Source organism: Phenylobacterium sp. GW821-FHT12F10, from assembly GCF_058806695.1.
In genome coordinates this window covers 381,736-434,615 of sequence record NZ_JBXAPY010000003.1, presented here as the reverse complement: position 1 = coordinate 434,615, position 52,880 = coordinate 381,736, and the positions used below count along the sequence as shown (strand labels likewise).

The 52,880-nt window shown below is 70.2% G+C and carries 58 protein-coding genes and 1 other RNA gene (2 of these 59 only partly in view); 28 read left to right on the top strand and 31 right to left on the bottom strand.

The window, feature by feature from the left end:
* On the top strand, positions 1 to 213 hold the 3' end of the coding sequence (locus AC1RN5_RS18230) for a DUF6265 family protein (RefSeq protein ID WP_493042631.1). It extends 213 nt beyond the left edge of the window; 213 of the gene's 426 nt are visible here — the last part of the coding sequence; its start codon lies beyond the left edge, outside the window; the stop codon is at positions 211 to 213.
* A gap of 167 nt (positions 214 to 380) precedes the next feature.
* Here the strand turns inward: AC1RN5_RS18230 and AC1RN5_RS18225 are convergent, their stop codons facing one another.
* Entirely contained in the window at positions 381 to 2,102 is a 1,722-nt protein-coding gene (locus AC1RN5_RS18225) for an alkyl sulfatase dimerization domain-containing protein (protein WP_493042629.1), read from the bottom strand.
* Between the two features lie 143 nt (positions 2,103 to 2,245).
* Between AC1RN5_RS18225 and AC1RN5_RS18220 the strand changes: the two genes are divergently transcribed.
* A complete protein-coding gene (locus tag AC1RN5_RS18220; RefSeq protein WP_493042627.1) occupies positions 2,246 to 3,103 on the top strand; it encodes an SDR family NAD(P)-dependent oxidoreductase in 858 nt (285 codons plus the stop codon).
* Between the two features lie 167 nt (positions 3,104 to 3,270).
* Here the strand turns inward: AC1RN5_RS18220 and AC1RN5_RS18215 are convergent, their stop codons facing one another.
* Genes AC1RN5_RS18215 through AC1RN5_RS18205 form a run of 3 tightly spaced genes read right to left on the bottom strand, consistent with a single transcriptional unit; the run spans position 3,271 to position 5,368 of the window.
* Complete coding sequence (locus tag AC1RN5_RS18215) at positions 3,271 to 3,861, bottom strand: GNAT family N-acetyltransferase (protein ID WP_493042626.1); 591 nt, start codon at positions 3,859 to 3,861, stop codon at positions 3,271 to 3,273.
* On the bottom strand, positions 3,858 to 4,613 hold the full coding sequence (locus AC1RN5_RS18210) for a TSUP family transporter (RefSeq protein ID WP_493042624.1): 756 nt from the start codon (positions 4,611 to 4,613) through the stop codon (positions 3,858 to 3,860). The genes AC1RN5_RS18215 and AC1RN5_RS18210 overlap by 4 nt, the downstream gene beginning before the upstream one ends.
* A complete protein-coding gene (locus tag AC1RN5_RS18205; protein WP_493042622.1) occupies positions 4,610 to 5,368 on the bottom strand; it encodes a TSUP family transporter in 759 nt (252 codons plus the stop codon). Before AC1RN5_RS18205 ends, AC1RN5_RS18210 begins: the two co-directional genes overlap by 4 nt.
* Positions 5,369 to 5,802: 434 nt before the next feature.
* Here AC1RN5_RS18205 and AC1RN5_RS18200 point away from each other — a divergent pair, with 434 nt between their 5' ends.
* Positions 5,803 to 6,630, top strand: coding sequence for an alpha/beta fold hydrolase (locus AC1RN5_RS18200; protein WP_493042620.1), 828 nt, complete (start codon positions 5,803 to 5,805; stop codon positions 6,628 to 6,630).
* Positions 6,631 to 6,669: 39 nt separating this feature from the next.
* Here AC1RN5_RS18200 and AC1RN5_RS18195 read toward each other — a convergent pair whose 3' ends face one another.
* The 3 genes from AC1RN5_RS18195 to AC1RN5_RS18185 all read right to left on the bottom strand — a co-directional run bounded on the left by AC1RN5_RS18195 (position 6,670) and on the right by AC1RN5_RS18185 (position 9,048).
* A complete protein-coding gene (locus AC1RN5_RS18195; protein ID WP_493042618.1) occupies positions 6,670 to 7,989 on the bottom strand; it encodes an acyl-CoA dehydrogenase family protein in 1,320 nt (439 codons plus the stop codon).
* Positions 7,990 to 8,161: 172 nt separating this feature from the next.
* Positions 8,162 to 8,536: a VOC family protein gene (locus AC1RN5_RS18190; RefSeq protein WP_493042616.1), complete on the bottom strand. Its 375-nt coding sequence runs from the start codon at positions 8,534 to 8,536 to the stop codon at positions 8,162 to 8,164.
* An 86-nt stretch (positions 8,537 to 8,622) separates the two neighbouring features.
* The gene (locus AC1RN5_RS18185; protein ID WP_493042614.1) at positions 8,623 to 9,048 is read right to left on the bottom strand and encodes a hypothetical protein; all 426 of its coding nucleotides are present in this window, start codon (positions 9,046 to 9,048) and stop codon (positions 8,623 to 8,625) included.
* Between the two features lie 235 nt (positions 9,049 to 9,283).
* Between AC1RN5_RS18185 and groES the strand changes: the two genes are divergently transcribed.
* Both groES and groL read left to right on the top strand, forming a co-directional pair.
* Positions 9,284 to 9,571: a co-chaperone GroES gene (groES, locus tag AC1RN5_RS18180; protein ID WP_421934063.1), complete on the top strand. Its 288-nt coding sequence runs from the start codon at positions 9,284 to 9,286 to the stop codon at positions 9,569 to 9,571.
* Between the two features lie 53 nt (positions 9,572 to 9,624).
* A complete protein-coding gene (gene groL / locus AC1RN5_RS18175; protein ID WP_493042613.1) occupies positions 9,625 to 11,271 on the top strand; it encodes a chaperonin GroEL in 1,647 nt (548 codons plus the stop codon).
* 66 nt (positions 11,272 to 11,337) lie between these two features.
* Here the strand turns inward: groL and AC1RN5_RS18170 are convergent, their stop codons facing one another.
* The gene (locus AC1RN5_RS18170) at positions 11,338 to 11,556 is read right to left on the bottom strand and encodes a hypothetical protein (RefSeq protein WP_493042611.1); all 219 of its coding nucleotides are present in this window, start codon (positions 11,554 to 11,556) and stop codon (positions 11,338 to 11,340) included.
* A 3-nt stretch (positions 11,557 to 11,559) separates the two neighbouring features.
* Positions 11,560 to 11,913, bottom strand: a complete 354-nt coding sequence (locus AC1RN5_RS18165; RefSeq protein ID WP_493042609.1) for a phage holin family protein — start codon at positions 11,911 to 11,913, stop codon at positions 11,560 to 11,562.
* A 155-nt stretch (positions 11,914 to 12,068) separates the two neighbouring features.
* On the opposite strand from AC1RN5_RS18165, the gene AC1RN5_RS18160 reads away from it, so the two are divergent.
* On the top strand, positions 12,069 to 12,698 hold the full coding sequence (locus AC1RN5_RS18160) for an EF-hand domain-containing protein (protein WP_493042608.1): 630 nt from the start codon (positions 12,069 to 12,071) through the stop codon (positions 12,696 to 12,698).
* A gap of 91 nt (positions 12,699 to 12,789) precedes the next feature.
* Positions 12,790 to 14,520, top strand: coding sequence for an ATP-binding protein (locus AC1RN5_RS18155; protein WP_493042606.1), 1,731 nt, complete (start codon positions 12,790 to 12,792; stop codon positions 14,518 to 14,520).
* Between the two features lie 3 nt (positions 14,521 to 14,523).
* Here the strand turns inward: AC1RN5_RS18155 and AC1RN5_RS18150 are convergent, their stop codons facing one another.
* The 6 genes from AC1RN5_RS18150 to AC1RN5_RS18125 form a co-directional block, all read right to left on the bottom strand.
* Positions 14,524 to 15,363: a TIGR00282 family metallophosphoesterase gene (locus AC1RN5_RS18150; RefSeq protein WP_493042604.1), complete on the bottom strand. Its 840-nt coding sequence runs from the start codon at positions 15,361 to 15,363 to the stop codon at positions 14,524 to 14,526.
* A gap of 9 nt (positions 15,364 to 15,372) precedes the next feature.
* Positions 15,373 to 15,948, bottom strand: coding sequence for a 5-formyltetrahydrofolate cyclo-ligase (locus AC1RN5_RS18145; protein WP_493042601.1), 576 nt, complete (start codon positions 15,946 to 15,948; stop codon positions 15,373 to 15,375).
* Positions 15,949 to 15,973: 25 nt separating this feature from the next.
* Positions 15,974 to 16,136, bottom strand: a non-coding RNA gene (gene ssrS / locus AC1RN5_RS18140) — 6S RNA.
* Positions 16,137 to 16,185: 49 nt separating this feature from the next.
* Positions 16,186 to 17,787: a TadE/TadG family type IV pilus assembly protein gene (locus AC1RN5_RS18135; RefSeq protein ID WP_493042599.1), complete on the bottom strand. Its 1,602-nt coding sequence runs from the start codon at positions 17,785 to 17,787 to the stop codon at positions 16,186 to 16,188.
* Between the two features lie 129 nt (positions 17,788 to 17,916).
* Complete coding sequence (locus AC1RN5_RS18130; protein WP_493042597.1) at positions 17,917 to 19,716, bottom strand: M2 family metallopeptidase; 1,800 nt, start codon at positions 19,714 to 19,716, stop codon at positions 17,917 to 17,919.
* Positions 19,717 to 19,920: 204 nt separating this feature from the next.
* The gene (locus tag AC1RN5_RS18125) at positions 19,921 to 20,094 is read right to left on the bottom strand and encodes a hypothetical protein (protein ID WP_493042596.1); all 174 of its coding nucleotides are present in this window, start codon (positions 20,092 to 20,094) and stop codon (positions 19,921 to 19,923) included.
* A gap of 338 nt (positions 20,095 to 20,432) precedes the next feature.
* Between AC1RN5_RS18125 and AC1RN5_RS18120 the strand changes: the two genes are divergently transcribed.
* A complete protein-coding gene (locus tag AC1RN5_RS18120; RefSeq protein ID WP_493043010.1) occupies positions 20,433 to 25,508 on the top strand; it encodes an alpha-2-macroglobulin family protein in 5,076 nt (1,691 codons plus the stop codon).
* 166 nt (positions 25,509 to 25,674) lie between these two features.
* Positions 25,675 to 27,708: a penicillin-binding protein 1C gene (gene pbpC, locus AC1RN5_RS18115; protein ID WP_493042594.1), complete on the top strand. Its 2,034-nt coding sequence runs from the start codon at positions 25,675 to 25,677 to the stop codon at positions 27,706 to 27,708.
* A 46-nt stretch (positions 27,709 to 27,754) separates the two neighbouring features.
* Here pbpC and maiA read toward each other — a convergent pair whose 3' ends face one another.
* The 3 genes from maiA to AC1RN5_RS18100 form a co-directional block, all read right to left on the bottom strand.
* Complete coding sequence (maiA, locus tag AC1RN5_RS18110; RefSeq protein WP_493042592.1) at positions 27,755 to 28,402, bottom strand: maleylacetoacetate isomerase; 648 nt, start codon at positions 28,400 to 28,402, stop codon at positions 27,755 to 27,757.
* Position 28,403: 1 nt separating this feature from the next.
* Positions 28,404 to 29,084 carry a fumarylacetoacetate hydrolase family protein gene (locus tag AC1RN5_RS18105; protein ID WP_493042590.1) on the bottom strand — a complete coding sequence of 227 codons (681 nt, stop codon included), beginning with the start codon at positions 29,082 to 29,084 and terminating at the stop codon, positions 28,404 to 28,406.
* 80 nt (positions 29,085 to 29,164) lie between these two features.
* Positions 29,165 to 29,758 carry a DUF4142 domain-containing protein gene (locus tag AC1RN5_RS18100; RefSeq protein WP_493042588.1) on the bottom strand — a complete coding sequence of 198 codons (594 nt, stop codon included), beginning with the start codon at positions 29,756 to 29,758 and terminating at the stop codon, positions 29,165 to 29,167.
* A gap of 103 nt (positions 29,759 to 29,861) precedes the next feature.
* Here AC1RN5_RS18100 and AC1RN5_RS18095 point away from each other — a divergent pair, with 103 nt between their 5' ends.
* On the top strand, positions 29,862 to 31,070 hold the full coding sequence (locus AC1RN5_RS18095) for a CaiB/BaiF CoA transferase family protein (RefSeq protein ID WP_493042587.1): 1,209 nt from the start codon (positions 29,862 to 29,864) through the stop codon (positions 31,068 to 31,070).
* Between the two features lie 24 nt (positions 31,071 to 31,094).
* Positions 31,095 to 31,568 (top strand): cupin domain-containing protein, encoded by a 474-nt coding sequence (locus AC1RN5_RS18090; RefSeq protein WP_493042585.1) that lies wholly within the window; start codon positions 31,095 to 31,097, stop codon positions 31,566 to 31,568.
* Here AC1RN5_RS18090 and AC1RN5_RS18085 read toward each other — a convergent pair.
* Positions 31,565 to 32,122 carry a TetR/AcrR family transcriptional regulator gene (locus AC1RN5_RS18085; RefSeq protein WP_493042583.1) on the bottom strand — a complete coding sequence of 186 codons (558 nt, stop codon included), beginning with the start codon at positions 32,120 to 32,122 and terminating at the stop codon, positions 31,565 to 31,567. The two genes, AC1RN5_RS18090 and AC1RN5_RS18085, sit on opposite strands and share 4 nt — an antisense overlap.
* An 85-nt stretch (positions 32,123 to 32,207) precedes the next feature.
* On the opposite strand from AC1RN5_RS18085, the gene AC1RN5_RS18080 reads away from it, so the two are divergent.
* Together AC1RN5_RS18080 and AC1RN5_RS18075 are read left to right on the top strand one after the other, a co-directional pair.
* Positions 32,208 to 32,639: a PaaI family thioesterase gene (locus tag AC1RN5_RS18080; RefSeq protein WP_493042581.1), complete on the top strand. Its 432-nt coding sequence runs from the start codon at positions 32,208 to 32,210 to the stop codon at positions 32,637 to 32,639.
* A gap of 48 nt (positions 32,640 to 32,687) precedes the next feature.
* Complete coding sequence (locus tag AC1RN5_RS18075; RefSeq protein ID WP_493042580.1) at positions 32,688 to 33,494, top strand: alpha/beta fold hydrolase; 807 nt, start codon at positions 32,688 to 32,690, stop codon at positions 33,492 to 33,494.
* Here the strand turns inward: AC1RN5_RS18075 and AC1RN5_RS18070 are convergent.
* Positions 33,491 to 34,903 (bottom strand): HWE histidine kinase domain-containing protein, encoded by a 1,413-nt coding sequence (locus AC1RN5_RS18070; RefSeq protein ID WP_493042579.1) that lies wholly within the window; start codon positions 34,901 to 34,903, stop codon positions 33,491 to 33,493. The two genes, AC1RN5_RS18075 and AC1RN5_RS18070, sit on opposite strands and share 4 nt — an antisense overlap.
* 194 nt (positions 34,904 to 35,097) lie before the next feature.
* On the opposite strand from AC1RN5_RS18070, the gene AC1RN5_RS18065 reads away from it, so the two are divergent.
* The 4 genes from AC1RN5_RS18065 (at position 35,098) to AC1RN5_RS18050 (ending at position 36,776) form a co-directional block, all read left to right on the top strand.
* Positions 35,098 to 35,421: a glycine zipper domain-containing protein gene (locus AC1RN5_RS18065; RefSeq protein WP_421934041.1), complete on the top strand. Its 324-nt coding sequence runs from the start codon at positions 35,098 to 35,100 to the stop codon at positions 35,419 to 35,421.
* Positions 35,418 to 35,825 carry a hypothetical protein gene (locus AC1RN5_RS18060; RefSeq protein ID WP_493042577.1) on the top strand — a complete coding sequence of 136 codons (408 nt, stop codon included), beginning with the start codon at positions 35,418 to 35,420 and terminating at the stop codon, positions 35,823 to 35,825. The genes AC1RN5_RS18065 and AC1RN5_RS18060 overlap by 4 nt, the downstream gene beginning before the upstream one ends.
* A 74-nt stretch (positions 35,826 to 35,899) precedes the next feature.
* Positions 35,900 to 36,577, top strand: a complete 678-nt coding sequence (locus tag AC1RN5_RS18055) for a superoxide dismutase (protein ID WP_493042575.1) — start codon at positions 35,900 to 35,902, stop codon at positions 36,575 to 36,577.
* 28 nt (positions 36,578 to 36,605) lie between these two features.
* Positions 36,606 to 36,776 carry a DUF1328 domain-containing protein gene (locus AC1RN5_RS18050; RefSeq protein WP_215338125.1) on the top strand — a complete coding sequence of 57 codons (171 nt, stop codon included), beginning with the start codon at positions 36,606 to 36,608 and terminating at the stop codon, positions 36,774 to 36,776.
* Between the two features lie 120 nt (positions 36,777 to 36,896).
* On the opposite strand, the gene AC1RN5_RS18045 is transcribed toward AC1RN5_RS18050, so the two are convergent.
* From AC1RN5_RS18045 to AC1RN5_RS18035, 3 genes are read right to left on the bottom strand one after another with little or no spacing between them, the layout of a single operon-like run.
* Positions 36,897 to 37,673, bottom strand: a complete 777-nt coding sequence (locus tag AC1RN5_RS18045) for a metallophosphoesterase family protein (RefSeq protein ID WP_493042572.1) — start codon at positions 37,671 to 37,673, stop codon at positions 36,897 to 36,899.
* Positions 37,673 to 38,593: a diacylglycerol/lipid kinase family protein gene (locus tag AC1RN5_RS18040; RefSeq protein ID WP_493042570.1), complete on the bottom strand. Its 921-nt coding sequence runs from the start codon at positions 38,591 to 38,593 to the stop codon at positions 37,673 to 37,675. Before AC1RN5_RS18040 ends, AC1RN5_RS18045 begins: the two co-directional genes overlap by 1 nt.
* 7 nt (positions 38,594 to 38,600) lie before the next feature.
* Complete coding sequence (locus AC1RN5_RS18035) at positions 38,601 to 38,957, bottom strand: hypothetical protein (RefSeq protein WP_421934036.1); 357 nt, start codon at positions 38,955 to 38,957, stop codon at positions 38,601 to 38,603.
* A 168-nt stretch (positions 38,958 to 39,125) separates the two neighbouring features.
* On the opposite strand from AC1RN5_RS18035, the gene AC1RN5_RS18030 reads away from it, so the two are divergent.
* On the top strand, positions 39,126 to 39,584 hold the full coding sequence (locus AC1RN5_RS18030) for an OmpA family protein (RefSeq protein ID WP_493042567.1): 459 nt from the start codon (positions 39,126 to 39,128) through the stop codon (positions 39,582 to 39,584).
* 223 nt (positions 39,585 to 39,807) lie between these two features.
* On the opposite strand, the gene AC1RN5_RS18025 is transcribed toward AC1RN5_RS18030, so the two are convergent.
* A complete protein-coding gene (locus tag AC1RN5_RS18025; protein WP_493042566.1) occupies positions 39,808 to 40,170 on the bottom strand; it encodes a PRC-barrel domain-containing protein in 363 nt (120 codons plus the stop codon).
* A gap of 113 nt (positions 40,171 to 40,283) precedes the next feature.
* Between AC1RN5_RS18025 and AC1RN5_RS18020 the strand changes: the two genes are divergently transcribed.
* Both AC1RN5_RS18020 and AC1RN5_RS18015 read left to right on the top strand, forming a co-directional pair.
* Entirely contained in the window at positions 40,284 to 40,490 is a 207-nt protein-coding gene (locus tag AC1RN5_RS18020) for a hypothetical protein (protein ID WP_493042564.1), read from the top strand.
* A 15-nt stretch (positions 40,491 to 40,505) separates the two neighbouring features.
* Entirely contained in the window at positions 40,506 to 40,772 is a 267-nt protein-coding gene (locus AC1RN5_RS18015; protein ID WP_493042562.1) for a hypothetical protein, read from the top strand.
* Positions 40,773 to 40,853: 81 nt separating this feature from the next.
* Here AC1RN5_RS18015 and AC1RN5_RS18010 read toward each other — a convergent pair whose 3' ends face one another.
* Together AC1RN5_RS18010 and phyR are read right to left on the bottom strand one after the other, a co-directional pair.
* Entirely contained in the window at positions 40,854 to 41,027 is a 174-nt protein-coding gene (locus AC1RN5_RS18010) for a DUF1328 domain-containing protein (protein ID WP_304701840.1), read from the bottom strand.
* Positions 41,028 to 41,129: 102 nt separating this feature from the next.
* Positions 41,130 to 41,918 (bottom strand): anti-anti sigma factor/receiver protein PhyR, encoded by a 789-nt coding sequence (phyR, locus tag AC1RN5_RS18005; protein ID WP_421934031.1) that lies wholly within the window; start codon positions 41,916 to 41,918, stop codon positions 41,130 to 41,132.
* 330 nt (positions 41,919 to 42,248) lie between these two features.
* On the opposite strand from phyR, the gene nepR reads away from it, so the two are divergent.
* Genes nepR through AC1RN5_RS17985 form a run of 4 tightly spaced genes read left to right on the top strand, consistent with a single transcriptional unit; the run spans position 42,249 to position 44,967 of the window.
* The gene (gene nepR / locus AC1RN5_RS18000) at positions 42,249 to 42,437 is read left to right on the top strand and encodes an anti-sigma T factor NepR (RefSeq protein ID WP_421934030.1); all 189 of its coding nucleotides are present in this window, start codon (positions 42,249 to 42,251) and stop codon (positions 42,435 to 42,437) included.
* A complete protein-coding gene (locus AC1RN5_RS17995; RefSeq protein WP_421934029.1) occupies positions 42,437 to 43,042 on the top strand; it encodes a sigma-70 family RNA polymerase sigma factor in 606 nt (201 codons plus the stop codon). The genes nepR and AC1RN5_RS17995 overlap by 1 nt, the downstream gene beginning before the upstream one ends.
* Before the next feature lie 14 nt (positions 43,043 to 43,056).
* Positions 43,057 to 44,781, top strand: coding sequence for a sensor histidine kinase PhyK (phyK, locus tag AC1RN5_RS17990; protein WP_493042557.1), 1,725 nt, complete (start codon positions 43,057 to 43,059; stop codon positions 44,779 to 44,781).
* 48 nt (positions 44,782 to 44,829) lie between these two features.
* Positions 44,830 to 44,967 carry an entericidin A/B family lipoprotein gene (locus AC1RN5_RS17985; RefSeq protein WP_493042556.1) on the top strand — a complete coding sequence of 46 codons (138 nt, stop codon included), beginning with the start codon at positions 44,830 to 44,832 and terminating at the stop codon, positions 44,965 to 44,967.
* A gap of 65 nt (positions 44,968 to 45,032) precedes the next feature.
* Here the strand turns inward: AC1RN5_RS17985 and AC1RN5_RS17980 are convergent, their stop codons facing one another.
* The 4 genes from AC1RN5_RS17980 to chpT form a co-directional block, all read right to left on the bottom strand.
* Positions 45,033 to 45,653, bottom strand: coding sequence for a hypothetical protein (locus AC1RN5_RS17980; protein ID WP_493042554.1), 621 nt, complete (start codon positions 45,651 to 45,653; stop codon positions 45,033 to 45,035).
* A gap of 53 nt (positions 45,654 to 45,706) precedes the next feature.
* A complete protein-coding gene (locus AC1RN5_RS17975; protein ID WP_421934026.1) occupies positions 45,707 to 46,534 on the bottom strand; it encodes a CheR family methyltransferase in 828 nt (275 codons plus the stop codon).
* Positions 46,531 to 46,896: a response regulator gene (locus tag AC1RN5_RS17970; protein ID WP_493042551.1), complete on the bottom strand. Its 366-nt coding sequence runs from the start codon at positions 46,894 to 46,896 to the stop codon at positions 46,531 to 46,533. The genes AC1RN5_RS17975 and AC1RN5_RS17970 overlap by 4 nt, the downstream gene beginning before the upstream one ends.
* A 105-nt stretch (positions 46,897 to 47,001) precedes the next feature.
* Positions 47,002 to 47,691, bottom strand: coding sequence for a histidine phosphotransferase ChpT (chpT, locus tag AC1RN5_RS17965; RefSeq protein WP_493042549.1), 690 nt, complete (start codon positions 47,689 to 47,691; stop codon positions 47,002 to 47,004).
* A 66-nt stretch (positions 47,692 to 47,757) separates the two neighbouring features.
* Between chpT and AC1RN5_RS17960 the strand changes: the two genes are divergently transcribed.
* Positions 47,758 to 47,967, top strand: coding sequence for a DUF3553 domain-containing protein (locus AC1RN5_RS17960; RefSeq protein ID WP_493042548.1), 210 nt, complete (start codon positions 47,758 to 47,760; stop codon positions 47,965 to 47,967).
* Complete coding sequence (gene cysQ / locus AC1RN5_RS17955; RefSeq protein ID WP_493042546.1) at positions 47,964 to 48,734, top strand: 3'(2'),5'-bisphosphate nucleotidase CysQ; 771 nt, start codon at positions 47,964 to 47,966, stop codon at positions 48,732 to 48,734. The genes AC1RN5_RS17960 and cysQ overlap by 4 nt, the downstream gene beginning before the upstream one ends.
* A gap of 16 nt (positions 48,735 to 48,750) precedes the next feature.
* Here the strand turns inward: cysQ and AC1RN5_RS17950 are convergent, their stop codons facing one another.
* Positions 48,751 to 48,951: a hypothetical protein gene (locus AC1RN5_RS17950; protein WP_493042544.1), complete on the bottom strand. Its 201-nt coding sequence runs from the start codon at positions 48,949 to 48,951 to the stop codon at positions 48,751 to 48,753.
* Between the two features lie 213 nt (positions 48,952 to 49,164).
* On the opposite strand from AC1RN5_RS17950, the gene AC1RN5_RS17945 reads away from it, so the two are divergent.
* Together AC1RN5_RS17945 and AC1RN5_RS17940 are read left to right on the top strand one after the other, a co-directional pair.
* Positions 49,165 to 50,331: a PepSY-associated TM helix domain-containing protein gene (locus AC1RN5_RS17945; protein ID WP_493042542.1), complete on the top strand. Its 1,167-nt coding sequence runs from the start codon at positions 49,165 to 49,167 to the stop codon at positions 50,329 to 50,331.
* A 109-nt stretch (positions 50,332 to 50,440) separates the two neighbouring features.
* Positions 50,441 to 52,880: the 5' portion of a TonB-dependent receptor gene (locus AC1RN5_RS17940; protein ID WP_493042540.1), read on the top strand. The gene runs 20 nt beyond the window's last position; 2,440 of the gene's 2,460 nt are visible here — the first part of the coding sequence; the start codon lies at positions 50,441 to 50,443; its stop codon lies beyond the right edge, outside the window.

The following is a 52,880-nucleotide window of genomic DNA, read 5'->3' as shown; positions in this document are numbered from 1 at the left end:
CTGACCTTCACCGCCTATGTGGACGGCCAGCTCCCGACCCCCTTCGTGGCCGTGCCCAGCGATCCCGGCAGCGCGGTGTTCGAGAACAAGGGCCACGATTTCCCGCAGCGGGTCATGTACCGCCGCTGCGGCGAGAAGCTGTGCGCGGGGATCGAGGGGACCGTCGGCGGCCAGATGCGCCGCGAGCACTGGACGTATGAGCGGGTGCGCTGAAGCAAGATCCTCCCCCAGCGCGCAGCGCGATGTGGGGGAGGTGGCGCGGACCGCAGGTCCGGGTCGGAGGGGGATCGCCGTAGGCGACCCCGAGCTCAGCAAACGAGAGTCAAAGTCCCCCTCAGGCGCTTCGCGCCAGCTCCCCCAGGAGGGGAGCATCTTCGTTATCACCCCCGGAACAGGTCCAGGAAGGCCGCGAGGTCGGCGGGGCTTCCCTTCTCCAGCTTGAGTTTGCCGGAGGTGAGCGCAGCCTGCATCGCCGCCGGCGAGGCCATGGCGGCGACGAGATCGGCCTTCGAGCCCGAGAGCGCCACGGCCGCGTCCGGGGCGACGCCCGGGGCGGTCTCGGCGACGCCGGTGCGGACCCGGATGGTCCAGTCGCCGTCGGGGCCGAGCTTCAGGGCCAGGCTTGCGTGACTCTGGGCGGCCTTCTCGGCGTTCAGGCGCACCGGGAAGGTGGCGACGATGGCGCTGGCGGGCAGGCCCTGGGCCTGGGCGCCGCCCTGGCGGGCGCCGATGATGGTCTTCCAGTTCGGGGCCTTGCCCGACAGTTCGGCGGCCTGTTCGAGATAGTAGTTGCGGCCGTTGGGGGAGACGCTGTCGAAGCCGAGCTGGCGCAACGACTTGGCCTCCAGGGCGTCGGCCTGGGCTTTCAGTGACGGATCGGCGCGGCCGACATAGGCGGCCAGCTCCGCCGACCACTTCCACCGGCCCGCCGCATAGGCCGCCTCGGCCTTGGCCAGGGCGGCGGCGGGGCCGCCGGCCAGGTCGGTGATCTCCTGGGCGCGGAGGTCCGGGGCGTCCCTGGAGAGCTCGGCGGCGTCGCCGCTGAACCAGCCCATATAGCCAGCGAAGATCGAGCGCACCGACCACTCCACCGTGCCGTAGTGCTCGAACAGGAAGGGGTTGGCGGCCAGGCGGGCCGGCAGCTTCACCTTCTCGACGATCTCGTCGGGGGTCAGGCCCTGGTTCATCCAGCGGACAGTCTGGTCGTGGGTGAAGGCGATGGCGTCCCGGTAGTCGGTGAGCGTCGCGGCGATCGCCTCGGCGCCGACGATGGGCCGGGTGTGGGAGGGCACGAGCACCTGGGCGTGCAGGGCGCGCATGCGGTCGAGGGACGCCACCCACTGGACCGGGTCGCGGTAGCTGGTGCCGCGGATCGTGTAGAGGTTGGGGAAGGCCTTGTAGATGTTGTCGCCGGGGAACAGCACGCGGCGCTCCGGCATCCAGACGAACAGCTGGTCCTCGGTCTCGCCGGGCGCATGCTGCAGGACGAACTGTTCGCCGCCGAGCTTGATGGACAGTGTCTGGTCGAAGGTCAGGTTGGGGGTGAGGAAGCCCCCCGCCCCGCCGCCGGAAAAGGCCGAGAGGAACGGCCCGATGCCGACGCTGACGAAACCATCCGGCGTCCCCTTGGGCAGGAAGACCCCGTACATGCGCGCCGCCCGAGCGGCGATGGAGGGGGCGGCCACGCCGTTCCACTTGGCGGCCTCCCGCAGCAGGGTCGCCTGGGCGATGACCTTGCCGCCCTTGGCCAGCGGGAAGGCCGAGGCCCCGCTGATGTGGTCGTTGTGGTTGTGGGTGTAGATGATGGCCACGACCGGCTTGCCGCCGGCGCGGGGCGCGAACTCCGCCCAGACCTTCCGGGCCTCGTCGAGGCTGTCGGTGGTGTCGATGATCACCACCCCGCTCCGGCCCACCACCATGATCGAATTGGCGATGCCGTAGCCGACGGCGGAGAAGACGCCCGGCGCGGGCTCATAGACCTTGGCCGGCGCGAACTCGGCGGTGTGGGCGGCGAGCGACGGCGCGATACGGGCGGCGGGCTCGTCGGCCAGGGCGGCGGTGGCCAGGAGGCTGAACGCCGCGGCGCAGAATGCTCGGATCATGTCGCGTCCCCCCAGGACAGGCTTTGCGCCAAGAACGCCAAGCGCCCGGCGCCGGTCAATGCTTGTCAGGCGCCCGGCGCGGTTCGATGATGGGCGAAAATTTAGTCATAGGGAGAACGACCATGGGACTTCTGGATGGGAAGGTGGCGATTGTCACGGGCGCGGGCGGCGGTCTGGGCGAGGCCTACGCCAAGCTGTTCGCCAAGGAGGGCGCCAGCGTCGTCGTGAACGACCTGGGGGGCAGCCGCGACGGCTCCGGATCGGGCACCAGCGCCGCGGCGCAGAAGGTGGTGGACGAGATCATCGCCGCCGGCGGCAAGGCCGTGGCCAACGCCGACGACGTCTCCACCATGGAAGGCGGCGAGAACATCGCCAAGACCGCGCTGGATAACTTCGGCCAGATCGACATCCTGGTCTGCAACGCCGGCATCCTGCGCGACAAGACCTTCGCCAACACCTCCGAGGCCGATTGGGACCTGGTGGTGAAGGTGCACCTGAAGGGCACCTATTGCTGCACCATGCCCGTGTGGAAGTGGATGAAGGACAACGGCAAGCCCGGGGTCATCGTCATGACCAGCTCCACCTCGGGCCTCTACGGCAATTTCGGCCAGTCCAATTACGGGGCGGCCAAGGCCGGGATCTACGGCTTCATGCGCGTGCTCTCCATCGAGGGGCGCAAGTACGGCATCCGGGTCATGGCGCTCGCGCCCGGCGCCTTCACCCGCATGACCTCGGACCTGCCCGGCCGCCAGGGCAAGGAGCCCGATCCCATGAGCCTGCCCGAGAACATCGCACCGGGCGTGCTCTACATGGTCTCCGACCTCGCCGCCGACCATACGGGCAAGGTGCTGGGGGTCTCCTCGCGGGGCGTGCGCGAGATCAAGATGCTGCAGACCGACGGCTTCAATCCGGGCAAGCCCTACACCGCCCAGGACGTGGCCAAGCACGCCGCCGAGGTGTTCTTCCCCGAGGCGCAGGAACGCACGGCGGCCAGCGCCTAACAGCTTCCCCCACTTGTGGGGGAAGTGGGCCGACAGCCTCTTGGCTGGAGGGTCGATGGGGGTGCGTGTCTGAAGCGCAGTGCGTTGGAGATTCTCACCCCCATCGTCACGCGTCTTGGCTGCGCCAAGCCTTGTGACACTTCCCCCACATGCGTGGGGGAAGCTGGTTAGGCCTCGAACCCCGCCAGCCGGGCGTCCAAGCCGTCACGGATAGCTGGCCATTCGTCCTTCAGCACCGAGAAGATGCAGGTGTCCCGCACCCGGCCGGTCCAGGTGACGCGATCCTGGCGCAGGATGCCTTCGAACTGCGCCCCCAGCTTGAGGACGGCGGCGCGGGAGCGGGCGTTGATGGCGTCGACGCGGAACACCACGCGCCGGGCGCCGTCGCCGAAGGCCTGGCCCATCATCAGCCGCTTGGCCGCCGGATTCACCGCCCCGCCGCGATAGTCGGGGTGGTAGTAGGTGCCGCCGATCTCCAGGCTGGCGTTGGGCAGGTCGTAGGAGGAGTAGCAGGTGATGCCGATGCAGCGGCCGTCCGCCATCACCGCCCAGTGGATGGACTTGCCCGCGGCCAGGTCGGTCTTCATCCGCGCCCAGACGGGGTCGAAGTGCTCGCCGGCCATGGAATAGGGATAGAGGTCGGTCCAGACCGCCGGGTCGGCGTTGCAGGCGGCCCGCAGGTCCTCCTTGTGCCCCTCGGTGAAGGGCTCCAGCCGCACGAAGCGGTTCTCCATCACCCGGGTCGGATCGACTTTCATGCACCCCTCGCAAACAGGATCGCGGCCTGGACCAGGTACATCGCCGCGATGGCGGTGAAAATCCACCGCCGCCAGGCGCGGAAACCCTGGTCGGTGAGCCGGTCCAGCAACCGGGCCCCCAGGCTGACGCCGACGACCGCCAGGGCGCAGGCCGTCACCAGCAGCCACGGCGGGGTGAAGCCGCCGCCGCCGGCCATCAGGATCGCCCCGCCATAGAACAGCACCTTGGACAGGTGGCTGAACATCTGCAGGGCCGCCTTGGTGGAGAGGACCTGGTGGCGGGTGAGCACGCTGCGCACCAGGAACATGTCGTTGAGGGGGCCGGAGATGCCCGAGGTGAGCGCCAGGCCGGTGGAAGCGATCCCCGCCAGCACGGCGTGGGATGGCCGGGCGGCGTCGAGGGGAATGTAGCGCTCCGGCAGCCAGACCAGGATCGGCAGCAGGCCCAGGCCCAGATAGACCACCGCCTTGGACGGCGCGTAGGAGACGAGCGTGAAGGCGCCCATCGTGGCCACGGCGCCGAGGGCGTAGAAGCCCGCCACCTTCCAGACGATATGCCGGACGTGCAGCACGATCCGCGAGGCGTTGGACGCCATCTGCACCAGGCCGTGGATGGCGAGCGCCGCGGGAACCGGGAGCAGGGCGGTGAGCACCCCCATCAGGATCATGCCCCCGGCCATGCCGAAGACGCCCGAAAGGGTGGCGGTGGCCAGGACCGCCGCCAGGATCAGGGCCGCCAGGCCTGGGGTCATCGGCCGCCCAGGAAGAGCTGGCCGGCCTGGACCAGGTACAGGATCCCCACCGCCGTCACGATCAGCCGGGTGTAGCGCTTGAAGTTGACGTCGGTGAGCCGGTCCAGGATGCGCCCCCCCGCCGCCGTGCCCAGCATGGAGAGCGGGACGGCCAGAGCGAACAGCCACAGCGGCGGCATGGCGGCGCCGTCATGGGTGCGCAGCATCAGCCCGCCATAGACGATGATCTTGGCCAGGTGGGCGAAGACCTGGGTGGCGGCCTTGGTGGCGACGATGACGTGGCGGGTCAGGGCGGTGCGGACGAAGAAGATGTCCAGCAAGGGCCCCGCCACCCCGGCCGTCAGGTTGACGCCGGTGACCATGATCCCCGACAGCAGGGCCTGGCCCGGACGGGCCGCGTCCAGCTTGATCCAGTCCTGCGGCAGCCAGAGCAGGGCCGGCAGCAGGCCCATGAACAGGAAGAGGAAGGGTTTGGAGGGCGCGATGGCGATCAGCGAGACCACGACGCCGGCGATCAGTGAGCCCAGGGCGTAGATCGCCACGATCCGCCAACTGACGTGCCGGCGATGCAGGATCGCCCGCCAGCCGTTGGCGACCAGTTGCAGCAGGCCGTGGGTGACGAAGGCCGCCGAGACGGGAAGGACCAGGGCCAGGCCTCCCATCAGGACCAGGCCGCCGGCCATGCCGAACACGCCCGACAGGGTGGCCGTCACGAAGGCCAGAACAAGGATGAAGAGGGCTGCGAGAGCGCTCATGGGGTCGTCCTCCGGTTGCGCCGGCTTCGTCGAGGGGGACACAGGCCCCCTCCGATCGCCGGACAGCTGCGCATCGTGCGCGGAATGTGCGGGTCCGCCCGCTCACCCTCCGGAGGAAGGCGCTGTGCTCGAACCGGCGCCGGTCGCGGCGCGGGGAGGCCAGGGATCACGCGACGGCGGATCGACCCGGCGGCTCGGGGAGCAGGGTCGCCATACACCCGAACAAGCGGGGCCGTCGAGAGGGGCGAGTTCCTCCCCCAGGCCGTTTCGGGGGAGGGGGAATAGGAAAGGCGTGGGACCTGCCCGACTTCCATTCAATCAAGCGTTGTTGAACGCCGTCCGCTCAATTGACGGCGCCGGGGTCGGGGTGGCGGGTCTAGGAGTCGGGCCTGGACGGGGGCCGCAGGGGCCGCCGCAGCCGTCGGAGTCAGGACATGCCGACCCTCACCACCCGCGACCGCACCGAGATCTTCTACAAGGACTGGGGCGCCGGCCAGCCCCTGGTCTTCCATCACGGCTGGCCGCTGAGCGCTGACGACTGGGACGCGCAGATGCTGTTCTTCCTGGCGCAGGGCTACCGGGTGATCGCCCACGACCGGCGGGGCCACGGCCGCTCCAGCCAGACCGACAGCGGCAACGAGATGGACACCTACGCCGCCGACGTGGCCGAGCTGGCGGCCCACCTGGACCTCAAGGGGGCGGTCCATATCGGGCACTCCACCGGCGGCGGCGAGGTGGCCCGCTATGTGGCCAGGTACGGCGGCGGCGGGCGGGTGGCCAAGGCGGTGCTGATCGGGGCGGTGCCGCCGATCATGCTGAAGACCGAGGCCAATCCGGAGGGCCTGCCCATCGAGGTGTTCGACGGGTTCCGCTCCGCCCTGGCGGCCAATCGGGCGCAGTTCTACCGTGACGTCCCGAGCGGGCCCTTCTACGGCTTCAATCGGCCCGGCGCGAAGGTGTCGGAGGGCGCCATCGACAACTGGTGGCGCCAGGGGATGATGGGCGGCGCCAAGGCCCATCACGACTGCATCAAGGCCTTCTCGGAGACCGACTTCACCGAGGACCTGAAGGCCATCGCGGTCCCGGTCCTGGTGATGCACGGCGAGGACGACCAGATCGTGCCCATCGCCGACGCGGCCCTGAAGGCGATCAAGCTGCTGAAGGCGGGGACCCTGAAGACCTACCCGGGCCTGCCCCACGGCATGTGCACGACCCATGCGGAGATCATCAACCCGGACCTGCTGGCCTTCATCAAGGGCTAGGCGAGAACAGGCGGGGGCCGAAGCCCCCGCCTTGACGTCCTAGTTCCGCCAGACGGCGGCCGACGTCGCGTCGGCCGGCATCTCGCGGTATTGGCGCAGCTCGTTGCGGCCCACCACCATGTGGTGGACTTCATCGGGGCCGTCGGCGATCCGCAGGGTCCGCGTCGAGGTGTACATGCGGGCCAGGGGGGTGTGCTGCGAGACGCCGAGGGCGCCGTGCATCTGGATGGCTTCGTCGATGATCTCGCAGACCCGCTCGGGGATCATGGCCTTGACCATGTGGATCCAGATGCGGGCTTCCTGGTTGCCCAGGACGTCCATGGCCTTGGCGGCCTTGAGCACCATCAGGCGCATGGCCTCGATGTCGATGCGGGCGCGGCTGATCTTCTCGATGTTGCCGCCGAGCTGGACGAGGGGCTTGCCGAAGGCCTCGCGGGACAGACCGCGGGTGACCATCAGGTCCAGGGCCTTCTCGGCCTGGCCGATGGCGCGCATGCAGTGGTGGATGCGGCCGGGGCCGAGGCGCAGCTGGCTGATCTCGAAGCCGCGGCCCTCGCCCAGCAGCATGTTCGACGCCGGCACGCGGACGTTGTCGAAGATGATGTGCATATGGCCGTGCGGCGCGTCGGGATCGCCGAACACGTTCATGGGGCCGACGATCTTCACGCCGGGCGCGTCGGTGGGGACCAGGATCTGCGACTGGCGCAGGTTGGGCGGGCCGTCGGGGCTGGTCTGGACCATGGTGATCATGATCTTGCAGCGCGGGTCGCCGGCGCCGGAGATGTAGTGCTTCTCGCCGTTGATGACGTACTCGTCGCCCACCAGGGTGGCGCGGGTGTTGACGTTCTTGGCGTCCGACGAGGCGGCGTTCACCTCGGTCATGGCGAAGGCCGAGCGGATCTCGCCGCGCAGCAGGGGCTCCAGCCACTTCTTCTTCTGCTCAGGGGTGCCGACGCGTTCCAGGACCTCCATGTTGCCGGTGTCCGGCGCGGCGCAGTTCATGGTCTCGGACGCCATGGGGTTCTTGCCCAGCTCGACGGCGATATAGGCGTAGTCGAGGTTGGACAGGCCCTCGCCGGTCTCGGCGTTGGGCAGGAAGAAGTTCCACAGGCCCTCGGCCTTGGCCTTGTCCTTGGCCTTTTCCAGGCATTCCAGCTGGCCGGGCGCGTAGCTCCAGATGTCGGCCTTGCCCTCGCCGAGGCGGTGGAACTCCACGCTCATCGGCTGGACGGTCTCGGCGATGAAGCGCTTCACGTGCTCCAGCAGCGGCAGGGCCTTGGCCGACATCCGCAGGTCGTTGAGGTCGTCCATCGGGTTCAGCTTGAAGCTGGATTGGGCCTTGTCCTTGGTCTCGCTCATCTTTGTCACTCCCACGGTGTTCTGGTTGGCGGCCCCGTTGCGCGAGACCCATGGATGTCGCGCGGCCTGTTCGCCGCGCTGAAGCCTAGACCGATAGCTTTGGCCCATCGCGGGCCGCAAATCAAACAAGCGTTTTAATACGCTCGTGCTTTCCCGGACCGTGGCGGGAGGCTCAGCTGGGCATGGCCGGGTTGGCCCCGTGGCAGACGGCCTCGATGTTGTGGCCGTCGGGATCGAGGACGAAGGCGCCGTAATAGCTGGGATGGTAGTGGGGGCGCAGGCCCGGCGGGCCGTTGTCGCGGGCCCCCGCGGCGATGGCCGCGGCGTAGAAGGCGTCCACCGTGGCGGTGTCGGGGGCGCTGAAGGCCACGTGGCAATAGCCCGAGGTCTCCCCCAGGCCGATCCAGAAGAAGGGCCGGCTGTCGCCATAGCCCGAGCCCACGTCCATGGTGAACACCCGGGTCAGGCCCAGCGGCTTGAGGGCCGCGTCGTAGAAGGCCTGGGACCGGGCGTGGTCGACCACCCTCAGGCTCACATGATCCAGCATGACTGCGTCTCCCGTTGCGCCGGAGAACGCTAGGCCCTGGAGGGGCCTTGGCAAGCCCCGCGCCGCGCGCGGGGCCGCCGAAGGGACTATTTGGCGGGCAGCTGGTCGGCGCCGGCGCAGGCGGCGGTCACCAGGGCCTTGTCGTCGGCGCTCGCGGCCTTGGCGGGTTTGCCGGTGCGCCAGGTGTCGGCGATCGCCAGGGGCTTGGACGGCGAATAGGAGCCGATGATCATCAGGGCCTTGGCCTTGCAGTCGATGGCCACCACGCTGCCGACCCCGTCGGCGGCGCCCGGGGCCGAGGGCCCGACGCGGGGGCTGGCGCCCACCTTGCCGATGGCTTGCTGGATCACGACCATGCCGCTGGCGGTGTCGCGGTAGGAATAGTCGGTGTCATAGGACCACTGGAGACCCTTTTCGCTCACGGCGCTGTAGGGCTTCCAGGTTTCGGCTGCGGCGGGCAGGGCCACGGCCGCGATGGACAGGGCCGACAGGGCGGCGAGCGCGAGGCGCATGGATGATCTCCTGGGACTTTAGGTTTCTTCCCTCGCCAAGACCCTTAGCGGGACGCCGCCGCGCGGGCCAAGCGGATTCGCCGCAAGGGCTGTTTCCGGCCCGGCCAAGCTTGACTCCGGGGCCCCGCGACCCTACGTCCCGCCCGTCGTTAGCACTCAGGGGCTGCGGCTGCTAACGCTCGGCCCCTCGTTGCGACGCAATCCATTCAACCGTCCCGAACGGAGAGAAAAAGACATGGCGTTTCGTCCCCTGGGAGACCGCGTGCTGATCAAGCGCGTCGAAGAAGAAGAGAAGACCAAGGGCGGGATCATCATCCCCGACACCGCCAAGGAAAAGCCGCAGGAAGGCGAAGTCGTCGCCGTCGGCCCCGGCGCCCGTGACGACAACGGCAAGATCCAGCCCCTGGACGTGAAGCCGGGCGACAAGATCCTGTTCGGCAAGTGGTCGGGCACCGAAGTGAAGATCGACGGTCAGGACCTCCTGATCATGAAGGAAAGCGACGTTCTGGGCGTGGTCGAATAACCACCTCCTCCGCTCTCCTCCCTCCCACAACACACTGAAAGAGCTGAACGAACATGGCCGCTAAAGACGTCTATTTCGCTTCCGACGCGCGCGACCGCATGCTGCGCGGCGTCAACATCCTGGCCAACGCCGTGAAGGTGACCCTGGGTCCCAAGGGCCGCAACGTGGTCATCGAGAAGTCCTTCGGCGCCCCGCGCTCCACCAAGGACGGCGTCTCGGTCGCCAAGGAAATCGAACTGGCTGACCGCTTCGAGAACCTCGGCGCCCAGCTGATCCGCGAAGTCGCCTCCAAGACCAACGACAAGGCCGGCGACGGCACCACCACCGCCACCGTGCTGGCCCAGGCCATCGTCGTCGAGGGCCTGAAGTCGGTCGCCGCCGGCATGAACCCGATGGACCTGAAGCGCGGCGTCGACAAGGCCGTCACCAAGGTCCTGGCCGAGATCAAGGCCTCCTCCAAGAAGGTGACCACCAACGCCGAGATCGCCCAGGTCGGCACCATCTCCGCCAACGGCGACACCGAAGTCGGCGAGATGATCGCCAAGGCGATGGCCAAGGTCGGCAACGAAGGCGTCATCACGGTTGAAGAAGCCAAGACCGCCGAGACCGAACTCGACGTCGTCGAAGGCATGCAGTTCGACCGCGGCTACCTGTCGCCCTACTTCATCACCAACGCCGACAAGATGGAGGTCGAACTCGAAGAGCCTCTGATCCTGCTCTACGAGAAGAAGCTGACCTCGCTGCAGCCCCTGCTTCCGGTCCTGGAAGCCGTGGTCCAGTCGGGCCGTCCCCTGCTGATCATCGCCGAGGACGTCGAGGGCGAAGCCCTGGCCACCCTGGTGGTGAACAAGCTGCGCGGCGGTCTCCGCGTCGCCGCCGTCAAGGCGCCGGGCTTCGGCGATCGCCGCAAGGCCATGCTGGAAGACATCGCCATCCTGACCGGCGGTGAGCTGATCAGCGAAGACCTGGGCATCAAGCTCGAGAACGTCGGCCTCGAAATGCTCGGCAAGGCCAAGAAGGTCTCGATCACCAAGGACGACACCACCATCGTCGACGGCATCGGCGCCAAGGACGCGATCGAAGGCCGCATCGGCCAGATCAAGCGCCAGATCGAAGACACCACGAGCGACTACGACAAGGAAAAGCTGCAGGAACGTCTGGCCAAGCTGGCCGGCGGCGTCGCGGTCATCCGCGTCGGCGGCTCGACGGAAGTCGAAGTGAAGGAAAAGAAGGACCGCGTCGACGACGCCCTCAACGCGACCCGCGCGGCCGTGGAAGAAGGCATCGTCCCCGGCGGCGGCGTCGCCCTGCTGAAGGCCTCCAAGGCTCTGGACGGCTTCAAGGGTGACAACGACGACCAGGAAGCCGGCGTCGCCATCGTGCGCCGCGCCCTGCAGGCCCCGATCCGTCAGATCGCCGAAAACGCCGGCGTCGAAGGCTCGATCGTGGTCGGCAAGGTCATGGAGAACACCTCCCCGACCTTCGGCTTCAACGCCCAGACCGAAGAATATGTGGACATGGTCGCGGCCGGCGTCATCGACCCGGCCAAGGTGGTCCGCACCGCCCTGCAGGACGCGGCCTCGGTCGCCGGCCTGCTGATCACCACCGAAGCCGCCATCGTCGAGGCCCCGAAGAAGGGCGGCCAAGGCGGCGGCGACATGGGTGGCGGCATGGGCGGCATGGGCGGCATGGACTTCTAAGTCCGAGCCCCTCAAGCGCTTAAGATCGAGGGCGGGGCCGCGAGGCTCCGCCCTTTTTCGTGGCCGCTATTCGGCGCGCCTGAGCCTCTGCAGCAGGGGGCTCAGCTCGCCCTTCAGGTCATAGACCCCGACGTCCTTGACCATCTGGGGCGTGGCCCAGTCCGGCCAGGGCTCGATCACCTCGATCTCGCGGAAGGCGGTGGTGAGCGCGCCTGGCGACTTGGCCTTGATGAAGGCCCACTCGACGCCGAGCTCGCCCTTGTGACGGATCAGGAAGGTGGCCACGGCTCAGTCGCCCCGGCCGTCGCCGAGCGCCATCTGGCCGACCCAGCTCACCAGGCCGGTGACGATGGCCGCCAGGATCCCGGGGACCAGGCCCGCCACCGTGAAGCCCGGCAGCAGCAGGGCCACCAACCCGATCATGGCGGCGTTCACCACCAGCAGGAACAGGCCGAGCGTCAGGATGGTGAGCGGCAGGGTCAGCAGGAAGACGATGGGCCGGACGATGGCGTTGACCACCCCCAGCAGCAGGGCGGCCAGCAGCAGGTCCGGCCATCCCGCATAGGAGACGCCCGGCACCACCGAGGCGGCGAGCCAGAGGCCGAGCGCGGCGATCAGCACGCGGGCGAGAAAACGGGGCATGGGGAGAACTCCGGCCTTGAGGACGTGGCCCAGGATGGCCCGGTGCGCCGCCCCGGCCAAGCCCCGCCCTCAGATTGCAGGGAGGTTGCAGGCCCGGGCTTAGTTCGGCCCCACGAGCTTGGCCCTTTGGCGCCTCCAGAATTTCGGGATCCGCCATGCCTCGCCGCCTGCCCCTGATGATCGCCTTGAGCCTCACAGCCCTGCCCGCCGCCGCCCAGCCGGGGCCGCCGCCCGAGGCGATGGGCCGCCTGTTCATCAGCCCCGCCGGAGAGCCCTTCCGCGGCGGCGGCGGCCTGGAGGCCTGGTTCGCCCGGGCCGACACCGACCATGACGGCGCCCTGACCCTGGCCGAGTTCCGCGCCGACGCCATGGCCTTCTTCAAGGTGCTGGACGCCAACGCCGACGGCCGCATCGACGGATTCGAGAACAGCGCCTACGAGACCCGGATCGCCCCGGAGATCACCCGCATGAGCTTCCCCGGCGAGGGCGGCGGCCCGCCCGGCGGCCGCCGGGGCCCGCCGCCAGGCATGGAGCGCGAGGCCAGCCGCATTCCCCGCGGCGGCGGACCGCGCGGGGCCAGCCCCCGCGAGGGCGCCGGACGCTACGGCCTGCTGAACGAGCCCCAGCCGGTGCGCGGCGCCGACGCCGACCTGGACTGGAAGGTCACCGCCGAGGAGTGGGCCAAGGCGGCGGGCAAGCGCTTCGCCATCCTCGACCCCGACGGCGACGGCCGGCTCACCCTGGCCACCCTGCCGCGGCCGCCGGCGGGGCCGCGGCCGCGCTGAGCCGAAACTGACGGTGACGCCCAAAAACGAAGACTTCACCATTGCGTGGCAGGGTGAGGGCTGCACATTCCGGGCGCCAGGGGGGCTGCGAATGAACGGCCTTCACCTGCTGAACGACGAACTCGACCGCGTCGCGGCCGAGGCCCGCGCCACCATCCTGGCGCGCCTGGTCATGTCGACCATCAGCGCCGGCCTGCTGGGCCTGAATCTCGGCCTGGCCACGGCCCTGGTCTGGAGCGCCGCCCTCTTCGCCGGCGAGGCCTGGACCTGGTTCGCCAGCCGCGCGCCCGCCGCCGGCCGGCCCAACAGCCTGCCCGCCCGCCTGTCCTATGTCGGCACCATGGTGTTCGTCAGCGCCGTCTGGTCGACCGCCGCGGTGTTCTACTGGCGCACCGGGTCCCAGGCCCTGCAGCTGGTGGCCGTGGCCGTGTTCTCCAGCCAGTTGATCCACGCCCAGTGCTTCGCCTTCCGGTCCAAGCTGGCCCTGGTCATCCTTGGGGGCATACCGGCCGCGACCCTGCTCTTCCTGGTGACCTTCGACGGCGGCTTCCACGGCATCCCCCTGCTGACCCTGGCGGTGAGCGCGGTCCTGGCGGTGGTCTATGTGTTCAACAGCGCCGTCCTCAACCTGCGGGCCGCCCAGGCCCTGGAGACCGCCCAGCGCGAGGCGGTGGAGGCCAGCCAGGCCAAGTCGGCCTTCCTGGCCATGATGAGCCACGAGCTGCGCACCCCGATGAACGGGGTGCTGGGCATGGCCCACGCCCTGAAGCAGACCCGCCTGGACGACCGCCAGGCGGGCCAGGTGGAGATGCTGATCCGCTCCGGCGACGGTCTGATGGCCATCCTCAACGACATCCTAGACGTCTCCAAGATCGAGGCGGGCAAGCTGGAGCTGGAGACGATCGCCTTCGATCTCACCGAGGTCGGCGCCCGGGTCTGCGACCTGTGGCGGGAGGTGGCCAATGCGCGCGGCCTGCAGCTCACCTACGAGGTGGCGCCCGGCGCGCCGCGCTGGCTGGCCGGCGACCCCAACCGCATCCGCCAGATCATGCTGAACCTGGTGTCCAACGCGCTGAAGTTCACCGAGGCCGGCGAGGTGCGCCTGTCGATCCGGCCGCAGATCGCCGCCCAGGGCGGCGCGCGCTTCGAGATCGCGGTCTCCGACACCGGGATCGGCATCTCGCCGGACCAGCAGACCCGCCTGTTCCGGTCCTTCGCCCAGGCCGAGGCGGCCACCTCGCGCCGGTTCGGCGGCACGGGCCTGGGCCTGGCCATCTGCAAGCAGCTCACCGACCTGATGGGCGGCGCCATCGCCGTGGAGAGCGAGCCGGGCCGCGGCTCGATCTTCCGCGTCCTGCTGGAGCTGCCCGTCGCGGAGGCCCTGGACCTGGCCGAGCCGGAGGCGCCCGGCGGCGGCCTGACCGGAGTGCGCATCCTGGTGGCGGAGGACAACCCCATCAACCAGGCCGTGGCCCGCGCCATCCTGGAGGCCGTGGGCGCGCGCCTGGAGACCGCCAATGACGGGGTCGAGGCCCTGGACATGCTCCGCGAGCAGGCCTTCGACCTGGTGCTGATGGATGTTCACATGCCGCGGATGACGGGGATCGAGGCCCTGCGCCGCATCCGCGCCGGCGAGGCCGGCCCCGCCGACATCCCGGTGATCGCGCTCACCGCCGACGCCATGCCCGGCGAGGACGCCAAGCTGTGGGCCCATGGCTTCGACGGGGTCCAGCCCAAGCCGATCCAGCCCATGGCCCTGATCGCCGCCATCCTGGCGGCCTGCGCCCCGCGGGACGAGGCCGCACGGACCGAGGTCGCCTGAGCCCTACGCGGCGGCCACCGCGTCCAGGACCGGCACCGTCTCCGATAGCCGGCCGCCGATGCGGATAGGTTCGACCCGCAGGGCCAGGCCCGTGGCGTCGTCGGTCTCCACGAACACCCCGCAGACCGTGGCCGGGCCCTCGGCGGGCTTGTAGCGGCCGCCCGAGATGCGGGTGGTGAAGCGCCGCAGGGGCTCTTCCTTCTGGTTGCCGATGACGCTGTCATAGTCGGCGCAGGCGCCGGCGTCGGTCTGATAGGCGGTGCCGCCGTTGAGGATCTGGCAGTCGGCGGTCGGCACGTGGGTGTGGGTGCCCACCACCAGGCTGGCGCGGCCATCGCAGAAGTGGCCCATGGCCATCTTCTCGCTGGTGATCTCGGCGTGCATGTCCACCACCACGGCGTCCACGGCCATGCCGAGCGGGCAGGCCTCCAGCTCGCGATCCACGGCGGCGAAGGGATCGTCCAGGCTGTCCATGTGGATGCGGCCCAGCACGTTGATCACCAGGATGCGCTTGCCGGTGTCGGTCTCGAACATCTGGGAGCCGCGGCCGGGCGTGTCGGCGAACAGCGGATAGTTCACCGGGCGGATCAGGCGCGGTTCGCGCACGATATAGGTCAGGGCCTCCTTCTGGTCGAAGGAGTGGTTGCCCAGCGTCAGGCAGTCGGCCCCGGCGTCGAACAGCTCGCGGGCCGTGTTCTCGGTGATGCCGAAGCCCGCCGCGGCGTTCTCGGCGTTGATGATCACGAATTCGAGGCCCAGCCGGCGGCGCAGGCCGGGCAGGTGATCGGCGATCCCGTCGCGGCCGGCGCGGCCCACGACATCCCCGAAGAAAGCAAAACGCATTGAAAGTCCTTAGGTCGTCTTCAGCTCTCTATAGCCGGTTTCGGTGAGGATGGCGTCCAGCCTCTGATCGTGGGGCTCGGCGGGGACCTGCTCCACCTCCTGGCCGGCATAGGCCAGGCCCAGGACGAAGACCGGCTTGGCCGCCCGCAGGGCTTCCAGGGTGCGGTCGAAATGGCCGCCCCCTTGGCCGAGCCGGCCGCCGGCGCGGTCGAAGGCCAGCAACGGGGTGATCACCAGGTCGGGGTGCAGGCCGGGGGCCGACGGCGGCGGCGCCGGAACCCCCACGGCGTCGGGCGCCAGGGCGTCGCGGGAATCCCAGGCGCGGAAGGCCAGCGGCGCATCGGGGCTGAGCGCCACCGGCAGGGCCAGCATGGCGCCGGTGGCCGCCAGGCGGCGGATCAACGGGCTGGGATCGAGCTCCGAGCCCAGGGCGTGATAGCCGCTGAACACCGCGAACGCCGGCAGGCGCTCCAGGGGCAGCAGGGCCGCGGCGCGCTCGGCGGCGCCCGGGGCGGCGATCGCCAGGGCCTTGCGCAGGACGCGCATGCGGCCGCGCAGGTCGGTCTTGGAGGAGATATCGCTCACCCGGGTCCTGTAGGGGCGGAGGGGTGGCGGCGCCGCGAGAGCCGTGAAGGACGGTTAAAACCCCCTCGGACCTGGTATACCAGGTGGGCGCCATATGCCCGGGCCCACGAGCCCGGACAGGGACAGCTCCCGTAGAGAGAATTAAGGTCTCTGGGATTTGTTGCCTTCGACGAGATCCGCAGCAGACCCGCCGGGACCTAAGGTAGGCCTCCGGCGGTCACTTCTCAAGCGGCGCCTCTATTTTGAGAGCCGCAGGTTGTCGATCGAGCCGGCGATGGCGTCGAAGGCGGCGCTGAGCTGGGAGACGTCCTGGACGTCGTAGAACTTGTCCGGCGTCGAGGCGCAGGTCTGAAGCAGGCTCGAGGAGCCGCTCGTGACCTCCACCCTGACCGTGTAGACCGTGATGTCCTTGCCCTTGATGTTGGTGCAAAGCGCGGCCAGGCGGTCGTCCATCTTGTCGCCACGGGTCGTGGTGTTGCCGCTGAAGATCCCCAGGATGCCCTGCCAGATATAGCCGAGCGCGCTGTAGTAGGACTTGTTGTTCTCCGAGCTGGAGCTCGGGTCACCCATGGTGTTCTCGCCGTCGGTCATCAGGATGATGATCTTGCGCAGATGCTGGGTGTTGTAGGCCGAACCGTCGGCCAGGGGCGCGTTCGGCGACAACGCGTGCCACCCCCACACCATCCCGGCCGGAATGTTCGTGTCGCCAACCGCCGACATGTTGTCGATGGCCGTCTTGATGGTGGTGGTGTTGGAGGTCAGGCGGATGATCGGCTGCAGGCTGCAGCCCATGTTCGGACCGTAGGAGTAGCCGGTCTGCCAGGTCCCGCTCTTGGGGGTGTTGGTGTACTTGGCCGAATTCTTCTCGCGGACGTCCCAGGACCCGGAGCTGCCGTCGTCGATATAGTCGTTCACATAGCCCCGGTAGCCGTCGTTGTAGTCGGGCTCGTCGGGCCAGAAATAGGGCACGAACATCGTGGCCGGGGTCGCCGTGGTCGGGGCGGTTTCCTGGATGTCATAGGGTTGGCGGCGAGTCTCCACGCAGCCAGCCCAGGACTGGCCCATCTGCTTGAGCAGCTTGAAGCGGTCGGTCTGGGTGTTGAAGGTGTCGTAGCCCGCGGCGACGTGGGCCTTGCCCTCGGGGTCGATCCAGCTGGGAATGCCCGCGCCGGTGTGGGTGCTGGTGTTGTAGGCCGAGACGCTGGTGGTGTCCTGCACCCGCACGGTCATGGAGAAGGGCACCAGGGCGATGCGCAGTGGGGTCGGATCGGTGCTGCGGGCCGCGGCGGCCGACAGCTTGTCCACGAGGCTCTTGGCGGCGGACTTCAGGGTGGTGAGCTTGGTGCCGGCCATCGAACCGGTGTTGTCGAGGACCAGCGCGATCTCCAGCTTGTCCAGCGAGCGCACCACCTCGGAATTGGCCTTCACCGTGCCGTGGGTGAAGAGGCCCGGCGCCAGGGCCGGCGGGCTGACCTCGGCGTAGCCGACGACCTTCTCGCCCACGAGGGTGAAGTTGGAGGCCACCAGGGTCGAGCCGGCCGGCAGCACCAGGTTGGCGGCGAGGGCCGCGTCGCCCACGGCGTCCACGGCGGCGCTGGTGGTGCCGGTGGAGCGGGCGGCGAACAGGGAGGCGGCGTCCAGGGCGTCCTGCAGATTGTTGCGCTGGGTGGAGGCCAGGTAGATGTCGAACAGGCCCAGGGACAGCGGGGCCAGCAGGACCAGCGAAATGGCGAAGAACACCGCCGCGGCGCCGTTCTCGTCCCGGGCCCCGGCCAGCAGGCGACGCGCGAGCCTGGCCCGCAGGCCGGTCGGCCGGTTGATCTCGTCTTGTCGTTTCACGCGCACGGCACGCCCCCGATCGCAGGAATTGGGGGGACTGTCGCAGATCAGCGTAAACGAAAGAGGCGCCCCGCAGGGTAAACGGCGCCGCAAGGATTCGCCCCTCGCGGCGCCGCCCCTGGGATCAGCCTACCAGCCGCAGTGCTCGCCCTTGTTCTGGGCGATCAGCCAGGTGTTGAGGGGCTTGAAGTACTCCGTCACCGCGCTGGCGTCGGTGCGGGTCTCGCCGGAATAGACCTTCAGGGTGTCCTGCCAGGGCTGGGACTGGCCGAGGGCCAGCATGGCGTTCAGCTTCTCGCCGACATCCTTGCGGCCATAGAGGGAGCAGCGGTGCAGCGGCCCCTTCCAGCCCATCTGCTTGCAGGCCGCGCGCTGGAACTGGAACTCGTAATTGAAGGCCAGGAAGTAGCGCATGTAGGGGACGCTGGCGGCGATATGGTACTTGGCCGCCGGGTCGAAGGCGTCGGCCGGACGCGGGCCGGGCGGGGCCAGGCCCTGGTACTGGTTGCGCAGCTTCCACCAGGCCTCGTTGTAGTGGGCCGCGTCCACCTTTCCCGAGAACACCTGCCAGCGCCATTTGTCGATCATCAGGCCGAAGGGCAGGAAGGCGATCTTGTCGAGGGCCATCTTCAGCAGGAAGGGGATGTCCTCCTCGGCGCCGGGGGCCTTATCCAGCAGGCCGATCTGGGTCAGGTAGGTCGGCGTCAGGGCCGACAGGCCGGCCAGGTCGCCCACCGCCTCGTGGAAGCCGTCATTGGCCGAGCCCTTGAACAGGAAGGGCTGATCCGAATAGGCCCGCTGGTAGTAGTTGTGACCGAGCTCGTGGTGGACGGTGTAGAAGTCCTCGGCGTTGACCTTCAGGCAGGCCTTGATGCGGATGTCGTCGCGGTCGTTCAGGTCCCAGGCCGAGGCGTGGCAGGTGACCTCGCGGTCCCGGGGCCGCTCGAGCATGGAGCGCTCCCAGAAGGTCTTGGGCAGGGGCGCGAAGCCCAGGGACGAATAGAAGGCCTCGCCGGTCTGGGTCATCTTCACCGGCGTGTAGCCGTGCTTCACCAGCAGCTCGTCGAGATTGTAGCTGGAGGCGGCGGTCTTCGGGGCCACCACGTCGTAGATGTTGCCCCAGGACTGGGCCCACATGTTGCCGGTCAGGTCGGCGCGGATCGGACCGGTGCGGGGCTGGACCGCGTCGCCGTACTTGTCGTTCAGCCGGGCCCGCACATAGCAGTGCAGGTTGCGGTAGAAGGGCTCCACCTGGGTCCACAGCCGATCGGTCTCGGCGGCGAAGGCGTCGGGGTCCATGTCGTAGTTGGAGCGCCACAGGGCGCCGGTGTCGGCGAATCCCAGGCCCTTGGCGCCCTCGTTGGTGAGGGTCACGGCCTTGGCGTAGTCGGCCTTCATCGGCGGGGCGATGGAGTGCCAGCCCTCCCAGACGGCCTTCAGCTCGGCCGGGTCGCGGCTCTTGGCCAGGATGTCCTCGGCGTCGTTCAGGGTCAGGGTCTTGCCCTGATAGGTGAACTTGCCGGTGGAATAGGTGGAATCCAGCCGCGACTGCAGGGCCGCCAGCTCGGCCGCCGCGCCGGGACGGTCCGGCGCCGGGGTCACCAGATAGAGCTTCAGCAGCTTCAGCTTGCGGGCGGTGACCGGATCGACGGCCACCCCGTCATAGCGGGCCGCCTGCTTGGCGTAGCCGGTGGCCAGCGTGTTCTGCTCGGCCGTCGCCTTGGCCTCCAGCCACTGGGTGTCCTCGGTGATGTAGGTGGCCCGCACCCAGGAGGACTTGGCGGCGTATTCGTTGAAGGCGGCCAGGTCGGCCTCGGCCTTGTCGACGAAGGCCTTGGCCTCGGCCGGAGTCGGTTTGGCCCCTTGGGCCGCGGCCGGCCCGAAGGCCAGCAGGGCGACGGCCGTGGCCGCCAGAAGTTGGGATCGCATGCGAGGGAGGTCCTTGCGCGGAGGTGGGATGCGACGCGCGTGCGCCGCCATGACCGCGAAGGAACGACCCCAAACGGGCGTCGTCAAGAACTAGAGCACGTCAGGCGGAAGTGGATACCGGTTCCGCCGCCCGACGCGGTCTAATCATTTGAAATCTAGACCCTTCCTGCCGTTTCAAATGAGTCCATCTGAAACAGTGAGGGTCTAGGGGCGCATCTCCGAGGCGGCGCGGCGGATGGTGTCCTCCACGGCGGCCTGGGCGTCGGACTGGCTGAGGTCGAGGCCGGTGGCGACGGTCTCGCCATCCTCGTCATAGACAGACCAGGACCAACCGCGCTCCGCATGGGCGAGGGAGTAGGCGAACGGTTGGTCAGTCATGGGCGGCCTCGCGTTGTGCGTTGCAGCAATACTGCTTTATGACGACTCCAACGCGCCTTCCTGTCAAGCGGTTGCGCATGGGATGCACCGCAGCGTGAAGGTCCGCTGGCGGAGGATAGGTCTGCCATGGCGCGGCCATTGCAACCTTGACCGTGGTCAAGTCGGCGGGGGCGGCTTGGCGGGGCTTTGTAAATTCGGGGTCGAATGGGCCGCGCGGCCGGCCTTCGCATTGACGCTGGCGCGGCTTTGCCCTCCCCTCTTTCGGCGAAGACTGATCACCGGGGGAGGGGGCCATGGCTCCGAGCGACGAGACGCCGATCGAGGGCGCGCCTGAGCCCATGCCCCGGCCTGAGGCGGACCCCACGCCGCCCGCGCCGTCCCTGCGCGATCGCCTGAAGGGCTGGGCCGACCGGGCGCGGACCAGCCGCGTGCCGGGTCTGCTGGCCGCCGGCCTGCTGGTGGCGAGCTTCGGCGGCGGCTTCATCGCCGCCAAGGGGATGGAGGGCCTGTCCCTGTTCGGCGCCGGCAAGGCCGGCCCCGCCGCCAAGCTGGAGCCGGGCGCGCAGGGCTGGTCCCTGTTCGGCAAGCCCCGGGGCGCCAACGCCCCGCGCCGCGGCGTCCCCAAGCCCGAGGGCTTCGCGGTCTGGCGCTCGCGCATCGACACCTCCAAGCCCGAGCCCATGGCCTGCGTCGAGCTGACCCGGCCGCTGGACCCGGCCAAGTCCTATGCCGACTACGTGCTGGTGGCGCCCGACATGGGGGGCAGCCCGGCCGTCTCGGTGAAGGGCTCGGAGCTCTGCGTCGCCGGGGTCGGCTTCACCGACCGCCGGATCACCCTGCTGAAGGGCCTGCCGGCCCGGGGCGGCGAGGTCCTGGCGGCCAATTCCGACGTCGACTTCACCTTCGGCGAGAAGCCCCCCTATGTCGGCTTCGCCGGAGAGGGCGTGATCCTGCCGCGCGAGGACGCCGACGGCATCGGCATCGAGACCGTCAATGTGAGCCGCCTCTATGTGGAGGTCTGGCGCGTGGTGGACCGCAATCTGGTGCGCAAGTCGATCAGCGCCCCCGATCCCACCGCCGAGGGCCAGTATTCCGACGACTACGGCTCCGACAGCCCCGACGACGAGGGCCGCATCGTCTGGAAGGGCGAGGTGGCGGTGAACGTCCAGGCCGCCGGCGACCGCACCACCACCGTCTTCCCCCTGGGCGCCGTGCTCAAGGACATGAAGCCGGGGGGCTATGTCATCAAGGCCCGCGACGCCTCCGGCGGCCGGGCGATCAAGGGCGACGACGGCGAGAGCCTCGACCCCAATCCGCCGGCCCAGGCCCGCCGCTGGGTGATGTTCACCGACATGGCGCTCTCGGCCTATGACGGTTCCGAGGCCCTGGACGTGGTGGTCCGCTCCCTGAAGACCGCCAAGACCCTGCCCGGCGTGAAGGTGACCCTGGTCGCGCGCAACGGCGAGGACCTGGCCGTCGCCAACGCCGACGCCTCGGGCCGCGTCCACTTCGACCACGCCCTGCTGGAGGGCGAGGGGCCCGCCGACGCCAAGATGGTGATGGCCTATGGCCAGGCCGGCGACCTGGCGGTGCTGGACCTCGACCGCGCCCCCGTCGACCTGTCCAAGCAGGGCATCGGCGGCCGCACCTCCGAGCCGGGCGAGAGCGCCACCGCCGGCCGGACGGCGTCCACAGCCGTCGACGCCTACATCTATGGCGACCGCGGCATCTATCGCCCCGGCGAGACCGTCCATCTGAACGCCCTGCTCCGCGACCGCGAGGTCAAGGCGGTGAAGGACCGCAAGGGCGCCATCGTCATCCGCCGGCCGTCTGGGGTGGAGTTCAAGCGCTACGCCTTCGACGGCGCACCGCAGGGCGCGGTGGGCGCCGACGTGGCGCTGCCCAAGAGCGCGCCGCGCGGCCGCTGGAGCGCCAAGGTCGAGATCGACGGCCTGGACAAGCCGGCCGGGTCCCTCAGCTTCTCGGTGGAGGACTTCGCCCCGCAACGCCTGGCGGTGACCACCGTCGGCCAGGAGTCCGCGCCCCTGAAGGCCGCCGAGGTGCGCAATGTGGAGATCTCCGCCCGCTTCCTGTATGGCGCGGCCGGCGCCGGCCTGCAGGTGCAGGGCGAGGCCCGGCTGAAGGTCGACCCCAATCCCTTCCCGCAGTTCGAGGGCTATGCCTGGGGCGACCAGGTCAGCCCCTTCGAGGAGAAGTATCTCGAGCTTGGCCAGACCGTCACCGACGGCGAGGGCCGGGCGGTGCTGAAACTGTCGGCCGCCGAGGCGGGGGACACGCCCCAGCCCCTGGCCGCCGTCATGACCGCCAGCGTCTTCGAGCCGGGCGGTCGCCCGGTGCGCGAGGGCCTGAACCTGAAGGTCCGCACCAAGGCCCTCTATCTGGGGGTCAAGGTCGACCAGGGCGACACCGGCGGCAGTGGCGACCCCACCATCGCCATGAACGTCATCGCCGCCGACGCGGCCGGCAGGCGCATCGCCGCGACCGGCGTGGCCTACAGCCTGATCGCCGAGAACTGGGACTATGACTGGTTCCAGCAGGACGGCCGCTGGCAATGGCGCCGGACAAGCCGCGACGTGGTGGTGCAGAAGGGGGCGCTGAACATCGCCACCGCCGCGCCCGCCCGCATCGCGCGGCGCCTGGGCTGGGGCGACTATCGCCTGGAGCTCACCGGGCCCGGCGGCGCGAAAAGCGTCATCCGCTTCGCCTCGGGCTGGGGCGCCCCGGCCAAGGACGTGGAGGCCCCCGACTTCGTGCGCGTCAGCGCCGGGACCAAGGCCTACGCCCAGGGCGACACCGTCGAGATCACCCTGAAGCCCCCCTATGCCGGGGAGGCCCAGATCGCGGTGGCCACCGACCGGCTGATCGACTTCAAGACCGTCACCGTCGGCAAGGACGGCGCCACCGTGCGCCTGAAGACCAACGGCGCCTGGGGCGGCGGGGCCTATGTGCTGGTGAGCGTGGTGCAGCCCCGCGATCCGGTGTCCGCCCCCAAGCCGCGCCGGGCGCTCGGGCTGGTCTATGTCCCCCTCGACCCCAAGGACCGCAAGCTGACCGTGGAGCTCAACACCCCGGTCAAGGTGGACTCCAAGGCCATGCTCAGCGTGCCCATCGCCATCAAGGGCGCCGGGTTCGGCGGCCGGGCCCACGTGACCCTGGCGGCGGTGGACGAGGGCATCCTGCGGCTGACCAAGTTCGACAGCCCCGATCCGGTGAAGTGGTACTTCGGCAAGAAGGCGCTCACCCTGGACTATCGCGACGACTATGGCCGCCTGCTGGACCCCAACCTCGGGGCCCCGGCCAACGTCAACTTCGGCGGCGACGAGATCGGCGGCGAGGGCCTGACGGTCACCCCGATCAAGACTGTCGCCCTGTGGTCAGGCGTGGTGGAGACCGGCCTGGACGGCAAGGCGGTGATCAAGTTCCCGGCCCCCGACTTCAACGGCGAGCTGCGGCTGATGGCCGTGGCCTGGACCGACACCGCCGTGGGTTCGGCCTCCAAGCCGCTCACCGTGCGCGAGCCGGTGGTGGCCGACCTGGCCCTGCCGCGCTTCCTGGCGCCCGGGGACAGGGCCTTCGCGACCCTGGAGCTGCACAATCTGGAGGGCAAGGTCGGGGAATATATCGCCGAGCTCACCTCCCAGGGGGGCGTCCTCGCGCCCTTCAAGAAGGCCTATCAGCTGGCGCTCGGCCAACGGGTCGCCGAGCGGATTCCCTTCGACGCTCCCACCCGCGCCGGCATCGGCAAGGTCGGGTTCACGGTCTCGGGCCCCGGCTTCACGACGGCGCGGGACTATCCGATCCAGACCCGGCTGGGCTGGAGCCCGATCACCCGGACCACCATCGAGCTGCAACGCCCCGGCGCCAGCTACACCCCGACGGCCGGCCTGCTCTCCGGCCTGGCGGCGGGGGATGCGACGATGCAGGTCAGCTACTCGCCGTTCCGCGGCTTCGACCCCGGCCCGATCGCCGTGGCCCTGTCGCGCTATCCCTATGGCTGCACCGAGCAGACCATCTCGGCGGCCTATCCCCTGCTCTACGCCCAGGAGGTCAGCAGCGATCCCAAGGTGAAACGGTCCTCGGCGGCGCTCGCCGGCGCCGTCGGCCGGCTGCTGGACCGCCAGACCCTCGACGGGGCCTTCGGCCTCTGGCGGGTGGGCGACGGGGAGGCCGACGCCTGGCTGGGCGCCTACGCCACCGACTTCCTGATCGAGGCCCAGAGGGCGGGCGTGCCCGTGCCGCAACAGGCCGTCGACCGGGCGCTGTCGGCCATGCGCCAGATCTCCCAGCCCACCGGCTGGGTCTCCATCTCCTACCGCACGGAATATCCCGAGTGGTGGGCGGGCTCGCCCGAGGCCTCCAAGAAGGCCACGGCCACCATGCGCTCCAGAGCCTCCGCCTACGCCCTCTACGTCCTGGCCAAGGGCGGGCGCGGCGACCTCGGCCGCCTGCGCTGGTGGCATGACGTGCAGATGAAGTCCGAGAGCTCGCCGCTGGCCAAGGCCCAGGTGGGGGCGGGGCTGGCCCTGATGGGCGACCACGCCCGGGCCCGCTCGGCCCTGCGCCAGGCCATCGCCAGCCTCGGCTACCGCGAGGAGAGCGACTGGTACCAGAGCCCCTTGAGGGACCTGGCGGGCGTCATCGCGCTCGCCTACGAGGCCGGGGAAAGCGGCATGGCGCGCGGCCTGCAAGGGCGGCTCGAGAACGCCGTGAAGGACCCCGACAGCCTCAACACCCAGGAGCAGGCCCGCCTGCTGCAGGCCGCCCACTTCATGTTGAAGGCGGCCGGCCCGATCAAGGTGACGGCCACCGGCGCCATCCCGCTCAATCCGGCGGGCGGGGCGCCGCGCTGGGCGGTGGGCAAGCTGGCCAGCGCCAGCTTCCTCAACGGCGGCAATGCGCTCTGGCGGACGGTGACGGTGACCGGCACGCCGATCAGCGCCCCGCCGGCCAGCGAGAGCGGCATCAGCCTGTCCAAGCGGCTGGTGGGCTTCACCGGCGGCGCGGTGGATGCCCGCAACCTGCATCAGGGCGACCGGGTGATCGTGGTGGTGTCCGGCCGCTCCAGCCAGGCGCGCACCATGGCCCTGGTCATCGACGATCCCCTGCCCGCGGGCTTCGAGATCGAGACGGTGCTGGGCCCCGACGACGCCCAAAACGGCCCGTTCCGGTTCCTGGGCAAGCTGTCGGCCGCCGACGTGCAGGAGAGCCGCGACGACCGCTATGTCGCGGCCATGGACCTGGCGGGCAAGGACAGCTTCGCCTTCGCCTATGTGGCCCGCGCGGTGACCGCCGGCGACTTCCTGCTCCCCGGCGCCCAGGCCCGCGATATGTACCGTCCGGCGCTGAACGCCCGGACGGCGGCGGATCGGACCACCATCACGCCGGGGCCGTAGTGACGCGGATCGGTAGCGTACCCCTTCTCTCCTCGTGGGAGAGGGGGGCCGTCCGGAGGACGGTCGGGTGAGGGGCCGCCTCGACGCGCTGCTTGCAGGGATTCGGAAAGGTCCGGGCGACGCGGCTCTACAGAGCCGCCTTCCCCCACAAGGGGAGAAGGCGGCCGTGCGGCGCATCACCCTGGCGGTCATCGCCCTGCTGGGGGTGGAGACGGCGGTCTTCGCCGCCGACGCCCTGGCGCCGCCGGACCTGTCGCGGGCGCGGCGATCCTCCCCGGTGGCGCTCGACCATCGCGGGGCCTGGTTGCGGGCCTTGCCGGTGGAGGATGGACGCTGGCGGATCCGGGCCGACCTGACCCGGACCGACAGGACGTTCCAGCGCCGCCTGGTGGCCGTCGAGGACGCGCGGTTCTGGGTCCACCCCGGCGTCGACCCCCTGGCGGTGGTCCGGGCGGCGGGGTCGGCCCTGGTCCATGGCCGGGCCACCTCCGGCGCCTCGACGCTCACCATGCAGACCGCCCGCCTGCTGGAGCCCCGGCCCCGGACCCTCGGCGCCAAGCTGATCGAGATGATCCGCGCCGTGCAGATCGAGGCGCGGCTCTCCAAGCGCGAGATCCTGGCCCTCTATCTCACCCTGGCGCCCTATGGCGGCAATCTCGAAGGCGTGCGGGCCGCCAGCCTTTCCTATTTCGGCCATGAGCCGGAGACCCTGACCGACAGCGAGCAGGCCCTGCTGATCGCCCTGCCCCAGTCGCCGGAGGCCCGGCGCCCCGACCGGCGGCCGGAGGCGGCGCGGGCCGCGCGGCGCGCGGTGCTGGACAAGATGGTCCGGGCCCGGCGCCTTACCGAGGTGGAGGCCAGCGAGGCCGAGGGCGATCCCCTGCCCGGCCGCGCCCGCTTCCCCGCCATGGCCTGGCATGTGGCGGGGCAGCTGGCCCGCGCGGCGCCGGCCTCCCAGGCCTCGGTGGTGACCACCATCGATGCGGGCCTGCAGTCGCGGCTGGAGCCGCTCGCCGCCGCGGCCGCCCGCGCCCAGGGGCCGGAGGACACTGCCGCCATCCTGGTGGTGGAGATCGAAAGCCGCGCCGTGCGCGCCGCCGTCGGCTCGGGCGGCCTGGACCGTCCCGGCGGCTGGATCGACATGACCCGGGCCATCCGCTCGCCGGGCTCGTCCCTGAAACCCTTCATCTACGGCTTCGCCTTCGACGATGGGATCGCGGCGCCCGACACCCAGATCGACGACGCCCCGCGCCGCTTCGCCGACTACCAGCCGGAGAACTTCGACCGGGTGTTCCACGGCAAGGTCACCGCCCGCGAAGCCCTGTCGCACTCCCTGAACGTGCCCGCCGTCGAGCTGCTGGAGAAGGTGGGGCCGGCCTCCTTCGAGGCGCGGCTGGCGGCGGTGGACGTGACCCTGGTGCGGCCGCGCCGGCAGCTCCGCACGCCGGGCCTGGCCATCGCGCTCGGCGGGGTGGGGATCAGCCTGCGGGACCTGGCGGTGCTCTATGCGGCCCTGGGGGACGGGGGGACCGCCAAGCCGCTGGCCTGGACCGAGGCCGAGGCGAAGAAGCGCCCGCGCCAGGGGGGCGAGCGGCTGATGCGGCGTGCCGCCGCCACCCAGGTGCTGGACATCCTGCGCGAGACCCCGCCGCCGGCCGGCTCCAGCCCCGCGGCGCTCACCAAGGGCCGGCCGCTGATGGCCTTCAAGACCGGCACCTCCTACGGCTTCCGCGACGCTGTGGCGGCCGGCGTCGTCGGCAAGTACGTGATCCTGGTCTGGACCGGCCGGGCCGACGGGGGCGCGCGCGGCGGCCTGACCGGGCGCGACGCGGCGCTCCCCTTGCTGTTCGACGTCGCCGACCTGCTGGACGCGCCGGCCGCCGCCCCGCGCCCCATCGCGCCCCGGTCCGCGCCCGAGGCCCTGCAGCGGCTGGAGACGGTGTCGGAGGGACCGCGCCTGATCTTCCCGCCGGACGGCTCGGCCGTGCAGGTGGAGAGTTTCGGCCCCAAGTCGCGGGGCCTGGTCCTGGCCGCCGGCGGCCAGGGCCTGTCCTGGTATGTCGACGGCGACCCCCTCGACCGCGATCCCGTCTCCGGCCGCGTGGTCTGGCGCCCCAAGGGCCCGGGTTTCTACCGCCTGATGGTCATCGACGGCGAGGGGCGGAAGGTGACCGCCCGGGTCCGGGTGCGGGGGAACTGATCTCCCAACCGCCCATCCCGGCGAAGGCCGGGATAAGCGGACTTAGCTAGGCCGGAACCGCGTCCGGCTGATTCTCGGGCAGGGCGGCGATGAAGGCCGGATGCTCGCGCGCCCGGGCGCCGACCGCCTGGATGGACGGCCAGGCGTCCAGCTCCACCTTGTAGCGGGCGGCGGAATAGATCTGCGGGATCAGGCAGCAGTCGGCGATGGTGGGGGTGTCGCCGAAGCAGAAACCCGCGCCGTACTTGGCGATCATCGGCTCCAGGGTGTTGAAGCCGTCGACGATCCAGCGCTCGGTCCACTTGGCGCGGCGCGGGGCGGCGACGTCCATGGCCTCGAGCGCCCGCTGCACCCGCATGTTGTTCAGCGGGTGGATGTCGCAGGCGATGATCCCGGCCATGGCCCGGACCCGGGCGCGATCGAGGGCGCCCTTGGGCAGCAGGGCGGGCTCGGGGTGGGTCTCGTCGAGATATTCCAGGATCGCCAGGCTCTGGGTCAGGACGTCGGTCCCGTCGCCGAGGTCCAGGGTCGGCACCAGGCGCTGGATATTCACCGCCCGATAGGCCGGCTTGTGCTGGGCGCCGGCCACCAGGTCGACGGCCTCATAGGCGTAGTCGAGGCCCTTGAGCGCCAGGCCGATGCGGACGCGATAGGGGGCGGTGGCCCGCCACTGGGAATAGAGGGTCAGGCTCATCTCAGCCCACCGTGAAGCTGAGCTGGCCGACGCCCTCGACTTCGCCCGAGATCTTGTCGCCGGCGACGATGGCGGCGACGCCCTCAGGCGTGCCGGTGAAGATCAGGTCGCCGGGCGCAAGGGTCCAGAGCTTGGAGGCTTCGGCGATAATCTCGGCGACGTTCCAGATCATGTCGGCGACGACGCCCTCCTGGCGGACCGTTCCGTTCACGGAGATGGCGATGCGGCCCTGCGGCGCGGGGCCGGTCCAGGGCTTGATGGCCGAGATCGGGGCCGAGGCGTCGAAGGCCTTGCCGGCCTCCCAGGGCTGGCCCTTGTCCTTGGCGGCGTTCTGCAGGTCCCGGCGGGTGAGGTCGACGCCCACCGCGTAGCCGTAGACCAGGTCCAGGGCGGCCTCGACGGGGACGTTGGCGCCGCCGCCCTTCAGGGCCACCACCAGCTCGATCTCGTGGTGCAGGTTGGCGGTGCGGGGCGGATAGGGGACCGCACCGCCGGGGGGAACGACAGCGTCGGCGGGCTTGGCGAAAAAGAAGGGGGGATCGCGGTCGTCGCCCCCCATCTCGCGGCGGTGGGCGGCGTAGTTGCGGCCCACGCAATAGACGCGGCGGACGGGGAAGAGGGCGCTCGAGCCCTCGACGGGGACGCAGGCCTGGGCCGGCGGAGCAAGGACGTAATCGGTCATGGAGCCGCCTTACGCCCGCGCTGTCTGGAAGGGAACCCCGCCCTTCGCGCCGGGGCGCGGAGGACGGGGCGCAGCGGCGGCTACTTCAGGGAACCGCGCAGGGCCTTGGCCATGTCGTAGTGCTTCTGCACCGCCGGGGCGGTGGCCGCGGCGAAGGCCTTGATGGCCGGGACGTCGCCGTCCTCGGCGTAGCGCTGCATCAGGTTGAGCGCCGACTGGTGGGCGTCGACCTGGTTGTCCATGTAGTTCTTGTCGAAGTCCTTGGCGTCGACCTTGCTCAGGTCGTCGATCTTGGCCTGCAGGTCGGCCGGCAGGGTCGCCGGCGGGGTGAGGGTCTGGCCGGAATCGGCGATGGCCTTCTTCAGGTCGGCGGTGGTCTTCGTATGGGCGGTGATCATCTCGCCGGCGAACTTCTTCACCTCGGCGTTGGTGGCGCGCTTCTGGGCGACCTTGGCCAGCTCCACCTCGAACATGTCGCTGGCGGCGGCCTTGGGCACGAAGTCGACGGCCGTGGCCTCGTTGGCGGGGGTGGGCACCGTGGCCGCCGGGTTGGCGTCCGGGGTCATGGCCTGTTCGGCCGGGGTGGCGGCGCCTTCGGTCTCGGCCTTCTTGCCGCAGGCGGCGAGGGAGAGGGCGGCGACACAAGCGCCCGCGATCAGCAGATGACGGCTCATGGGGAACTCCTAGGCATTGACAGACAGAGGGCCGGGCGGGTCCAAACGACCGGCTCGCGTCCTTCAAACTCACGGACGCGTGATCTGTTCCGGGGAGCCCGCCATGACCGACACCGCCGCCCAAGGTCCGTTGAAGGACCTCGTGGTCATCGAGATCGGCACCCTGATCGCGGGCCCCTTCGCCGGCCAGATCCTGGGGGATTTCGGGGCTCGGGTGATCAAGATCGAGGACCCCAGGGTGGGCGACCCCATGCGCCAGTGGGGCCGCAGCCTGCCCCAGGGCCTGTCGCCCTGGTGGCCGGTGATCGGGCGCAACAAGCAGTCGGTGGGGCTGGACCTGCGCACCCCGGAGGGCCGGGAGATCGCCAAGACCCTGATCGCCAAGGCCGACATCCTGATCGAGAACTTCCGCCCCGGGACGATGGAGAAATGGGGCATGGGCTATGAGGCCCTGTCGGCCACAAACCCCGGCCTCATCATGGCCAGGGTCTCCGGCTTCGGCCAAACCGGCCCCTACGCCAGCCGCGCCGGCTACGGCCTGATCGGCGAGGCCATGGGCGGCCTGCGCCACGTCACCGGCGAGCCCGACCGGCCCCCGGCGCGGGCCGGCATCTCCATCGGCGACAGCCTGACGGCCATGCACGCGGTGATGGGGATCACCATGGCCCTGCACCACCGGGCCAATACCGGCCGCGGCCAGATGCTGGACGTCGCCCTCTATGAGAGCGTGCTGGCGGTGATGGAGAACCTGGTCACCGAGTACGACCTCACCGGCTATGTCCGCGAGCGCTCCGGCTCCATCCTGCCGGGCATCGCGCCCTCCAACGTCTATCCCTGCGCCGAGGGCGAGATGATCCTGATCGGCGGCAATGGCGACACCGTCTTCGCCCGGCTGGCCGAGACCATGGGGCGGCCGGACCTGGCCAAGGACCCGAAGTTCGTCGACCACGCCTCACGCGGGGTGAACCAGGCCGAGCTGGACGCCATCATCGCCGACTGGACCAAGGACTTCGCGCTGGATGACCTGTTGGCCCTGCTGGAGGCCGACGGCATCCCCTCGGGCCGGGTCTTCCGCGCGCCGGACATGCTGGAGAACGAACAGTTCAAGGCCCGCGACACCATCGTGGAGACCGACCATCCGGTGTTCGGCAAGATCAAGATGCAGAACGCCTTCCCCAAGATGTCGGAGACGCCGGGCAAGGTCCGCTGGCCGGGCCCGACCCTGGGCCAGCACACCGACGAGGTGCTGACCGGCCTGGCGGGCCTGAGCGCCGACAGGGTGGCGGAGCTGCGGGCCAAGGGCATAGTCTAGAGGTCTCACGCCGGAGGCCTGGCCATGACCGACATTCCCGAGGATGCCTGGAAGCACACCGGGGTCCGCGTGGTCCCCGGCGACCAGCTCGACACCAACACCCCCCAGACCCCGGGCATGGACCGCGCCGCGGCCATCAACTTCGCCCGCGTCGGCGCCCGCAAGCTCTGGGCCGGCACCGTGCACATCCACGCCGACGCCAAGACCGGCGCCCACCACCACGGGCCCCTGGAGAGCGTCATCTATGTGCTGAAGGGCCGAGCCCGCATGCGCTGGGGCGAGAAGCTGGAATTCACCGCCGAGGCCGGGCCCGGCGACTTCATCTATGTGCCGCCCTATGTGCCGCACCAGGAGATCAACGCCTCGGCCGACGAGACCCTGGAGTGCCTGCTGGTGCGCAGCGACAGCGAGGCGGTGGTGGTGAACCTGGACATCGAGCCGGTGGAGCGACCCGAGGGCGTGGCCTGGGTCGACCCGATCCACAGGGCGCCGGGCTAACCCTCCGCCGAATACCGCTCCACCAGCTTCACCAGGGCGTCCTCCAGGCCGGGATCGGCCAGGACCGGCGAGCCCTCCAGCACCGCGGCGCGGATCACCCCGATCACCGCCCGGCTGATGACATAGCGGTCCAGGCGGTCGCCGGGATGGCGCTCGATCAGCCGGTTGGTTGTCCTCTCCTCGGCGGGGATGAGGTCGGTCTCCAGCATGGCCCGGAGACAGGCCCGCCGCGTCACCGGGCGGTCGGCCATGATGGCGATCTGGGTGCGGATCGCCAGGCGGGCGCTGGACACCCCGTCCGGACCGGCCGCCGCGATCAGGGTCTCCCGCACCCTGGCGTTCTCGGCGAGCGCCATGGCCACCAGGATCGACCGCTTGTCGGCATGGTACTGGTAGAGAGTCCCGATGCTGATCCCCGCCCGCTCGGCGATGGCGTTGGTGGTGAGCGCCGCCTCCCCCTGGCCCTCCAGAATCTGAGCCGTGGCCTCGAAGATGGCCGCCTGGGTGGCGAGCGCCCGGGCCTGCCTGGGTTGCCGGCGTTGGGGTTGCGCCATGGGCCTGAGGTCTCCGCCAAAACGCGAGTAGCTGAATCTGAGCTTAGCTCGGATTGTCTGCGCCTCAACAGGGGAGGTTTCTGGAATGACCTGGGCGACCGAGCGACTGGACGCGTTGAAGGCGGGCGACGCCAATGTGCCCCCGGTGGTGACCACCCTGAGGCTGGGGACTCTCGACGACTGGGGGCCCGGCTGGGTGCGCAAGGTCTGGAACCCGGAGCCGGAGATCCTCAACCGTGACGGCTCGATGTTCGGCGGGCACCTGGCGGCCCTGGCCGACCAGATCATGGCCTTCGCCGCCCTGACGGTGATCCCCGAGGAGAACTACTTCCGGACCATCAATCTGCAGATGACCTTCGCCAAGGTGGGCCGCGCCCATCCGCTGACCATCGAGGGGCGGGTGACGGCGACAACCCGCCAGCTCATCAATGTGGAGGCTGACTTCCGCCGCGACGACGGCGCCCTGATCGCCCGGGCCGCCGCCCAGCAGATCCTGACGCCGAAGGTCGCCGGCTGACAGGGGCGGGCGCGGTCTCTAGGCTGGACCGATCATCAAGGAGCCCCGATGCCCACCGCCCACGTGAACGGCCTGGATATCTATTACGAGCAGGCCGGGTCGGGCCCGCCCCTGCTGTTCATCTCCGGCACCGGCGGGGACCTGCGCAACAAGCCCAACCAGTTCGACGGCCCCTTCCCTAAGGCCTTCGACATGGTCTCCTACGACCAGCGGGGCCTGGGGCGATCGGACAAGCCCGACCTGGCCTATACGATGGCCGACTACGCCGACGACGCCGCGGCCCTGATGGGCGCGCTGGGCCTGGAGAAGGCCCATGTCATCGGGGTCTCCTTCGGGGGCATGGTGGCCCAGGAGCTGGTGCTGCGGCATCCGGGCCGCGTCGACCGCCTGGTCCTGGCCTGCACCTCGCCGGGCGGGGCCGGCGGCGCCTCCTTCCCCTTCCACGAGATCGAGCACCTGAAGGGCGAGGCCCGCGCCAAGCATCTGATGCCGATCTCCGACACCCGCCGGGACGCGGCCTGGGCGGCGGCCAATCCCGAACTCTACGCCCAGTTCGTGGCCATGGGGGCCAGCGACCCCTTCGAGGGCGAGCCCGGCCGGGAGATGGGGGCGCGGCGGCAACTGGAGGCCCGCGCCCATCACGACACCTGGGATCGGCTGGACCAGATTACCGCCCCGACCCTGATCGCGGCGGGCCGCTATGACGGCATCGCCCTGCCCGCGACCCAGGAGAACCTGGCCAGCCGCATCAGGGGCTCGACCCTTCGGTTCTTCGAGGGTGGCCACCTGTTCATGATCCAGGATCGCACCGCCACGGCGGCGATGATCGCCTTCCTGAAGGGCGAGCCCGTCTAGCTCGCCAGCAGGGCGGAGACCGCGGCCGCCACCTGGGTGACGTCGTAGGGCTTGCGGATGATGGGGGCGTCGAAGCCCAGGGGCGCCCCGGCGGAGTCGCCGTAGCCGGTGGCGAAGACGAAGGGGATGCCGCGGGCGGCCAGGGCCTCGGCCACCGGGGTCACCGACAGGCCGTTGAGATTGGCGTCCAGCACCGCGGCGTCGATATGGCCGTCCAGCAGGGCCATGGCCTCGGCCAGCTCATAGGCCGGGCCCACCACCTCGGCGCCGGCCTCCGACAGCCCGGTCTCCAGCTCCAGGGCCAGCAGCACCGCGTCCTCGACGATCAGCACACGGGAGCCGCGCAGATTGGTGGGGCCGCGCGCCGTGGGCGTGGTCTCGAACACCCGCATCACCGGCGCCTCGGGCACGGTGTCGGGGCGATCGACGATGGTCTGCGGGCCGGCGGTGATCCGCACCCGGACCCCGCCGGCGCGGAATTCCGGCTCCACATGGCCGTTCAGCTCGCGGCCGGTGACCTGGGCCAGCAGGGTCGAGCCGAACCCGTTGCGGGCCGGAGGGGAGACCGGCGGCCCGCCGCTCTCGCTCCAGATCAGCTCGAAGCCGCCGCCCGCGAGCGTCGTCCAGCGCAGGTCGACCCGGCCGGTCTCGGTCGACAGGGCGCCGAACTTCACCGCATTGGTGGCCAGTTCGTGCAGGGCGAGCGACAGGGCGTTGGCCGCCCGCGGGGTCAGGAAGAGTTCGGGCCCTTCCCAGCGGGTCTGGCCAGGCGCCAGGCCCCCCAGCTCGGCGGCCGCCAGGTGGGCGATGGCCGCGCCGCGCCAGCGGGCGGCGGTGAGCAGCTCGTTGGCCGCCCCCATGGACTTCAGCCGCCCGGCGAAGTTGGAAAGGAAGCTTTCCAGGGAGGTGGTGCGCTTGGCGGTCTGGTAGGCCAGCACCTGGACCGCGGCGAGCACGTTCTTCACCCGGTGGTCCAGCTCGGCCATCAGGGTGCGGCGCTGATCTTCCTCGACCCGGCTCTCGCTGATGTTCTGGATGACGCCGCAGATGGCGGTGGGCTGGCCCTTGTCGTCCACCACCTGGATGCCGGCGGCGCGGATCCAGATGATCTCGCCGTTCGGCCCCGGCTTCAGGCGGTATTCGGCCTCATAGCGACCCTCGTGGCGCAGCCCTTCCTCGATGGTCCGCCTCAGGGCTTCGCTATCGTCGGGATGGACCAGGGCCTGGAGATCCTCGGCGCCGGCCACGGGAGTCTCGCCGGCGGGCAGGCCGGTGATGGCGGCCATGCGGTCACTGACGATGAACACGCCGCGGACCATGTCCCACTCGAACTCGCCCAGCCTCGCGGCCTGCAGCGCCAGGTCCAGACGCTTGCGATCCAGGTTCAGGCCGGTGGCCTTGGCGCTCATGCCGGCGATCATAGATCGGGGTTCGCGCCGAAGCGACAGGAACCGTGGGTTGAGTCATCGTTTCCATGACTCATTTTGTGCCGGCGCTCCGGCTTTGCGCCGGCCCGGAACCGGCCTAAGATACGCCGCGTTGAGGCCGTGCTGCCCGCGCCCGCAAGTCCTGCGGGGGCTACCCCATTTTCTGGAGATCCTGAATGCCCGCGAACGCCGTCGACCGCACCGCCCAGGAAGCCAAGGCGGCCGCCGCCTCGGTGGCCGAAGCCGCGACCCAGCTCGCCAGCCAGGCCGAACGGACCTTCTCGGAGGCCTCCAAGCGCTTTGAAAAGGTCGTGGCCGAGGGCCTCGAACAGGTCCGCGCCCAGAGCCGCACCTATGCCGACAACGCCGGCGAGCACCTCGACGAAGCCCAGCGCTATGTCGTCGAGCGGGTCCGCGAACGTCCGCTGATGGCGGCCGGCACGGCGCTCGGCGTCGGCCTGTTGGTCGGCCTCCTGCTCGCCAGCGGCCGCAACCGTTGATCCTGAAGAAGGCGCTGCTCTACGTTTCGGCCGTCTCCGCGCTCGCCGCGGCGGCGGCCGTCTGCGTGGTCGCGCTGGCGTTCGCCCTCTACGCCGCCGTGCTGCCGATGGCCGGGCCCGCCTGGGCCGCCGTCGCGGTGGCCGGGGCCGCGGCCCTGCTCATGGGGCTCTGCGCCCTGGTCCTGCTGATAAAGGCCCATCCGCCCAAGTTCGGCAAGCAGCCCGAAGAGCGCGACATCCTCACCAAGATGATCGACCTGGCCCGGGAGAAGCCGATCGTGGCGGCCAGCGCCATCCTCGCCGCCGGCGCGGTGGCCCTGCGCAACCCCAAGATCGTGGCCACCCTGCTGGCCACGGCCATGGCGACCCGCTCGGCGGGCGGACCCGCCTCGAAGAAGAAATAACGAACCCGAGGCGGGTTCGAGGGTTTGGAAGGGGACTGGCGCTCGCGCCGCCCCTCCAGACCCGGAATCCCGCCATGTTCGAACTCCCGCCCCTGCCCTATGACCACGCGGCCCTGGAGCCGGTCATCTCGCGCGCCACGATGCACCTGCATCACGACAAGCATCACCAGAAGTACGTCGACACCACCAACGAGCTGTTGGCCAAGGCCGGCCGCGCGCCGGCCAGCCTGGAGGAGGTGGTCCGTGAAGCCGCCGGCGACCCGGCGTCCGCCAAGCTGTTCAACAACGCCGCCCAGGCCTGGAATCACACCTTCTTCTGGACCGCCATGAGCGCGCGCCGCCAGGCGCCCGAGGGCGTCCTGGCCCAGGCGATCACCCGGGACTTCGGCGGACTGGACGCCTTGAAGACGGCCTTCGTGACCGAAGGGAACGGTCACTTCGGCTCGGGCTGGGTTTGGCTGGCGGCCGAGGGCGAGACGCTCAAGGTGCTCTCCACCCACGACGCGGCCGACCTTCTGATCCAGGGCGGCCTCACCCCCCTGCTGGTCTGCGACCTCTGGGAGCACGCCTACTATCTGGACCACAAGAACGACCGCGAAGGCTTCCTGAAGGCGTGGTTCGACGCCCTGCCCGACTGGAGCTTCGCCGCGAGCCAGTACGCCGCGGCCCGCGGCGAGGGCAAGGCCTGGGCCCATCCGGCGCCCGACACCGGGGCGGGTGGAACGGCTGCGCTTGGCGCACGTTCGAACTAGGTACGCAAACACCTATGGAGCTTCACCCATGCTGAGCTGGGCCCTGACCTTCCTGGTGGTCGCCTTGATCGCCGGCCTCCTCGGCTTCACCTCCATCGCGGGCGCCGCGATGGGTGTCGCCAAGATTCTGTTCTTCGTCTTCCTGGTGCTGTTCGTGGTCAGCCTCGTCATGCACCTCGTCCGCGGGCGAAGCGTCTAGCCACGCCCCGCGACGACGTCGAAAAGCGCGCCTCCGACCTGGTCGGGGGCGCGTTTCGCGTTTTGGGGTTAGAGCCCGACAGCCGGAAGTGGATACCGGCTCCGTCGGAACGGTCAGGGTCTAGCGCCGCGCCAGCGACCAGGTGCGGGAGGGCTCGAACTTCGATCCGGTCCAGGCCAGGGCCTGGACATGCATCTCCGTGGCGTCGGTCTCGATGAGGTTGAAGCCCGGCGGCACGCCCCGCTCGCGCACCGACAGCGTGCCGGCCCCGGCCGCATAGGTATGGCCGTCGCCATAGCCGTAGGGCCAGGTGAAGGGGGCGTGGATGTGTCCGCTCAGCACCAGGTCGACCCCGGCTTCGGCGAAGGCCTGGGCCGCGGCCTCGCCGCGCCAGACCTTGCCGGTCATCGGCCCGCCGATCATCTCGGTGAGGGGGTGGTGGCAGACCACGATCCGCAGGGCGTCGGCGGGCGCCTGGGCGAACCAGGCCAGGGCCTCGGCCACCTGGTTCTGCGAGATCTGGCCCTTGGACCAGTTGGCCCGGGGCTGCACCCCACGGGCGGTGTTGATCCCATAGACCGCCAGGCCCGGGGCCAGGTGGGTCTGGAATCGGGCCCGGCCGATGGCCCGCTCATAGCGGGCGAAGGGGGTGAACAGGCGGTCGTACCAGGCCAGGTAGGGGGCGTCGTGATTGCCCGGCGTCACCAGGCGCGGCTCAGGCAGGTGCTTCAGCCAGGCGGCGGCGGAGACGAACTCCTGGGTCTCGCCAAAGCGGGTCAGGTCGCCGGACACCACCACCAGGTCCAGAGGCTCGGCCGCCAGCCAGGCCGAGGCCGCGGCCACCGCCTGCGGGTTCTCGCCGCCGAAATGGATGTCCGACAGATGGGCGATGCGCATCAGGAGCCGGCCTGGGCGATCGTCTTGGCCAGGGTTTCCCGCGGCTGCGGGGCGGCCTTGCGCGGCGGGGCGAAGACGCGGGCCACCTCGTTCTTCCACACCACCTGGACATTGGCGCTGAGCCGGGCCGGCTCGCCGTCCAGGACGGCGGGCACCCCGCTGGAGGCCCAGACGCGGGCGCGGCGGCAGGCGATCGCCTCCACCGAGGGATCGTCGCGCCAGTTCCCCATGACACTGTGCAGGCCCAGGCGCAGGGCCTCGGCGACCCCTGCCGGATCTAGGGCCGCGGCCTCCAGGCACTGGGCGTCGTCGTCGAGGGCCCGCGAGGCGATCGGGCACATGAAGCTCATGGCCTCGGCCTTGCCGCGGGGGCCGCCGTCGAGGCTGTAGCGCAGGCGGCCGGAGAAGGCGCGGCGCCAGGCCCGCCGGGCGCGGTGGAAGGCGATCAGCGGACGGCCCTCGCGCACCGCCTCGCGGGCGGGCGCCAGCAGGGCGGCCGAGCCGAGGATGGCGGCCACCAGGAACATCCGCCCCTCCACCTCGCCGCCGCCGATCACCCGCTCCTCGCCGTGCTCCAGGGTGTCGCGCAGGGCGGCTTTCCAGTCGGTGGTTCCGTAGATGGCCTTGGGCAGCATGTTCATGGTGCCGCCGGGCAGGGGGGCGATCAGGGGCCCCTTCACGCCGCACAGCTCGGCGGCGGCCCGGGCGGTGCCGTCCCCGGCCAGGATCACCAGCAGGTCCGGTCCCCGGTCGATGGCCGCCTTCAGGCAGCCGGTGACGTCGCCGTTCTCGGGCACGCAGACATTCGCCCGATCGCCAAACTCGGCCAGGATGGCGCGCGCCTCGTCAGGCGCGGCCGGCCCGACACTGCCCGAGGCGGTGTTGGCGATCAGCTCTATGGTTCGAATCTTCCCCCCCACGAGACGCTCAGCTCTCGGTGTCGGGGCTGGTCTTGGACTTCAGGCTGGCGCCGGCGTCCTTCAGGGCCGCGCCGGCGTCGTCGGCGGCGTTCAGCACCACCGGCTCGGCGCGATTGGCCGCCACCGCCAGGCCCTGGTCCACCAGGTCGCCGCTGCGGGCGAAGGAGCCTTCCTTGGCCGCCAGGGCCAGGACCACCCCGCCGACCATGGCCGCGGCCACCGTCAGGGTCATCATGATGGGATGGCGCTTGCGGGCCTTGCGTTCGTCGCGGCGGCCGCGCTCATAGGCGGCGCGGGCCTCGTGGTCGGCCTCGGCCACGGTCTCGACCTCGTTCGAACGATGGATGGGACGTTTCCACAGCATGGTCGCAATCTCCGGTCGTTTCCTTGGACTCAACGAAACGGTAGAGGCTGTCGAGGGTTCCGGTGGCGGCGGACGGCGAACGGGAAGCTTCGCCGCGCGTTGCGCAACATGGAGGGCGGTCGCGGCGATGGGCTGCGGCGGCGTCCTCCTCCTGAGGGGTATGGGCTGATGGCGACTGTACGTGGACTTGGCGCGGCTGTTCTGGTGCTGGCTCTGATGGGGTCGGGGTGCACGACCCTGACCAACGCCCGCGACCGGATCGTCAAGCGTGAGGCGACCTGCCCGGACATGACCGTCCAGATCTATTTCGAGCCCGACTCCGCCGAGGTCACCGACGAGGGCCGCGCGGTGATCCGGGCCGCCGCCGACCAGGCCAAGGCCTGCAAGGTCGACGGGGTGACCGTCCTGGGCCTGGCCGACGCCAAGGGCGCGCCGGGCGCCAATATGGAGCTGTCCAAGCGCCGCGCCGCCGCGGTCAGCCAGGCGCTCATCACCACCGGCCTGCCGGCCGCCGAGCTCGACCTGAAGGCCGTGGGCCAGGCCGGATCGGTCACCTCCGACGGCGACACCCGTCCCCTGCGCCGACGCGCCGACCTGGTGCTGAAGCTCTCCGCCCCGCGCCGGTAGAGGCCTGGCCGGCCGACGGCGCGCCGGTCGGCCGGAACGCGCAAAAGAAGAGGCGGGCCCGGGAGGCCCGCCTTGATAGTCTGTGCACATCGAGAATGGGGGTGCGGAGGCGGCAGACCGGCATATGCGCCGGTCTCAAGTCGGGGGGGGCGTCGCCGCCTCCGCAAATATCAAACTCGCGCCCGAATCCTTTGTTCCCGTTCCGCGCGAGTTTTTTCGAAAATTATTTCGCCTCCAGATCGACGGCCGGCATCGAGTCGAACTCCGCCTTGCTGAGGGGAATGACGTAGCGCTCGCCCTCGGGCTTCAACGCCTTGTAGGGCAGGCTGCGGGGTCCGGCGGCGCGCGCGCCCTTGGGCTGGACGAGCACCTGGACGGGGCGGCCGTCGGCGCCGGTGATCACCTTGGCGATGGTCCCCAGCACCGCGCCGTCGGCGGCGCGCACCTCGCGGCCCTCGAGGACCGGCGCGGGCTGCGCCAGGGCGAGGCCGGCGAAGGTCAGGGTCAGGCCGACGGCGAGACCGGCGGCGATAAGGTGTCGGGACTTGATCATGGCGCTCATCAGATAGGAGACCGGTGGCCTCATTGCGACCCATCCTGGGCCCCCGGGCCTGAACGGGCGATGAGCGGGAACAGCAGCAGGTTTTCGGCGTTTGCCAAGATGCGGGCGTCCGGCTCGCGCTGAAATCGGGGGTTCCCATGATCCGCGGCTATCAAGCCTCACATGGCGGTCTGGTCCTGTTCACCGCGCCCACCGAGCGCCAACGCCAGTCGCGCCGCCGCGGCGCGGCCCTGGCCGTCATCCTGGGAATCGCCTTCGCCGGCGGCCTGATCGGACAGCTCAGCAGCGCCCACGACGCCGGCCGGCCCACGCCCCCCGGCCCGTTCAGCTATTTCCCGAATTAGTAGAGGAGCCGATCCATGGCCGTCCTGAGCCGCAATTCCGCCCATCCCGTTCTCAACGCCACCCGCGCCCGTCAGGGCCGCCTGGGCCGCCACGTGTTCTGGGTGCTGCTGGTCTCCACAGCCCTGGCCGCCATGGCCCTGTTCGGCGCCTGGACCTGGCAGGCCGACGACCTGGCCTCCACCGAGGTCAACAACGCCAAGCAGCCCGCCGACGCCCAGGCCTTCGACATGGGCGCGCCGGCCCCGGCCACCCAGCAGACCTCGCCCACCCCCGCGCGCTGAGGCTCGGGCTCCGCGCCAAAGCAAGACGGCCGCCCCATCGGGCGGCCGTTTTCATGAGCGAGATCCTCGGGCTGTCGCCGGCTAGAGCACCGACTGGCCGCGCACCGCGCGGATGACGAAGCTCGCCACCAGCAGGACGAGGAAGATCACGAACAGCACCTTGGCCACGGTGGCGGCGAGACCCGCCAGCCCCACGAAGCCCAGGAGACCCGCCACGATGGCGAGGATGGCGAAGGTCAAGGCCCAGCCCAGCATGCGGTCAACTCCGTCGCAGGAACACCGCGCCGCCCGACGCGGCGCCTGAAACGACAACGCCGGCGCGAGGCCGGCGTTCCGCTTCGGTCGGGGTCCGAAGATCTAGGCCGCCTGGCGGGCGTTCCTGGGGTGGAAGAACAGCGCCTGGCCGATCGCCGCCTTCACCGTTTCCGGCTGGAAGGGCTTGGTGATCAGGAAGGTGGGTTCGGGACGCTCGCCGGTCAGCAGCCGCTCGGGGAAGGCGGTGATGAAGATCACCGGCACGTCGTAGCGGGCCAGGATGTCCTTGACCGCGTCGATGCCGGAGGAGCCGTCGGCCAACTGGATGTCGGCCAGGACCAGGCCCGGCACCTTGCGGTTCACCGCGTCCACCGCCTCGGTGCGGGTGGCGGCGATGTCGACCACGGTGTGGCCCAGCTCGGTCACCAGGGCCTCGATGTCGGCGGCGATCACCGGCTCGTCCTCGATGATCAGGACGTCGGTGGCCAGCTCGGCGTCGATCTCGGCCTGGGCCTCGCTGATGAGGGTCTCCACCTCGGAGAAGTCGGCGCCCAGGATCTGGGCGGCCTCCGAGGGGGTGAAGCCCTCCAGGGCGGTGAGCAGGAAGGCCTGCCGCGACCGCGGAGCGATGCGCATCAGGCGGCCGCTGGCGTCGTCGCCGCCGCCGTCCCGGGGCTCAAGCTTGGCGCCGGTGGTGAGCCAGATGGCGTGGAAGACGTGATAGAGCGCCACGCGGGGGGTGAGGTTGGCCTCCAGCACCCGTTCGCCCGCGGCCAGGGCCTCCAGGGCGACGCGGACATAGTGGTCGCCCGTGGTCTGGTCGCCGGTGAGGGCGCGGGCGTAGCGGCGCACATAAGGCAGGTGCGGCGCCAGTCGGGCTAGAAGACTCAAGGTGATACCCTCCCCGTTCGAGAAACACGCGACCGCATCGGGAAACACCCGACAGCGCTCATCTATAACGCCGGAAACGTCGCTGTGGGGAACCGGTTCCCTTGGGCGGGCGTTTTCTCCATTCTAGACCATGGGGTTCAGGCGCGGCGTCCTGAAATGGACAAAGGCGCGTTCAGATCCGTGATCTGAGAAGGGCGCGAGCGGCGGAAACGCGGCGGCGGGGCGCTCATAAAGGGGGTTGATCATGGGAACCGGAATCGGAGCGGGGCGTTGACGGGCGACGATGACCATTCGAGGGGGCAAGCCCCGCGCAAGCGGAGCGCCGAGGACATGATCGAACAAACACCCAATGAGGAGCGCCGCAAGACATCGGCGGCTCTCGACGAGGCCAGACTCCGGCAACAGGCGATCGGGGTGCGTCTGCGACAGATGTTCGACGAGGTGGTCAACGAACCGGTCCCCGACGAATTCCTCGACATCCTGCGCAAGGCCGACAAGCGTTCCTCGGAGAAGGGCTGATGTCGGAGGCTGCATCCAAGCATGCCGACCGCGATCCCGCCGACGACGAGGCGTTCAAGCGCGAACTGGTCAAGCTGATCCCGCACCTTCGGGCCTTCGCCCGTACCCTGGCCGGGGAGCCGGCCGGCGCCGACGACCTGGCGCAGGACGCCATGATGAAGGCCTGGGACGCCCGGGCCAGCTTCCAGATGGGCACCAACATGAAGGCCTGGACCTTCATGATCCTGCGCAATCAGTTCTATTCCGAGAAGCGCCGCTCCTGGCGCCAGAGCCAGCTCGACCAGGAGGCGGCCGAACGCACCCTGGTGGCGGTGGACGATCCCGAGGCGCCGGTCGCCCTGGACGAATTGCGGATGTCCCTGGCCATGCTGCCGGCCGAACAGCGCGAGGCGCTGGTCCTGGTGGGCGCCGGCGGCTTCGCCTACGAGGAGGCCGCCGAAATCTGCAATTGCGCGGTGGGCACCGTGAAGAGTCGGGTCAGCCGGGCGCGCCGCGCCCTGCACGCCATCCTCGACGACGGGAGCTATGAGCGCGATGGTGGGGCGGCAGGCGACGCCATGCGCTCCATCCTCGCGGACGCGGAGCGGCTCTCAAGCGCCCGCTAGGCGACGGGCGTAACATGAACACCTCCCCCTGGGGCTCTTTGTCGACGATCCGGGTGCGCCTGACCGCCGCCCTGGCGGCCGCCCTGCTGCCTGTCCTGATCCTGGGCGCCATCCAGTCCTCCATGGCCTTCCGCCGCGAGGGCGAGATCGTGCGCCAGAACCTGGCCGCCGCCGCCGACCGCAGCGCGGCCACGGCGCGGGCCCGGATGGAGGCCGCCGACATCCTGCTGGAGACCCTGGCGCCGGCCTCGGTCGGCTTCCAGTGCGCCCAGCGCCTGGCCGAGGTGACCCGGCGCATTCCCGGCTACGCCAACCTGATCCGTTTCGACCGCCGCGGCCGGGTGGCCTGCGCGGCCGGCGACGTGCCCGTCGACACCCTGCGCGGCGAGCGTCCCTGGTTCAAACAGCTGCAGACCGGCGACAACCTGGTGGTCACCCGCGACCCCGGGGCGGTCTACGCCCGGGAGCCCGCCCTGCTGGCGGCCGTGCGCGCCACCGATCCGCGGGTCGGCTTCGACGGCGCCCTGGTGGCGGTGATCACCCTGCGGAGCCTGGCGCCGCGCCTGGCCGACCGCTCCCTGCCCGACGAGGCCGAGGTCGCCCTGGCCGACAAGCAGGGCCACTACATGAACTTCACCGACGGCCAGGCCTTCCCCGACCTGCCGCCGGCCTGGCGGACCCGGGCCGACGCCAAGGGCTCGGTGGTCTGGTACGCCAAGGACCGCCGCGGCGACCGCCGGGTCTATTCCGCCGCCCCCCTGGTGGGGGACGACCTCTATGTGATCCTCTCGGCCAAGAGCCAGGGCCTGTTCTCCTGGGCGCGGCTCAATCCCCTTACCGGCCTGCTGTTCCCGATCCTGGCCTTCGTCCTGGCCCTGCTGGCGGTGCTGGTGGTGACCGAGCGGGTGGTGATCCGCTGGATCGCCTATCTGCAGCGGATCGCGGCTCTCTACGCCCGCGGCCGGCTCAGCGTGCGTCCGATCCAGGCCGAACAGGCCCCGCCGGAGATCCGCGACCTGGCCGACACCCTGGAGCAGATGGCCGACGCCATCGTCGGGCGCGACGCCACCCTGCGCGACAACCTGGCCCAGAAGGACGCGCTGATGCGCGAGATCCATCACCGGGTGAAGAACAACCTGCAGGTCATCTCCTCCCTGCTGAACATGCAGCAGCGGGCCCTGAGCGACCCGGCGGCCCGGGCGGCCATGTCCGACACCCGCCAGCGGATCACCGCGCTCGCCCTGATCTACCGCGCGCTCTACCAGGGCCCCGACCTGAAGAAGGTCGACCTGCGGCCCTTCCTGGAGGAGCTCACCGCCCAACTGGTGGCCGCCGACTCCCTGCACGGCGCCCCGGTGCGCACCGAGCTGCACGTCGACGCCCTGGTGATCGACCCCGACCGCCTGGCGCCCCTGGCCCTGTTCACCGTCGAGGCCATCACCAACGCCCAGAAGCACGCCTTCGCCGGCCGCGGGGGCACCCTGACCGTCACCTTCTCGGTGGACGGTGAGGAGGCCAAGCTGGAAATCAGCGACGACGGGGCCTCCAGCAACGAGGTGCTCACCGCCTCCGGGGTGGGCCGCACCCTGATGACCGCCTTCGCCCGTCAGCTGCGCGGCCGCAGCGAACTTGTGCGCAATGAATCGGGGGGCGTGACCGTCCGTCTCGTCTTCCCGACGCCCGGCGTGGAAAATACAGTCAAGCCTGAGCCCCAGGAAGGGAACCAGGCGGCGGCCTGACCGTTCGTCTCCCGCAAGTTCAACAATCCCCCGGGGAGACTAAACCCAATGCGTAAGATCGCTCTGCTGGCCGTCGTGGCCGCCACCTTCGCCATTTCCGCCTGCAACACCCTGTCGGGCGCCGGCCGCGACGTCTCGGCCGCCGGTTCGGCCGTGACCTCCACCGCCGAAGACGCCAAGCACTAAGCTTCGACCCCTTACCGGGTTCGGAAGCCCCGCCGCAGCTCGTGCGGCGGGGTTTTTCGTGGGCGTCAGTCGCCGCCGAACCAGACGAAGACCCGGTTCAGCCTCTGGCCCATGGCCGCCAGGGTCCCGGTCAGCACCGGCTCCTCCGCCCCGCCCGCCCGGACGCGCGCCAGGGCCTTGGCGTCGAGCTGGCCCTCGAAGCTGACTTCGCCCAACATCGCGTCCTCCCCGTAGAAGCTGAGCTGGTCGGCGGTGACACGATAGGCCTTTGGCAGAACCCGGCGGCTGACCTCGTGATAGGGCTGGCCGAGTTCGTTCTCCCGCTCGGGGCTGGTGACGTCGTCGAACTCCAGCATCATCGGGGCGTAGTTGGGCGAGACCCTCTGGCCCTTCTCATAGCTGGCGAACTCCTCGGCGGTCCCCAGGTGCAGCTCCCGTAGCTTGAAGTTCCCGAACTGCACCGGCGCCTTGGCGAAGTAGTAGCCGAACAGGTCCTGGCCGGGCTGGTGGAAGAAGCCGGTGAGGTGCGCGGCCGGCGCCGGCGTGGCAGGCGGTCCCGGCGGCGGCACGGGGGCCGTCGGCTGTCCGGGGGAGACCGGCGCGGAGGCCTCCTGACTCGGCTTGTTGCATGAAGTCAGCGCCAGGCCGGCGGCGAGCACGGCGGCGGTTGCGGACAGTCGGCGCATCGGATCCCCCCAGGATTGGTCAGGGCGATCCTAGACCGTTGTGGCTCCGCCTGTCAGGCGGCGGCGCGAAAGGAAGGGTTCCGGGCGTAGAGACCCGGCCGGCCGCTCACCGGCTGGAAGGCCTCCGACAGGCCCGTGGCGGTCTCGCCCAGGCCCAGGAACAGGAAGCCGTCGGGGCTGAGCGCCCGGGCCAGGTTCTCCAGCAGGCGGGCGCGCATGGGCTCCACCAGGGCGTTCAGCACATAGCGACAGAAGATGACGTCGAAGCGCCCGGCCGCCGAGAGGTCGGCCACCAGGTTGATGCGCCGCCAGCGGACCATCTGGCGGATGCGCGGGCTGAGCGCCCACATCTCCTCGGCCTTCTCGAAGTGGCGCACCAGCTGGCGGATCGGCAGGCCGCGCTGGATCTCGAACTGGGTGTAGAGGCCGCTCTGGGCCTTCTCCAGGGCGCGCTCCGACAGGTCCGACGCGAACAGCTCCAGCCTGGCGCCCGGGATCAGGGCCCGCTGGTCGTCGATGGTCATGGCCAGGGAATAGACCTCCTGGCCCGAGCCGCAGGCCGCGCTCCAGATGCGGATCGGCTCGCCGTCGCGCAGCCGCGCCAGGGTGGGCAGGATCTCGTCGCGGAACAGGTTGAAGGGGGTGCGGTCGCGGAAGAAGGCGGTCTCGCTGGAGGCCATGGACTCCACGATGGCCCAGGCCAGGCGATCCTCGCGCTTGGCGCGCAGGGTCGCGATCATCTCGTCGATGGAGCCGAAGTTCTCGCGGCGGGCCACGGGACCCAGCCGGCTCTCCAGCAGGTAGTCCTTGGCGGGGTCGACGTGCAGGCCGGCTCGCGCGCCGCAGAGCTGGACGACGAGATCCTTGTCCTCGGGCCTCATGCCAGTCCGACCTCGGCGAACTTCGAGGCGATGATGTCTCCGTCGAAGGGCTTCATGATGTACTCGTCGGCGCCGCAGTCCAGCGCCTCGCGGATACGTTCGACGTCGTTCTCGACGGTGCAGAACACCACGGTGGGCTTGTCCCCGCCCGGCTCCACCCGCAGGTGGCGCAGGAACTCGATCCCCGTCATCACCGGCATGTTCCAGTCCAGCAGGATCGCGTCGGGCATGGCCGCGCGGCACCAGGCGAGCGCCTCCATCCCGTCGGACGCCTCGGCGATCTCGAAGCCGATGTCCTCCAGGATTCTGCGGGCGACCTTGCGGATCACCCGGCTGTCGTCAACGACGAGGCAGGTCTTCAACGGGGCACTCCAACCGTAGGCGAATCTTCTCGCGCGCGGTTGGTTAAGGAGGCGTGTTAACCGGGCGGAAATTCACATTCGCGCGCGACTTGGCCGCAGTCCGGATCAGGCCGGGATGCTGGCGGCGAAGGTGACCTTTTCCTCGCCCACGTCGGCGAAGATCCGCCCGCCGGCGTCGGTCATGAACAGGTGCACGTAATAGGCCTGGACCCAGTGGCCGTGCAGCCCCTCGCCCATGGCCTCGCCCCGCAGGCCGTCCAGAACCTCGGCCCGCAGCCGGGCGCGGGGACCGACCGCCTCGACGGCGATGACGACGAAGGCGCCTTCCTCCACCGCGCGGATCTTGGCCACGCCGCCGGTGGGCAGGGCGGCGCCGGCCATCTGGGCCAGGTTCAGGATGGCGCGGGCCGCCGGCTTGTTGAGGGAGGCCGGCTCCACCTGCCAGTCCAGCTCGGCGCGCATGTGGGCGAAGATCCCCTGGGCCAGCTTGGCCAGCTCCCGGGCGTCGAAGGTCTCGGCTGTGGCCGAGGCGCCGAAGGCCACGCGGGTGAAGGACAGCAGGTCGGCCAGCTTGCGGGCGCTGGCCGAGATCAGGCTCATGGCGTCCTCGCGCATGTCCTGGGCGCTGGGATCCTCCAGCAGGTCGAGGCCCGAGACGATGGCGCTGGCCGGGCTGATGAAGTCGTGACACATGCGCGCGGCCAGATAGGCGGCCACCTCGGCGGTGCGCGGCACGGCCTTGGCGGGCGGCTCGGCGGGGGCCTGCGGCTCGGGAGTCTGTTCGGGCTCGGTCATAAGGCCCTGAACTTGGCCTGATTTGGCGCTTTGGCAAACCGCATCGGGCGTCTAGGTACCTCGCCTATGAGCGGTTCCGATCCCTTTCTCGAGCCTGGCGTCATCGTGCGCCACCCGGGCCAGGACGACTGGGGCCCGGGTCAGGTGCAGTCAGTCGCGGGGCGTAAGGTGACGGTGAACTTCCAAGAGGCCGGCAAACAGGTGATCGACACCTCGGTGGTGACCCTGGCCTTCGTGGCCGAGGATCCCCGCGGCCGCCGGGGCGCGGCGCGATGAGCGACTTCGACAACGAGATCGGGCCCCTGCTGGCCGACATCGTCGAGGAGGCCGGCCGCCTGGTCCTGCCGCTTTGGAAGTCGGGCCTGACCGTCCATTCCAAGGCCGACGACAGCCCGGTGACCGAGGCCGACCGCCGCGGCGAGCTGCTGATCCTGGAGCGGCTGGAGACCCATTTCCCGGGGGTCCACGTGATCTCCGAGGAGGACGCCAGCGAGTTCGGCACGCCGGAGGCCATCGGCCACCGCTTCTTCCTGGTGGACCCGGTGGACGGCACCAAGGCCTTCGTGCGCGGCGATCCCAACTTCACGGTCAATATCGCCCTCATCGAGGGCCGGCGCCCGGTGGCCGGCGCCGTCTGCGCCCCGGCCAGCGGCGAGACCTGGTACACCCAGGGCGGCCAGGCGATGAAGCGGGTCGTGGGCGAGGCCGGCGCGCCGATCCAGGCGCGGGCCTGGCCGCAGGGCAAGGCCGTGGCCCTGGTGAGCCACACCATGAAGGAAGAGACCATCCAGGCCCTGGCCGACAAGTACGGCTTCGACCATCCCCAGGCGATGGATTCCTCCATCAAGTTCTGCCGCATCGCCGAGGGCTCGGCCGACGTCTATCCGCGGCACGGACCGACCATGGAGTGGGACATCGCCGCGGGCCACGCGGTGCTGGAGGCCGCCGGCGGCAGCGTCCTGACCCCCGAGGGCGAGGCCTTCGTCTACGGCAAGGCTGACGAGAAGTTCCGCAACGGCTGGTTCGTGGCGCGGGGCCGCTAGGGCGCCGCGTCGCCGGCTAGATGGCCTTGCGGCTGTTCCAGTCGATCAGCGAGGACTCGATGGGCGAGGCCGCGTGGGTGCGGCCATAGGCCTTGGCCGCGCCACCGGCGCCGGCCACCATGTAGGTCGCGAAGCCCACGAAGAAGGCGAAGGCCGCCAACCAGACGAAGGGCCGGAGCAGTTCGAACGGGTTGGACTCGGTCCGGGTAAGCGACATGGGCGATCCCTTAGTCTAAGCGCCTGACACGGGAACAACCGACCGCCGCGATGGTTGCGACGCTCTGTGCACAGACTCCCATGATTCGCGCAGGGGGCGAGCCGGCGGACTGTCGCAGGCGGCATTAGATGATAATGGCTCGCATTATACTTGCGATTGAAAGCCGTTCGCAGTAGCTGGACCCTCGGCCGACAGGCTTTCGAAGGGGATCCCATGACCGCATCTCTGTCCGGCCGCCTGCGCCGGCTCTGGCTGGACGTCCACCTGTGGATCGGCGTCGGCCTGCTGGTGGCGATCATCCCCCTGAGCCTGTCGGGCGCGATCCTGGTCTGGCACGACGCCCTAGACCGGGCGACCCACGGCGAGCGCTACGCCGTCAGCGGACCCCAGGTCGCCCTGCCGCCGGCCGCCTATGCGCAGAGCGCTCAGGCCGCCTTCGGCCGCGAAGCCCGCCTCACCCAGATCCGCTTCCCGGAAAAGGCCGGCGATCCCGTGGTGGCCGTCGGCCGCATGGAGGGCCCGCCCGGCCCCGGCGGCCGGCCCCGCAGCCTGAACCTCTGGATCGACCCGCCGACCGCCAAGGTCCTGGCCAAGGCCGAGGTGGCCAGGGGCTTTTCCATGACCATGCACCGGCTGCACGGCACCCTGTTCATCCCCGAGATCGGCCGCAAGGTGGTGGGCTGGATCGGCTGGGCGATGTTCGTCTCCTGCGTCAGCGGCCTCTGGCTCTGGTGGCCGCGCAACGGCGCGCTCCTCAAGGCCCTGCGCTGGCGGCGCGGGCCCTCGACCCTGTTCAACCTGCACCACATGGTGGGCTTCTGGATCTGCCTGCCCCTGGCGGTCCTGTCCCTGACCGGGGTCTATATCTCCTTCCCCCAGACCAGCCGCGCCCTGTTCGGCGTCGCCCCCCCGCCGCAGGCGCAGGGCGCCCAGGGCGGCGGTCAGCGCGCCGGCGGCGGGGGCCGTTTCGCTCCCCCGATCGCCCAGCCCCGCCTCACCTTCGAGGCGGCGACCGCCAAGGCCCTGGCCGCGGCGCCCGGCGCGACCCTGGCCGGGGTGAGCGTCCCCACCCAGGGCAAGGCGCCGGCCTGGAAGGTCCAGGTGCGCAAGCCCGGCGTGAAGGAGCCCGCCACCCTGGCCGTGGACGACGCCACCGGCCAGACCAGGGCCGACCGCGGCGGGCCGGGCGGCGGTGGCCCCGACCCCCTGTCGCGCTGGATGCGCCGCATCCACGACGGCGCCGACATGGGGATCGTCTGGCAGACCATCATCGTCCTGGGCGGGATCGCCCCGGTGGTGCTGTCGATCACCGGCCTGGTGATGTGGCTGCGCCGCCGCGCCCGCCGGCGGGCGATGCATCGGCGGATGGCCGAGGCCTAGGCCGGCCTTAGTTGCGAATAATTCTCATTGCTAAGCTGCGAGGCGCATTCTAGGAATGCCTCGCAATCGCAGATGGCGCCCGGGGGGCGTCGCGTACGGACGGGTAGTCATGCAAAGAGTTCGAAACGGGGTTTCCGCACGCGCCAAGCGCGCCCTGACCTGCGCGGCGGTGGCCGGGGCGGCGGGGCTGTCCCTGGGAGGCGTGGCCCAGGCCGCCGACGACGGCGCCATGACCACCGCCGACGACGGCGGCGCCACTGTCTCCACCCTGGATGTGCAGGGCCGCCGCAAGGCCCTCGACAACGTCAAGCTGACCGCCGAGCCGCTGAACCATCCGCAGACCGTCACCGTGGTGCCGCGCGGGGTGATCGAGGCCCAGAACCTGCTGTCCCTGCGCGACATCCTCTCGACGGTGCCGGGCATCACCTTCGGGGCCGGCGAGGGCGGCGGCGGGTTCGGCGACAGCATCAACCTGCGGGGCTATTCGGCCAACAACGACCTGACCATCGACGGGGTCCGAGACAGCGCCCAGTACAGCCGGTCGGACCCCTTCAACCTCGAGCAGATCGAGGTCACCAACGGCGCCAACTCGGTCTATTCCGGCGCGGGTTCGGTGGGCGGGACCATCAATATCGTCAGCAAGCGCCCGAACGCGCGCGACACCACCACCGTCACCGGCGCGGTGGGGACCGACACCTATTACCGGGCCACCCTGGACGCCAACCACAAGATCTCAGACAGCGTCGCGGTGCGCTTGAACCTGATGGCGCACGGCAATGACGCGCCGGGCCGCGACGTGGAGAGCTTCGAGCGCTGGGGGATCGCGCCCTCGATCGTCATCGGCCTGGACGGCCCGACCCAGTTCACCGCCCTGTATTTCCACCAGGAAGACAAGAACACGCCGCAGTACGGCGTGCCTTTCTACAACGGCCGCCCGGTCCCCGGTGTCGATCCGTCGAACTACTACGGCTATTCCAACATCGACACCCAGGAGCAGACGGTCGACATCCTCACCGGGATCATCGACCACGACTTCGGCGACGGCCTGACCCTGCGCAACCTGACCCGGGCCCAGAAGGTCACCCAGCTCACCATCGTCGATCCGCCCCAGGGGGTCTACTGCCTGGCCAATGGCCAGAAGCCGGTCGCCTGGAGCCAGTCGACCACCGCCACCAACCTCACCGGCTACACCGCCTGCCTGGCCACCGATCCGGCGCCCGGCTTCTATCAGCCCAGCGGCCCCCGGGGGACCTATCGCGACAGCGAAAACACCCTGCTCTACAACCAGACCGACCTCAGCTGGACCGGCGAACTTGCGGGGCTTCGCCACGACCTCGTGGCGGGCGTGGCCCTGCTGTCGGAGACCTTCAAGCTCAAGAACGGCAACGTTCTGCGCAACGCGAACGGCACGGCGGTGGTCCTGCCGCCGATGAGCATCGCCGACCCCAACACGGTCTATGCCGGACCCTACAACGTGATCCAGGGCGGGGGCGCCGCGCCGTCGGGCACGCCGCTCGCCTTCCCCGCCGGGGCGCAGGACGGTGAGCGCCGCAACCAGGCGGTCTACCTGTTCGACAACGTCACCATAACCGACCGCTGGTCGGTGAACTTCGGCCTGCGCTACGAGCACAACGAAGGCGAGAACGTCTCGGGCTACTACACCTCGGCCGGCTACCTGCCCAATCCGTCGGGGGGCACGGCCCCGGGACCGGCCTCGGCCGGCGCGCCGGGCGGCGTCTTCTCCGGCAGTGGCCCCATCTTCCGCAGCGACGAAAACCTGCTGACCTACCGGCTCGGCGTGGTCTTCAAGCCGACGCCGAACTCCAGCCTCTATATCGCCTACGGCAATTCCCAGACCCCGTCCCAGGCGACGGTGAACGGCTCGGGCGCCTGCTCGCTGGCCACCTGCACCGTTGATCCGGAGGAGGCCGAGAACCTCGAGGTGGGGGGCAAGCTCGACATCGACGGCCGCCTCTCCCTCACCGCCGCCCTCTTCCGCAACGACCGCACCAACTACAAGGTGGCCTCTGGCGACCCCACCGTGCCCGACCAGCAGCTGGACGGCGCGGCCCGGGTGACCGGCGTGGCCCTCGGCGCCTCGGGCAGGATCACCGACGCCTGGTCGATCTTCGCCAACTACACCTACCTGGACTCCGAGGTGCTGCAGGGTGTGTCGCGGTTCTCCGCCGCCGCCGGCCTGGACTTCACCAAGGGCGACCCGCTCACCAACGTGCCCGACCACGCCTTCAGCCTGTTCACCACCTACGACCTGCCCCGCGATATCCAGGTCGGCTACGGCGTGACCTATCAGGGCGAGTACTTCCTGACCCAGCACGGCCAGATCACCGGATCCACCCCGCCGGCCCGGACCACCATCCCCCTGGTGACCTCGGAGGCCTATTGGGTGCATCGCGCCACCATCGCCTGGACCCCCAGGCCCGGCCTGGAGCTGCGGCTCAACCTCAACAACCTGCTGGACGAGGTCTACTACACCCGCGGCCGCAACAACGGCTGGGCCACCCCGGGCGATCGCCGCAGCGCCACCGCCA

Bases quoted from the DNA above. Each gene is read 5' to 3' on its own strand.
- AC1RN5_RS17995 (WP_421934029.1), top strand. From the start codon at position 42,437: ATGTCGGAGGCTGCATCCAAGCATGCCGACCGCGATCCCGCCGACGAC.
- AC1RN5_RS18010 (WP_304701840.1), bottom strand. From the start codon at position 41,027: ATGCTGGGCTGGGCCTTGACCTTCGCCATCCTCGCCATCGTGGCGGGT.
- AC1RN5_RS18185 (WP_493042614.1), bottom strand. From the start codon at position 9,048: ATGCGCCTCGCGCTCGCCGCCCTGTCGGCCCTGTCCATCGCGGCCGTG.
- AC1RN5_RS18025 (WP_493042566.1), bottom strand. From the start codon at position 40,170: ATGAGGCCACCGGTCTCCTATCTGATGAGCGCCATGATCAAGTCCCGA.
- AC1RN5_RS18030 (WP_493042567.1), top strand. From the start codon at position 39,126: ATGGCGACTGTACGTGGACTTGGCGCGGCTGTTCTGGTGCTGGCTCTG.
- AC1RN5_RS17960 (WP_493042548.1), top strand. From the start codon at position 47,758: ATGAGCGGTTCCGATCCCTTTCTCGAGCCTGGCGTCATCGTGCGCCAC.
- groL (WP_493042613.1), top strand. From the start codon at position 9,625: ATGGCCGCTAAAGACGTCTATTTCGCTTCCGACGCGCGCGACCGCATG.
- AC1RN5_RS18130 (WP_493042597.1), bottom strand. From the start codon at position 19,716: ATGCGATCCCAACTTCTGGCGGCCACGGCCGTCGCCCTGCTGGCCTTC.
- AC1RN5_RS18095 (WP_493042587.1), top strand. From the start codon at position 29,862: ATGACCGACACCGCCGCCCAAGGTCCGTTGAAGGACCTCGTGGTCATC.
- AC1RN5_RS18105 (WP_493042590.1), bottom strand. From the start codon at position 29,084: ATGACCGATTACGTCCTTGCTCCGCCGGCCCAGGCCTGCGTCCCCGTC.
- AC1RN5_RS18070 (WP_493042579.1), bottom strand. From the start codon at position 34,903: ATGAGCGCCAAGGCCACCGGCCTGAACCTGGATCGCAAGCGTCTGGAC.
- AC1RN5_RS18155 (WP_493042606.1), top strand. From the start codon at position 12,790: ATGAACGGCCTTCACCTGCTGAACGACGAACTCGACCGCGTCGCGGCC.
- AC1RN5_RS17950 (WP_493042544.1), bottom strand. From the start codon at position 48,951: ATGTCGCTTACCCGGACCGAGTCCAACCCGTTCGAACTGCTCCGGCCC.
- AC1RN5_RS18160 (WP_493042608.1), top strand. From the start codon at position 12,069: ATGCCTCGCCGCCTGCCCCTGATGATCGCCTTGAGCCTCACAGCCCTG.
- AC1RN5_RS18080 (WP_493042581.1), top strand. From the start codon at position 32,208: ATGACCTGGGCGACCGAGCGACTGGACGCGTTGAAGGCGGGCGACGCC.
- cysQ (WP_493042546.1), top strand. From the start codon at position 47,964: ATGAGCGACTTCGACAACGAGATCGGGCCCCTGCTGGCCGACATCGTC.
- AC1RN5_RS18035 (WP_421934036.1), bottom strand. From the start codon at position 38,957: ATGCTGTGGAAACGTCCCATCCATCGTTCGAACGAGGTCGAGACCGTG.
- AC1RN5_RS18165 (WP_493042609.1), bottom strand. From the start codon at position 11,913: ATGCCCCGTTTTCTCGCCCGCGTGCTGATCGCCGCGCTCGGCCTCTGG.
- AC1RN5_RS18125 (WP_493042596.1), bottom strand. From the start codon at position 20,094: ATGACTGACCAACCGTTCGCCTACTCCCTCGCCCATGCGGAGCGCGGT.
- AC1RN5_RS18205 (WP_493042622.1), bottom strand. From the start codon at position 5,368: ATGAGCGCTCTCGCAGCCCTCTTCATCCTTGTTCTGGCCTTCGTGACG.
- AC1RN5_RS18225 (WP_493042629.1), bottom strand. From the start codon at position 2,102: ATGATCCGAGCATTCTGCGCCGCGGCGTTCAGCCTCCTGGCCACCGCC.
- AC1RN5_RS18020 (WP_493042564.1), top strand. From the start codon at position 40,284: ATGATCCGCGGCTATCAAGCCTCACATGGCGGTCTGGTCCTGTTCACC.
- AC1RN5_RS18085 (WP_493042583.1), bottom strand. From the start codon at position 32,122: ATGGCGCAACCCCAACGCCGGCAACCCAGGCAGGCCCGGGCGCTCGCC.
- AC1RN5_RS18210 (WP_493042624.1), bottom strand. From the start codon at position 4,613: ATGACCCCAGGCCTGGCGGCCCTGATCCTGGCGGCGGTCCTGGCCACC.
- AC1RN5_RS18090 (WP_493042585.1), top strand. From the start codon at position 31,095: ATGACCGACATTCCCGAGGATGCCTGGAAGCACACCGGGGTCCGCGTG.
- AC1RN5_RS18075 (WP_493042580.1), top strand. From the start codon at position 32,688: ATGCCCACCGCCCACGTGAACGGCCTGGATATCTATTACGAGCAGGCC.
- chpT (WP_493042549.1), bottom strand. From the start codon at position 47,691: ATGACCGAGCCCGAACAGACTCCCGAGCCGCAGGCCCCCGCCGAGCCG.
- AC1RN5_RS18045 (WP_493042572.1), bottom strand. From the start codon at position 37,673: ATGCGCATCGCCCATCTGTCGGACATCCATTTCGGCGGCGAGAACCCG.
- AC1RN5_RS18065 (WP_421934041.1), top strand. From the start codon at position 35,098: ATGCCCGCGAACGCCGTCGACCGCACCGCCCAGGAAGCCAAGGCGGCC.
- AC1RN5_RS18100 (WP_493042588.1), bottom strand. From the start codon at position 29,758: ATGAGCCGTCATCTGCTGATCGCGGGCGCTTGTGTCGCCGCCCTCTCC.
- phyK (WP_493042557.1), top strand. From the start codon at position 43,057: ATGAACACCTCCCCCTGGGGCTCTTTGTCGACGATCCGGGTGCGCCTG.
- AC1RN5_RS18050 (WP_215338125.1), top strand. From the start codon at position 36,606: ATGCTGAGCTGGGCCCTGACCTTCCTGGTGGTCGCCTTGATCGCCGGC.
- AC1RN5_RS17985 (WP_493042556.1), top strand. From the start codon at position 44,830: ATGCGTAAGATCGCTCTGCTGGCCGTCGTGGCCGCCACCTTCGCCATT.
- nepR (WP_421934030.1), top strand. From the start codon at position 42,249: ATGATCGAACAAACACCCAATGAGGAGCGCCGCAAGACATCGGCGGCT.
- maiA (WP_493042592.1), bottom strand. From the start codon at position 28,402: ATGAGCCTGACCCTCTATTCCCAGTGGCGGGCCACCGCCCCCTATCGC.
- AC1RN5_RS18190 (WP_493042616.1), bottom strand. From the start codon at position 8,536: ATGCTGGATCATGTGAGCCTGAGGGTGGTCGACCACGCCCGGTCCCAG.
- AC1RN5_RS17975 (WP_421934026.1), bottom strand. From the start codon at position 46,534: ATGAGGCCCGAGGACAAGGATCTCGTCGTCCAGCTCTGCGGCGCGCGA.
- AC1RN5_RS18015 (WP_493042562.1), top strand. From the start codon at position 40,506: ATGGCCGTCCTGAGCCGCAATTCCGCCCATCCCGTTCTCAACGCCACC.
- AC1RN5_RS17945 (WP_493042542.1), top strand. From the start codon at position 49,165: ATGACCGCATCTCTGTCCGGCCGCCTGCGCCGGCTCTGGCTGGACGTC.
- AC1RN5_RS18200 (WP_493042620.1), top strand. From the start codon at position 5,803: ATGCCGACCCTCACCACCCGCGACCGCACCGAGATCTTCTACAAGGAC.
- AC1RN5_RS17980 (WP_493042554.1), bottom strand. From the start codon at position 45,653: ATGCGCCGACTGTCCGCAACCGCCGCCGTGCTCGCCGCCGGCCTGGCG.
- AC1RN5_RS18150 (WP_493042604.1), bottom strand. From the start codon at position 15,363: ATGCGTTTTGCTTTCTTCGGGGATGTCGTGGGCCGCGCCGGCCGCGAC.
- AC1RN5_RS18195 (WP_493042618.1), bottom strand. From the start codon at position 7,989: ATGAGCGAGACCAAGGACAAGGCCCAATCCAGCTTCAAGCTGAACCCG.
- groES (WP_421934063.1), top strand. From the start codon at position 9,284: ATGGCGTTTCGTCCCCTGGGAGACCGCGTGCTGATCAAGCGCGTCGAA.
- AC1RN5_RS18055 (WP_493042575.1), top strand. From the start codon at position 35,900: ATGTTCGAACTCCCGCCCCTGCCCTATGACCACGCGGCCCTGGAGCCG.
- AC1RN5_RS18120 (WP_493043010.1), top strand. From the start codon at position 20,433: ATGCCCCGGCCTGAGGCGGACCCCACGCCGCCCGCGCCGTCCCTGCGC.
- AC1RN5_RS18215 (WP_493042626.1), bottom strand. From the start codon at position 3,861: ATGAAAGTCGATCCGACCCGGGTGATGGAGAACCGCTTCGTGCGGCTG.